Source organism: Devosia sp., assembly GCF_035944845.1.
GTDB lineage: Bacteria > Pseudomonadota > Alphaproteobacteria > Rhizobiales > Devosiaceae > Devosia_A.
In genome coordinates this window covers 1-57,671 of record NZ_DASZAW010000053.1, presented here as the reverse complement: position 1 = coordinate 57,671, position 57,671 = coordinate 1, and the positions used below count along the sequence as shown (strand labels likewise).

Here is a 57,671-nt window from a genome sequence, read left to right as displayed (position 1 = left end):
CCGGCCTTCCGGTCCTTGTTCTGCGCCGCCGAAATCTCCGCGTAGAGATAGGGGTGCGCCCGCAGCGCCCCCTGCGCGAACGTGATCAGCGTGCGGGTCAGGATGTTGGCGCCTTCGACGGTGATCGCCACCGGCGTCGTCATATAGCCCGAGAACAGGTAGTTGGTCGGGCCATCCTGCACGGCGCGACCGCCATGAATATCCATGGCATCGTTGAAGGCGAGCCGCATCGCCTCGGTGGTACGATATTTGAGCAATGCCGACAGCACCGACGGCCGCTGGCCCTCATCGACCATCGAAGCGGTGAGGCCGCGCGACGCCTCATAGGTATAGGCGAAGCGCACCATGCGGCTCAGCGGCTCGGCCACCCCCTCCATCAGCCCGACGGGAATGCCGAACTGCCGGCGGATCCGCGCATAGGCCGAAGTGACGCGCAGCGCGTGCTTGATCGACACGGTGCCGATCGCCGGCAGCGAGATGGCGCGGCCGGTAGCCAGGCACTCCATCAGCATGCGCCAGCCCTGCCCAGCATATTCCGGACCACCGATCAGGAAATCCATCGGGATGAAGACGTTGCGGCCCTGGGTCGGGCCATTCATGAACGCCGAGCGCGCCGGGTAGTGCCGACGACCGATCTTGACGCCCTTATGCTTGGCCGGCACCAGCGCCAGCGTAATGCCGATATTGTCGACCTCGCCCAGCAAATGGTCGGGATCGTGCAGGTGGAAGGCGAGACCGAGCAGCGTCGCCACCGGCGCCAGCGTGATGTAGCGCTTGTCCCAGCTGAGCTTCACGCCCAGCGTTTTTTTGCCTTCGTACATGTCGTAGCAGACGACGCCGACATCGCGCATGCCGGCCGCATCCGAACCGGCATGCGGACCGGTGAGCGCGAAGCACGGCACTTCCTGCCCCTTGGCGAGGCGGGTGAGGTATTTCTTCTTCTGCTCCTCGGTACCGTATTTCTCGAGCAATTCGCCCGGCCCGAGCGAGTTGGGCACCATCACGGTGATCCCGGCAGCGATCGAGCGCGAAGCGATCTTCGAAACCACCTGGCTCTGCGCCTGCGCCGAAAAGCCGAGGCCGCCATGCTCGCGGCCGATCAGCATGCCGAGAAAGCCCTGCTCCTTGAGATAGGTCCAGACCGCCGGGGGCATGTCGGCGCGATTGTTGCGCGTGTCCCAGTCGTCGATCATGGCGCAGACTTTTTCGCACGGCCCGTCGAGGAAAGCCTGCTCTTCGGTGCTCAGGGTGGGCTTGCGCACCCCGAGCAGCTTGCTCCAGTTCGGGCGGCCCGAGAACAGTTCGGCATCCCAGCCGACCGTACCGGCATCGAGCGCCTCCTGCTCGGTGCGGCTGACCCGCGGCAGGATGGATTTGACGATGCCGTAGGCCGGACCGGTAAGCACCAGCTTGCGGACCGGCGCGAGCGAAAGCACGCCGAGGATCGCAGCCGGCAACAAGGCAAGGATCCAGCCCAGCCCGTCCGTCATCAGCCACAGACCATTGTCTGTCCAAAGGCGAGTCAGCGCCCCGATCACCAGCGCCGCTACCGCCCATTGCCAGAGCGGCGCGCGGCGCATCGCCAGCACCGCAAAGGCCACGATCGACAGGATCAGCAACGCCCAGACCATGCACGTTCTCCTCGAGAAAGGTCGTGGCACACCGTCGAAAAGCGAGATGAACCCCCGCTCGACGACGCGCCCGGTCCGATTCTTGTTGCCGATTGTACTGCCCGGGCAGGCGCCATAAACACAAAATAGCGACGGTTGACGTATACGTCAACCAATGGACGCTAGATGCATTTCGTTTCGGCGCATCGTCTTCCCCGGCTCCGCCAACCGTGGCGACTACGGAGCCACGTCGCTGGTTTGACGTTAACGTCAATCGGTGGGATATTTCCCGTCAACGGGCGGCAAAAGCCTGAGGAGGAAGAAGATGGCCGACACAAAGACGGACGCCACGCGCCCGTGGACCTCTCACTATCCCGAGGGCATTTCCTGGGATGTGCCGATCGACACCACGCCGGTGCATGAGACAATCCTCAACACCTGCGCGCGCACTCCCGATGCCGACGCGCTGGATTTTCTCGGCAAGAAGACCCGCTTCGGCGAACTGGCCCGACTGATCAACGCCTTTGCCGGTGCGCTGCAGAGCGAACTGGGGGTCGACAAAGGCACCCGCGTCGCCCTGCTGCTGCCCAACACGCCGTTCTACGTCATCGCCTATTATGCCGTGCTCAGGATCGGCGGCATCGTCGTCAACTGCAATCCGCTCTATACCGTCAAGGAACTGAGCCACATCGTCGGCAATTCCGGCGCCGAACTGATGGTGACCCTCGATCTGAAACTGCTGTTCGACAAAGCCGAGGAACTGGTGGACGCCGGCCACGTCAAAAAGCTCATCGTCTGCCATTTTCCCGATGCTCTGCCGGGTCTCAAAAAACTGCTCTACAGCCTCGCCAAGGCCAAGGATATGAGCAAGCCGGACAAGAGCCGCATCGCTGGCAAGGTGGTGCATTTCGATAAGCTCATTGCCCACAAGCTCACCCCGACCCCGGTGGCGATCGATGCCGCCACCGACGTTGCGGTACAGCAATATACCGGCGGCACCACCGGGCTGCCGAAGGGCGCCATGCTCAGCCATGCCAACATCGCGGCCAATCTGAGCCAGATCGACCATTGGGCGCTCGGGCTGTTCAAGGCGCCGTCGCGCACCGTCGCGGTGCTGCCGTTCTTCCACATCTTCTCGATGACCGCATGCCTCAACGTTCCGCTGGCGGCGGGTGGCCAGGTGGTGATGCTACCGCGCTTCGAGCTCAAGGCCTTTCTCGACCTGATGAGCCGCACGGGCGCCAACATCCTCGTGGCGGTTCCAACCCTGGTGCAGGCGCTCTCGAAGGCCGGCGACAAGGCCAAGCCGCATCTGGTGTCGGTCGAGGTGACGGTTTCCGGCGGCGCGCCGCTGTCGGACGAGGTGCGCCACAACTGGAGCAAGGTCTCGAGCGCCCTGCTGGCCGAAGGCTACGGGCTGACCGAAGCCTCGCCGGTGGTATGCTGCGCTGCGCTGCGCGTGCCCTCCAAACCACTGTCGATCGGCCAGCCGATCCCCGGCACCGACATCCGCTTCGTAAACATCGAGACCGGCGAGGTCGTGCCGCTGGGCGAGCGTGGCGAGCTGCAGGTCAAGGGCCCGCAGGTCATGCTCGGCTATTACAACAATCCCGAAGCGACCAAAGACGCCTTCATGGATGGCTGGCTGCGCACCGGCGATGTCGGCTATGTCGACAGCGACGGCTACGTCTTCCTCGTCGACCGGATCAAGGATCTGATTATCTGCTCGGGCTTCAATGTCTATCCACGCACCATCGAGGAAGCGATGCTGCATCACCCGGCTGTGGACGAAGTGAACGTCATCGGCGTGCCCGATGAGTATCGCGGCGAAGCGCCGGTCGCCTTCGTCAAGCTGAAACCGGACCAGCAGGTCAGCGAAACCGAACTCAAGAAATTCCTTGCCGAAACGCTCAACAAGATCGAGATGCCCAAGGAAATCATCTTCAAGGACCAGTTGCCCAAGACCCTGATCGGCAAGCTGAGCAAGAAGGAGCTGCGCGAGGAATACGCCCAGCGCAAGAACAAGCATGAACCGGCCTGAACCCGAAAACCGCGACCTGTTCGCCATCGCCGACCTCAGCCGGGAGTTCGGCATTTCGACCCGCGCCATCCGCTTCTACGAAGCCAAGGGTCTGCTCAACCCTGAGCGCGTCGGCGGCACCCGCGTCTTCCGCCGCCGCGACCGCGCCCGGCTGATCCTGATCCTGCGCGGCAAGCGACTGGGCTTCTCGCTGCGCGACATCTCGGATTATCTCAGCCTCTACGATGCCCAGTCGCAGACCGCCCAGACGAAGCTCCTGGTCGCCAAGGTGGATGAACGCCTCGACCTGCTCGAGCGGCAAAAGGCCGATCTCGAGACGACGATCGGTGAACTCAGGGAAATCCGCAAGCTCGCGGGGGAACGGGTCGGGGCTTAGGACCTCCACAGCTCGGTCGCAGCGTCTGGCCTCGCTTTTGCCACACCCACCGGCTGTCATCCCAGCGAAAGCTGGGACCCAACTCGCCATCTGTACCAGCGGATAGATGGGTCCCAGCTTTCGCTGGGATGACACAGTGGCTGGGGTGGTCGCAGCGGGTCAGCTCGATCCACCGCGCACGCAAAGGGAGAGGTGAAGGTGCTACCGCTTCCGCGGCTTCACATTGGTCATCAGGTCCGGCTTTTTCGGCCGCTTCCAGCCCTTGGGCGGTTCGACCACCGGCACCTGCGTGCCCAGTCCCATCTCGCCCGGCGGCGGCTGGCGCACGGCGCCGCCTTTCAGTGCCGTGATCTCGTCGCGCAGCCGCGCCGCCGTCTCGAAATCTTCGCGGGTTACCGCTGCGAGCATTTCGCCTTCGAGCGCGATGATCTTTCTCTCGATGGCGGCAAGCGACATGTAGGCCTCACGTAGCGGTCAGAAAGACCTGCATTTCGTCGAGCGTCGCGGCCTCGCTGGCCGGCTTGTCCCACCTTATCCGGTTGATGCGGGGGAAGCGAAGCGCAATGCCGGATTTGTGCCGACCCGATTGCTGCGCGCTGTCGAACGCTACCTCGAACACCAGCTCCTTCGAAACCTCGCGCACCGGCCCGAAGCTCGCGACGGTGTTGTTGCGCACCCACTTGTCGAGCTGCTTCAGCTCCTCGTCGGTGAAGCCGAAATAGGCTTTGCCGATCGGCACGATCTCGTTCCCCTTCCACACCCCGAACGTGTAGTCGGAGTAGAACGACGAGCGCTTGCCGTGCCCGCGCTGCGCATACATCAGGATGGCGTCGACCACATTGGGGTCGCGTTTCCATTTGTACCACAGGCCCTTGGGGCGGCCCGGCAGGTAGGGGGCAGCCCGAAGCTTCACCATCACCCCTTCGTGCCCCTGCTCGGCCGCGCCGCGGCGGCGGATCTCGGCGAGGTCCTCCCAGTCGCGGTAGCTCAGCACCGGCGAGAGGTCGAGCCGGGTCTGCGGGTTCTTGTCGAACCAGTTCTCGAGATGTTGCCGCCGCTCGCTCCACGGCAGGGCGCGGATATCCTCGTCGCCGTCGAACAGCATGTCATAGACGCGGATGAAGCCGGGGTAGTCGGCAAGGTGCTTGGCCGCCGCCACCTTGCGGTTGAGCCGCTGCTGCAGATCGTTGAACGGCAGCGGCTCGAAATCCGGCCCGACCAGCAGTTCGCCGTCGAGCACCGCATCGCCGAACACGCTTTCCGTCACATCGGGAAAGGCGGCCGCGATGTCGTCGCCGGTGCGCGAGAACAGCGACACCCTGCCTTTCGACGCGATCAACTGCACCCGGATGCCGTCCCATTTCCACTCGGCGACGAAATCGGCGGGGTCGAGCTTCTCGAGATCCTTATCCTCGTCGATCGGGTTCGAAAGCATCAGCGGATGGAAGCGCGCCGTATGGTCGATTTCCGGCCGCCCCGCCTTGCCGCTGAGCCAGTCGAACAGATCCGTGTAGGGCACCGTGAGCCCGTTCCACACCTCCTCGATCTCCTGCAGCTCTTTGCCGCTCATCGCAGCCAAGGCGGTCTTGGCCAGCCGCGCATTGACCCCGATGCGCAGCGCCCCGGTGGCGAACTTCACCAGCGCCCACCGTTCGTTGATCGAGGCGCGCGTCAGCAGCGAGCCGATCAGCCGCGGCAGCTCAGTCTTGCTGGTCATGTTGAACAGTTCGACCAGGTCGCTGAGCGAGGGCAGCGGCTCTGTGCCCCCATGATGCGGCCAGATCAGCGCGATGGTTTCACCGAGATCGCCGACATAGTCGTAGCTCAGCGCAAACAGATGCGGGTCGACTTCGGCCAGCACGACATCACGCAGGATGGCCGGCTTGACGTTCTTGAAGGTGAGCGCCCCGGTGAGAATAGCCAGCGCGAAGCCGCGATCCGGGTCCGGCGTCTCACGGAAATACTCGGTCAGCGCCTCGAGCTTGCGATTGCGCGACGGGGTGAGCGCCAGCAGCTCCATCAGTTGCGCGAACCGCCTCACGACTCGCTTTCCCCCGGCGCATCCGGCTCGCCCTCTTCGCCCTCCTCGAAGGCCTGGATGTTGAGCGGCTCGGCTTCGAGCCCCTGCTGCCGACAATGATAGACCAGCGCGTCCTCGCGCCCATGCGTCACCCAGATCTTGCCGGCTTTGGTTTCGGCGATGGTCTGGCGCAGCTCGTTCCAGTCGGCATGGTCGGAGATCACCAGCGGCAGTTCGACTCCCGACTGCCGGGCCCGCTGCTTGACGCTCATCCAGCCCGAGGCGACGGCCAGCACCGGATCGGGCAGTCGCCGGCTCCAGCGATCCTTGATGGCAGAGGGAGGCGCGATGACGATCTGCCCGCTGAGCTCGGTCTTGCTGGTGCCGAGCGTCGGTTTCAGCTCGCCCAGGGGGATGCCGCGGGCGATGTAGAGTTCACAAAGCCGGATCATCGCCCCATGCAGGTAGATCGGCGCATCATATCCGGCATCGCGCAGCAGCGCGATCACCCGCTGCGCCTTGCCCAGCGCGTAGCAGCCGATGACATGCGCCCGATCCGGAAAGGCGGCGGCAGAGCGCAGCAGCCGGCCGATCTCGTCGAGTGGGTCAGGATGCTGGAACACCGGCAGCCCGAAAGTGGCTTCGGTCACCAGCAGGTCGCACTCAGCCAGCTCGAACGGCTGTGCCGTCCGGTCCGGCAGCCGCTTGTAATCGCCGGTCACGACGATGCGCTGCCCCTGGTGCTCCATCAGCACCTGCGCCGAGCCGAGAATATGGCCGGCCGGCTTCAGCGTGATGGTGACATCGTCCACCACCAGCGGCGTATCGAACTCCAGCGCCTGGAACTGACGCGCCGAGTCCTCGCCGTAACGGGCTTTCATGATGGCGATGGTGTCGGGGGTGGCGAGCACCGCTCCATGCCCGGAGCGGGCGTGATCGGCATGTCCATGCGTGATGATCGCCCGGGCTCGCGGCACCGGCGGATCGATATAGGCATCGATGGGGCGAACGTAGAGGTCGCGATCGAGGAAGGGGGCGGGCATGGCCCAAGCTTAACGGGGAACGTGGGCCTGTGGTTCAGATTTGTTGGGACAGTTTGCCCCCGCTATCGCCCAGAACTCGATGTCATCCCTGCGAAAGCAGGGACCCATGTCTCCAGCGGCGCGGGCGGCGAGTTGGGTCCCAGCTTTCGCTGGGATGACACCGAGTTGGAGGAAGCAAATTGCCTCCCAGACTGGCCTAAAGCACCTTCGTGACCTTCAAGAACCCGCCGCGCTCGTCATTGGCCGCTTTGATCGCCGTCTCCGAACCGAGCACCACGACCTGCCCCTGAAGGGCCACCTGGTCGAGCGCTTCGGCCAGCGCCTTGAAATCGCGGCCGGAGGCGCCGAGGATTTCGTCGCGGCGTTTCTGACGGGCGTCGTCGCTGTCGCCGCTGAGTTCCCAGACCAACGAGGTGAAGCCTTTGGCGTCGGGCAACCGATAGGTATCGACCGAACCGATGACGCCGATCACCGAACGCACCAGATCCTGCTCCCCGACCCCGTCTTTGAGGAAGGCTGAGGCCTTGTCGTAGATATCGATCGTATCGACGAGGTTGGGGTCGCGATACGAGGTAAAGGCGAACGTGCCGGCGAACGGATCGAGCCCCGACGAGCCGCCATAGGCGCCCCCCTGCACCCGCACCTTGTCCCATAGATAGGTGGTGTTGAGATGCTTGATGGCGACCGCCGTGCCGCCGGTCGGCTCGAACCCGAGCGCCTTGAGGTTGGCCCCCTTGGCCACATAGTTGACCTGGCCCGGGAACGTGAGACCCTCCGATTGCGGGCCGGGCTCGAACCCCCAGCCTTCGGCCGATGGGCCAGCCCCCGTCGGCAGGGCCGCGATGAATGTCGCCAGCTCCGGCTTCAGCGCGGCAATCGCAAAACTGTCGGCGGTAACGTTGGCAATCATCCCGGTGCGGCCAATCAGCAGTGTCCGGATTTCCTCGAGCGCCGCCTGCACCGCCGGCCAGTTGCCATCGATCTGCGCTGCGAGGTCTTTGAGGAAGAAGTAGTGGCTGACGCCGCCGAGCTTCTCGTTGAGCCAGTCGGCCTCGCTGAACCCGGCCCGCACCCGCATCGAAACGATGCCGTTGCCCATCCCGGCCAGCGAACTTTCGAACCCGGCCTTCGATTCGAGCACCATCTGCCGGATCCGTTCGCGGTTATCGAGCCGCGCGTCGAGCAGCACGTCGCGCATGATCGACAGCAGGTCGCCGACATGATCCGGCGTCGCCTTGCCGCGCAGGAACATCCAGGCCGCGGTGCCGGCCCCGTCGCGACGGGTGGAGCTCCAGCGGCTGGCGCCGACGCCGCCGGTGGTGCGACCGATGCGCTGGGTCAGCGAGACGAAATCCTCGCTGCTGGTGCCGGTCTGGGTCAGCGCCCGGGTGAACAGCGGCAGGTAGGACAGCAGCCGCCCCGGCAATGCCGTGAGGTTGAAGCCGAGATCGAGGTAGACCACGCCGTTGGTCGGCAGGTCGTGGCTGAACAGCGTGACGCCTTCGAGTTCTTCTTTGGCGATCGGGATCGCCTTGTTGGCACGCGGCAGGTCCTCGAGCGTCAGCGTCGGGATCCGCGCCAGCGCCTCGGGCGGATCGACCTCGTTCTGCATCTCCTTGAGGCGGCGGGTCTGCTCGGCCACCTCGGCGATGCCGGCAGCGTCGAGCCCCTGCTGCGCCGCGTCGAGCCGCGCCCTTTCCTCGGCCGCTTCTGTGGCCGCCTTGTTGGGATCGGCCGTGAGCAGCACGGTGGAACGGTGCTTGTTGTCGAGAATGTGGGTCTTGATCAGCGTCTCGAACACCCGCTCGCCGGCGGCCAGCCGCGACTTCAGCGCCGCGAACGGCGCTTCGAAGCTCAGCGGCGCCAGCGGGTCGCCGCCATAGAGCCAGGTGCCCATCGCACGGAACATCAGCGCGATACCACGCGGGAACGAACCGGTATTGTTCTCGCGCAGCGCAAACTCGGCGCTGTTCATCGCCGCTTCGATGGTCTTGGGATCGATGCCCTCGGCGCTGAGCTGTTCCAGCGTCGCGATGATCAATTGTTCGACCTTGCCGCCGGCGTCATCCTCGATGCCCTTGAGGCCGAAGGTGAAATAGGGCTGGCGGATACCATCGGCGAGCCCGGAACCGGTGAGCCCTTCGCCCAGCCCCGAGTCGATCATCGCCTTGCGGAGCGGCGCGGCAGGGGTGCCGACCAGCACCGACTCCAGGACGTTGAGCGCCAGCGCCAGCTCGGGGTCGGTGATCTCGTCGAGCATCCAGTTGACCGACACCATGGCCGTCTTCTTGCCGGCCTCGGCAGCGCTCGCGGCGTAGGTTTCGTGCAGCGAGCGCGGTGCGCTCCAGCGCGGCTGCAGGCCGACCTCAGCCTTGGGGTCGATGCGCTCGAACTGGCTGAAATACTCTTCGAGGATGGCGAGGCGCTGCGCCGGATCATCATCGCCGTAGAACACCACGCGCGAGTTGGACGGGTGGTAGTACTTCGCATGGAAGTTCTTGAAATACGCGTAGGTGAGATCGGGGATCGCCTTCGGGTCGCCGCCCGAATTCACCCCGTAGGTGGTGTCCGGATAGAGCGACAGCTGGCTGGCCTTGCCCAGCACCGCGGCGGCCGAGGAATAGGCGCCCTTCATCTCGTTGAACACCACGCCCTTGTAGACCATCGGTCCCTGGGTGGAATCGAGCTCGTAATGCCAGCCTTCCTGGCGGAACGTGTCCTCGCTGATCAGCGGGAAGTAGACCGCGTCGAGATAGACATCGACGAGGTTGTAGAAGTCCTTGAGGTTCTGCGACGCCACCGGATAGGCGGTCTTGTCGGAAAAGGTCATGGCGTTGAGGAAGGTGTGGAGCGAGCCCTTCAGCAGTTCCACGAACGGCTTCTTGACCGGGTATTTGCGGCTGCCGCACAGCACCGAGTGCTCCAGAATGTGTGCGACGCCGGTCGAATCCTCCGGCGGGGTCTTCAGCGTCACGCCGAACACCTTGTTCTCGTCGTCATTGATGAGGCTCAACACCTCGGCCCCCGTCGCCTTGTGCCGATAGAGCCTGGCCAGCGAACTGATCTCCCCGATCTGCTGCTCGCGGACGAGTTCGAAGGCGGGATGCTCGGACATATGGATACTCGAGGTGGTGGGAGGGTGAGCAGTAACTTAGGCAGCCGCGCAGGCGGATGGAAGGGGGGCTAGGCGGATGGGGAGGTGAGGGACGACTGATAGAGACGGCCCCCTCCCGGCCTCCCCCATAAAGGGGGAGGTGCAGAGTCGAGCTTGTGGCTCGATCGTGCCAGGCGCACAGGGCGGCACCTCCCCCTTAAAGGGGGAGGATGGGAGGGGGCCGTCTCTATCGGCTTGCTCTCGCTAGATCCGTCCCCGAATCTCCGGACGGACCTTCTCCTGGTACCAGCCCGCCAGTTCCTCGGCCAACGCCGGCTCCACCGGCTCGCGCCTGGTCGCATCGACATTGGCGCGCAACTGGTCCGGCCGCGTCACGCCGGCGATGATCGTCGACACTGCCGGCTGATCGAGGATCCAGCGCAGCGCAAACTGGCTGAGCGGAATGCCCGTGGGGATCATCTGCTTCAATTGCTCGGCAAAGCCGACTCCCTTGTCGAAGGGCAGGCCCGAGAAGGTCTCGCCCACGTTGAACTTCTCGCCATTGGCATTGAAGTTGCGATGGTCGGTGGCCGCGAACCTGGTCTCCTTCGTCCACTTGCCCGACAACAGGCCCGAAGCCAGCGGCAGCCGGACGATGATACCGACATTGCGCTTGGTGGCGGTCGGGAACACTTCGGTGATGTAGTCCTGCCGGAACAGGTTGAAGATGATCTGCAGCGTCGTGCAGCCATCCGATTTCATCGCCAGCAGCGCTTCCTCGACATTCTCGACGCTGGCGCCCCAGTGCCGCATCATCCCGGCATCGCGCAGGTCATCCATGATGGTGAAGACTTCGCCGTCGCGCAGCACATCGGTGGGGATGGTGTGGAGCTGCGCCAGGTCGAGCGTCTCGACGCCGAGCCGCTTCAAGGAGCCGGCGAGGCTCTCCTTGATGTTCTTCTTGTTGTAGCCGGTCTTGTCGGGGAAGATTTCGCCGTTGCGGCCGAGCTTGGTGGCGACGAACACGCCCTTCTTGTCTTTGAACGCACCAATGCGCTGCTCCGACTGGCCCCCGCCATAGACGTCGGCGGTGTCCCAGAAATTCACCTCGGCGCTGCGCGCGGTCTTCAATATTTCAGCTGCGGACTCATCGCTCACCGGCCCGAAGCTCTCGCCCAGCTGCCAGGTGCCGAGCCCGATCTCCGAGACTTCGTAGCCGGTCTTGCCGAGTTTGCGCCTGTCCATGTATCTGCTCCCTGTTCACGTACCTCAGATAGCCGGACCGGCCTCGCCCTGCAAACCGCTTTCGCCCCGCGGCGCCCCCTTGGGGATCGCAAGGCGCACAGGCTGTTCAGGCATCGGCAAATGCCGCGCGCAGAACGCCAGTTCGATCGAGATCCAGCGCCGATAGTCCTGTCTGAGCCGGCCGGTCGGGCTCGGTACGGCGGCGGCGTCGAGTTCGAAATAGCCAAGTCCTGCGCCCGCCTCGATAACACGCGCGACCTGAGTTTTGGAGAGCCCGAACTGCCTGGCGAGCCGCGCGCGGCTCGGCGCCGGCACACCATCGATATCGGCCAGCGCAATGGCCGAAACCACGGCGCCCGCACCCTCCATCGTGCCAAAAAAGCCGATGAACTCGGGCATCCGGTCGGCCGGCGGCGGCTCGTCCGCATGCTCCTGACCGGCGCTGACCAGGAAGCCCAGGAAGAATGCCGGTTCGGCGAGCAGCCGCTCCCGGCGGCGCGCTTCGGGCTCTATCAGGTCCAGCGTCCCGGCGGTGTGCCCGAACCACGAGCGGCCGAAATCCATCAACCGCGCCGTCGGCCGGTAGAGCTTGATGCGTCGGTCGCTGGCGCTCCGCGCTGTTTCCAGAAAGCCACCCAGCCCCAGCAGCGCCAGCATGGTCTTGACCACCCGCGGGCTCGCCTCGCCGCGACGGACGCAGAGTTCGAACAGGCTGCCATAACTGACGCCCTCGCCATCGCCCGTCAGCTGGTTCGCGGCATGCAGGTGCAGCAGGTAGCCGACGACGCGGAAACGGGACTGATAGGCCATCAGCTTGCTGACCAGCCGGGTACGCTCGCGAAATCCGACGAACGTCGCCGAGTAGTGGCGGACCGCTGCGTCGAAGTTCGGCAAGCCCCGCAGCCGGGCCGCCTCGACGAGCAGCGCATCTGCTCCGCCGCCAGCGCTGGTCTCGTTGGTGTGGATTATCTCGCCCTCTCCCGTTCGGGTGCGTTTGTGTACGCGCACCCGTCAACCGCAACGGCTATCACCGTTAAGGATTTTCGCTTGACGGTTCAATGGATACTCTCGTTTTATCGAGGCAACACAACGTGTTAGCCGCGACCAGCAGAATCGTCCTCGCTGCCTCGGCAAGTGCACTGGCCCTCGCCGCCGGACTGGCCGCTGCGACGGCTGCGGACGTCAACATCACCACCGGCACCGTGACCTACGACGCCGCCACCATGGCCGGAAAGAACCTCATCGTCAGCGGGCCCGATACGACGCTGGTGGTCAGCTCCGGCGCTACGATCACCACCATGGTCGACCTGCACGATGGCGGCACCGTCAACAACTCCGGCGCCATCACGCGCACCGGCGCCGGCAATCGGGGCATTGTCGGCGGCAATGGCAATGCCATCAATCAGGCCGGGGGCACGATCACTTCGGCCAACGGGAGTGGCGTGCTGTTCTACGAAGGCGGCACGGTACGCAATAGCGGATCGGGCAGCCTGATCGGCGCTGCCATTTACGGCGTGGTGATACAGGGGGCGACCGGCTCGGTGACGAACGAGCTTGGAGCGCATATCGCAGGCGACGCCGTAGGCGTGATCCTGTTCGCGGGCGGCGATGTCACCAACACGGGCGAAAGTAGCAGTATATCAGGCGGTGTCTCGATCCTCGGGGCCGGGGGTGAGTTCAGCAACGAGGACGGCGCGACGGTGACCGGTCCCGGTGCTGCGGTCCATCTAGGGGGCGGCGGCACGATCACCAATACCGGCGCCGGCAGTTCGCTTTCCGGCGATGTCAGCGGCGTCTACCTGGAGAACGGCGGCATCGTCAGCAACGGCGCCGGAGCGGCGATCAAAGGCGGCGACGACGGCATCAAGGCAGACGACAGCGTCGAACTCACCAATGCCGGCGTCATCGCGGGTGAAAGCCGCAATGGCGTCGATGCCAGGGGCGGCAGCGTCACAAATTCCGGCGCGACCGCGCAGATTTCCGGAGATGACACCGGAGTGTTCCTCGACGGCATCGGCGCCGTTATCAACGAGGATGGCGCCACGATCGCGGGCGGCGCGACCGGCGTGATCATGAACTACGGTGGCGGTGTCGCCAACACGGGCGGGGGCAGCATCAGCGGCGACTCGGCCGGCGTGGTCGTCTGGGAATACGGCACTGTGACCAACTCCGGTGCCGGCAGCCTTATTGCAGGCAATGTCGGCGTCGACTTCACCCCCTTCGACCTCACCGGCCCGTTCGCGCTCAGCAACGAGGACGGTGCCGAGATCGAGGGCAACTATGCGGCGGCGCGCTTCTACGCCGACGGCACCGTCATCAACAGCAGCGGCGCCAGGGTGACCGGCGCCATCAACGGACTGGTGTTCGATGACGGCGCGTCCGGCACCGTGGTCAATCAGAGCGGTGCACAGATCTTCGGCGGCTATGCCGGCGTCAACTTCTCGGGCACCGGCACGCTCACCAACAGCGGGCCCGGCAGCACCATCTCCGCCGACTCCTATGCGGCATTCTTCGAGTACGACGAGGGCGACACCATCAACGAGGACGGCGCCGCGATCGTCAGCAACAACGGCAGCGGCGTGGTTTATTATGCCGGCGGCACCGTCACCAATACCTCCGGCGCCAGCATTGACGCCAAGGTCTCTGGCGTCCATGCGATCGGCGGCGACGGCACGGTCACCAATAGGGGCCCAGGCAGTTCAATCCGTGGCGACGACCAGGGCGTGTTCATCGCCGACGGTGCCGGGACGGTGGTGAACTCTGGGGGCGCCAGCATTTCGGGCGGCGACAGCGGCGTGTGGCTGCATGACGGCGGCAGCGTCACCAACGGCGCCGGCTCCAGCATTTCCGGCAGCTTCGCCGGCATTTTCACCTATGGCGACGCCATCGTCGACAATGCCGGAACGGTCGAGGGCAATGTCTGGATGGATGTCGGCGCCTACAACCAGGTGACGCTCCATACCGGCAGCCGCATCAACGGCGAACTGGCGCTGGAAAACAACTCCAGTTCGAAGCTGACTCTGACCGGCGCCGGCACGCAGCTCTATTCCGAGGCGGTGACCGGTGACACCAAGTTCCACGGCAGCTTGATCAAGTCCGGCACCGGCACCTGGGTGCTCGATAAGCATCTCTACGCCCAGTACAGCTCGGTCGGCGCCGGCACGCTGATCGTCGGGACGGGCGGCGCGGGTACGCTCGACAGCGATGTCGACGTGACTTCGTCCGGCACGCTCGGAGGCTCCGGCACCATCTTCGGCAATCTGATCGTCGACGGCCGAGTAAGGCCCGGCAACAGCATCGGCGTGCTGACGGTGGGAGGATACCAGCAGAATGCCGGCTCGATCTACACGGTGGAACTCGATCCCGGCGACAATGCCGCCGACCGCATCGATGCGACCGGGGTCGCCAACCTGATGGATGGCGCCGTGCTGGAAGTCGACCGCACCGGCAATGCTCCCTATGTTGCCGGCTCGCGCTACACCGTGCTCTCCAGCGCCATCGGCCTCAGCGGCGCATTCGAGCTCGCTGGTGACATTGCGCCATCGGCGTTCCTCGGGCTGCGCGACACCTACGACGCCCGCAATGCCTATCTGCTGGTCGAGCAGACGCGTCAATTGCGCGAGGCGGCCGGCAGCGCCAACCAGCAGGCGGTGGCGAACGGGCTGCAAGCGGCCGGGCCGGGCAACGCGGCGTTCGACGCCGTGGCGAACCTGCCCGACGATGCCGCCGCCGCAGCAGCGTTCGACCAGCTCGACGGCGACATCCACGCCGGCGTGCCGGCAGCGCTCCTCGGCGACCGTTCGTTGCTTCGGCAGGCAGCGATCGATCGACTGCGCGGAGCCCTCTGCATGCTCGAGCCGGATCTCCCGGCAACCGGGGAATACCCCTGCCCCGAGGCAGAGGGGGAGCCGACCTTCTGGTCCACCGCCTATGGCGGCTGGCAAAGCGGCGAGACCCTCGACAACCGCACCGGCGGCTTCCTGTTCGGCGGCGACGTCCGGACCTTCGGTGACTGGCGGATCGGGGCCTATGCCGGCGCGGGACACACAAACGTGGAAACCGACGCGCAGCGTGCCACCAGCAACGACTATGCCATCGGGGCCTTTGCCGGGGGCACGGCTGGCAACCTCGCCCTGCGTTTCGGCGCCGGCGCCGGCCGTTACGACATCTCCACGACCAGAACTGTCCGGTTCCCCGGGCTCGCGGCCACCCTTGCCGGCGACTACAGCGCGACGGCCCTCGACGCTTTCGGCGAGGTCGCCTACCGTGCCAGCTTCGATCATGCGGCAGTTGAACCGTTCGCGCGGCTCGCTTGGTCCGGCATCGCCACCGACAGCTTTGCAGAACAGGGCGGTGACGCAGCGCTCGGCGGCGCCGCCCGCCTGTCGCTCGCGACGCTGACGCTCGGTATCCATACCAGCATGGCGTTCATGTTGGGCGACCTCCCGGCGGAGGCAGGCGGGACTCTGGGTTGGTCCCACACGCTCGGCGACCCGGCAGCCGTTGCCGAGCTCGCCTTCGCCGGGGGCGACAGCTTCGGCATCGCCGGCGCTCCGACCCGCGACAGTGCGCTGCTGGCGCTCGACCTGTCGGTGGCGCTCGGAGCTGGAGCCAGCCTCAGTCTCGGCTACGACGGCGCGCTACAAACCGAGGCCGCCCGGCAGGCGCTGCGCGGACGGCTGGCAGTGCAGTTCTAGAGCGTCTGCAGCCGCGATGCGGCGGGGCCCGGCCGCTCTAGTGCCGTTCCTTCGTCGTCAGGAACTGCACCTTCGGATAATCCCGCTCGGCGCGGCCGAGCCACCAGGTGGATTGCGCCAGATAGACCGGGTCGCCGTACTTGTCTTCGGCCATTTCCAGCTTGTTGGTGGAAATGAAGCGGGCGAGCTCCGCCTTGTCCTCCGAGACGACCCAGCGGGCGAGCTCGAAATTGATCGCTTCGAAGCTGATCGGCACGTTGTATTCGGTGTTGATGCGGCTCTGCAGCACTTCGAGCTGCAGTTGGCCGACCACGCCGACGATGTAGTCGGCGCCGACCATGCGGCGGAAAATCTGCGCCACACCTTCTTCGGCGAGGTCGCTCAACGCCTTGGCCAACTGCTTGGCTTTCATCGGATCGGTGAGGCGGACGCGGCGGATGATTTCCGGCGCGAAGTTCGGGATGCCCGTCACCTTGATGTTGGCGCCCTCGGTGAGGGTGTCGCCGACGCTGAGCGCACCATGGTTGGGAATGCCGACGATGTCGCCGGCCACCGCCTCCTCGGCCAACTCACGATCATGGCCGAAAAAGAACATCGGGTTCGATACCGCCATGTCCTTGCCGGTGCGGACGTTCTTCAGGCGCATGCCGCGCTTGAAGGTGCCGGACGAGAGCCGCACGAAAGCGATGCGGTCGCGGTGGTTGGCATCCATGTTGGCCTGCACCTTGAACACGAACCCCGAGACCTTCGGATCGTCAGGCTGGATCGGCTTGGGCTCGGCCGGCTGCGGTCGCGGCTCGGGCGCCCAGGCGCCGAGCGCCGCCAGCATTTCCGGCACCGATACCGACTTCAGCGCCGAGCCGAAGATCACCGGCGTCAGGTGGCCGGCGAGATAAATCTCGTGGTCGAAGGCCGGAAAGCCGGCGCGCGCCAGCTCGAGATTCTCGAGGCTGGCCATGATCACCGGATCCATGGCGAACTCGTTGTCGCGCGCCAGGTCCTCGACATCGGAGAAGGTCTTCCAAACCTCGCCATTCGGCCGCTTCACCACACCGGCCGTGAGGTCGACGATGCCCTTGAAATCGACGCCGCCGCCGAGCGGCCAGACCACCGGGGAGACGTCGAGCGCCAGGGTCGAGGCGATCTCGTCGAGGATTTCGACCGGATCCTTGCCTTCGCGATCGACCTTGTTGGCAAAGGTGATGATCGGGATATCGCGCAGCCGGCACACCTCGAACAGCTTCAGGGTCTGCGCTTCGATGCCTTTGGCGACGTCGATCACCATGATGGCGGCGTCGACTGCGGTCAGCGTGCGGTAGGTGTCTTCCGAGAAGTCGGAGTGACCGGGGGTATCGAGCAGGTTGAAGGTCAACCCCAGGTGCTCGAAGGTCATCACCGACGAGGTGATCGAAATGCCGCGCTGCCGCTCGATCTCCATCCAGTCCGAGCGGGTGGCGCGCTGGTTGGCGCGATGCCGCACCTGCCCCGCCTGCTGGATGGCGCCTGACGAGGCCAGCAGCTTTTCGGTGAGCGTGGTCTTGCCGGCGTCGGGGTGCGAGATGATCGCGAAAGTCCGGCGCGACTGGTAGGGCAGCAGTTTTGCGGCAGGCGCCGTGGCGGTCAGGGCGTTCATGGACAGGCTCGATAGTGCGGAAGGCCGCTACATAGTCGTGTTGCGCCCCGAATGCAAAAACAGAACGGCCGCCCCGAGGGACGGCCGTTCGTGATTCTGCAAATCGTCGAGGCTTAGAACTTGAAGTTCAGGCCAACGGTGACGGCGTGCGAGGTCAGGCTGAAGTCGTTGGCGTAGCCGTAGTCGACGTTGCCGTAGTCCGAGTAGCGGTACAGCAGGTCGACCGAGATGTTGTCCGCAACGGCAAACTCGACGCCGGCACCAACGGTCCAACCAACGTGGGTCTCGTTCGAGCCGCCGATCTCGCCGCCCGCAACCGCCAGACCAGCGGTCAGGTACGGCAGGAACGCGCCGCCGTCGAAACCGACGCGGCCGCGCAACGAGCCTGTCCAGTCGACGGAGAACGGATCGACGTCGTTCTCGGCATTGGTCCAGGCCACGTCGCCCACGACGCCGAGCACGATGCCATCGGCGACAGTGAAGTTGACGCCGAGGTTCACGCCGGCGAGCCAGCCGCTGATGTCGATCTCGTTGTTGGTGTTCTCTTCGCTGAAAGTGCCGGCGAGGCCGCCGACAAACGCACCGACGTACACGCCATCCCAGTTGCCGCCGGCAACTTCGACAACGCCGGCTGCGGGCTCGTCGATGATCAGGTCAGCCGCGTGGGCGCCCGACACGAGGGCAAGGCCGGCAACGCCGGAAAGCAGAGCAATTACAAAGCGATTCATCTGAGTCTCCTAAAGTCCGAAGGCGGATACCCGCGAATCTCGATCAAGGCGATAGGAATTCCGCACTGCCGTCCGAGAAAGCCATAGAGGTGTCACCGCGTCGCCACACATGCGGCATCGGAACCTATTGGCGGATAAGCAAAAAGGGCCGCGCGAGGCGGCCCTTTCCGATCGATTGGCGAGGCTGGCTTAGAACTTGAAGTTCACGCCGGCGGTGACCGCATGGGTGTTGAGGTCGACCGTGGCAGGGGCCGGCAGGTCGTACTCGGCCGTGCCGTAGTCGGTGTAACGGTATTGCAGGTCGAGCGAGACCTGGTCGACGACGGCGACTTCGACGCCTGCGCCTGCCGTCCAGCCAAAGTGCACCTGCGTATTGTCGATGCCGTCGTCGCTCCCCGTGGCACCGGCGAAGGCGAGGCCGGCCGTCAGGTAGGGCATGAAGGCGCCACCGTCGAAGCCGGCCTTGCCGCGGAAGGAGCCGGTCCAGTTGATGTCGAAGTCCGCAGCGTTGGCAGTGTCGTAGCCGCCAATGCCGGCCCAGGCGATATCGCCTGCGGCGCCGAGCACGAAGCCTTGGGCAACGGTGAAGTTCGCGCCGAGAGTCGCGCCGACGGTCCAGCCGGTCAGATCGAGATCATCGCTGTCCAGAAACAGCAAATCGCCCGGATCCTGCGATGCAGTGCCCCAGCCATAGCCGACGAAGCCGCCGATATAGGCGCCATCCCAGCCACCGCCGCCGCCCATGTCGACAAAGCCCGGCATAGACGGCTGCTGGCGGACCAGGAGGTCAGCAGCCGACGCCGCCGAAGCCATGGACAGCACGGCAACGCCCGCCAGCAAAGAGAGAGAAAAACGGTTCATGATGTGCCTCCAAGGTACACGAAGGGAACGGATTACGTGCCCGCATGAATCGAATCCAAGTTGCAAATAATTCCTTTACGCCGCGGTAACCGTCAGGATTTGGTTAACGAATGGTTTGGGGCGGCCACGAGAGATCCACAAACTCGATCCACCTCCCCCAGGACGGGGGAGGCAAGCGGAGCTTGGGAGCAACGCGACCTAGCGGAGCTCGGAGGGGGTGCGCGGAAGGCAAGGTGCCCGCAGCCGGCCACGGTCGGTCCCTCGAGCTGGTTCCCGAGCACGCCGCACCTACCCGAGCCGGATGGAGACAGAGTGCTTCAATGGAGCAATTTTCGGGAACCTTGGAGGGCAATACTCAAACGTTGAGGCGCGGTATACTCGATGCTCGTTGGAGCCCGCAGCTCCGGCAGCGCCGACTGGATGCGCCGCGCCCCCGGCACACCCCCTCCGAGCTGCGCTAGGTCGCTCCCGCTCCCAAGCTTCGCTTGCCTCCCCCGTTGAGGGGGAGGTGGGCGTCGCGTCTGGGGCGGGATCGAGCCACACCCAAGACAACCGCACAAAAAGAAAGGGCCGCCCGGAGGCGACCCTTTCCGATTTCGTGGCTTTCGAAGCAGTCATTGCCAGAGCGACGAGGTCGCCGAGGCGAGGTGCCTTCGATCAGGCCAGAGGCTGCTCCGAGCTGACGGAGACTCCAAGACCCTTCGAAACCGACGATTTCTGATGAGACACTTGGACCACCTCCTTTTGCTGGTTGAACATGACAGCGAAGGTGGGACCGATTTGCCCTTCTGACAAGGGCAAATGCGCAACAGCTGTGAATGAGCGGTGACAAGCCCCGTAACGCCGATCCATCTGCGGAGCCGGTTGTCGACGTTGGCAGCGGAAGTTCACGCCGGCCCCGGCATGTTGAGCCTGTTCCAATCGGCACAAAGCACGACCCCGCCGCGGCTGGCGCCGGGCGGGGTCGAATGGCAGGCACATGAGCCTGACGGTGGTTAGAACCGGAAGTTCACGCCGGCCGAAATCGTGTGGGTGGCGAGACCGAAGTCCGACACGCCGCCATTGAGCTCGTAGCTTTTGCTGCCGTAATCGCTGTAGCGGTACAGCAGGTCGAGCGACACGTTGTCGGCCACGGCAAACTCGACACCGGCGCCCACGGTCCAGCCGATATGGGTCTGGGTATCCTCGTCGAGCCCTGCATCGAGATCGATGGTGTTGTTGGCGAACGCAAGACCCGCAGTTACGTACGGTAGGAACGCCCCGCCGTCGAACCCGAGCCTGCCACGAACGCTGCCGAGCCAGTTGATGTTGTACTCGAGCGGGGCGAAATCGTCGTTCGAACCACCGATATCGGCCCAGGCAATGTCGGCGACGATGCCAGCCACAATCGCTTCGGAGACGGTGAAGTTGGCGCCGGCGGCGACACCCACCTGCCAGCCCGCGATCTCGTAGTCGGTATCCGAGGGAGCGAAGACACCGTCTTCTTCAGTCAGCGTACCCCAGCCGTAACCGGCAAAGGCGCCGACATAGACACCGTCCCAGTTACCGCCGACGTCGACGATACCAACCGGCGGCGCGGGTTCGCTGATGATGAGATCGGCCGCCTGGACCGAGAAGATGATGCCCAGAGCGGCAACGCCGGTGAGCATGGAAACGGCAAGACGATTCATTGGATGGCCTCCAGAAAGCAACGGCTACAAGATACGCACGCCCTTCCGAATGAGAACCCAACTCCGCCAGCAACGCACAGCTTCGTTGAAAAGTGTCACCTCGCAGCCACAGGTTTGGCTTAGGTCCTTAACGACGTTGTAAATCTATATTTTTACACAATTGCGCCTCGCTCATCGATGCGCCAAACAATGCTGCAGGATATCACATCAAGTAATGGCAAGTCATTCAAACATCAAACCCCGCCGCGGCTGGCGCCGGGCGGGGTCGACTAGATCACCGTTCAATTGGCCGAACTCATCCGGCCAGCTGAATGCAGAAATCAGAAGCGGAAGTTCACGCCGGCGGTGACCGCGTGCGAGGTCAGGCTGTAATCGGTCGGAACGTTCAGGTCGTAGGTCTTCGAACCGAAGTCCGAGTAACGGTACTGCAGGTCGAGCGACACATTGTCGGCCACGGCGAACTCGACACCGGCACCAAGGGTCCAGCCGATGTGGGTCTGGGTATCCTCGATCACGTTGAGGTTGTCGGTGAGCGTGTTGTTGGCGAAGGCGAGACCGCCCGTCACGTACGGGAGGAACGCGCCGCCGTCGAAGCCGATACGGCCACGCAGGCTACCCTGCCAGTCGGTGTTCGACTCGAGGTCGCCACCGAGATAGGTATCACCGAGGTCGGACCAGGCGATATCGGCCACGAGGCCGGCAACGATGGCCTCGGAGACCGTGAAGTTGACGCCGGCGGCAACGCCGACCTGCCAACCGGTAGCATCATACTCGGTGCCCGGCGGGTCGAAATAGCCGTCCTCGTCGGTCAGGGTACCCCAGCCGTAGCCGGCAAAGGCGCCGACATATGCGCCGTCCCAGTTGCCACCAGCGGGGGTGACAATGCCGACTTCCGGAGCCGGTTCGGAGATGATGAGGTCAGCGGCGAAAGCCGAGGACATCACGGAGACACCAGCCACACCGGCCAGCAGAGCGATTGCAAAACGATTCATTTAGTCAACTCCTAGAGAGAGGGCCCTCACGTAACCCCTGTCGCAGGCAAAAGCGACCTCAGGTGCTAACAAATTGCTCACGCGCCGCCGGTGCGGAAAAGACTCGTGCCATTCGCGCCACACCTGTTTCCGGCATGGCGATTTCAAGGCACAATTGGGGAATTTTCGGGGAAAAGTGAACCCCGCCACGGCTCGCGCCGGGCGGGGTCCTGAATTTCAGCGGTTGAACTGACTTAGAAGTTCCAGTTCAGGCCCACGGTGAGTGCGTGGGTGGTGAGCCCAACGACGCGATCGGTGGCTGCCGGCGGCGTCCAGTCGTAGGTTGCTTCGCCGAAGTCCGAGTAGCGGTACTGCAGGTCGACCGACAGATCGTCGGTGACGGCAACCTGTGCGCCGGCGCCGATCGTCCAGCCAACGTGAGTGGCACTAACGGTCTCGGTCGCGCCAATGGGGGTGTAACGTTCGGCGTTTGCAACTGCCAGACCGGCGGTCAGGTACGGCATGAACGACCCGGCGTCGAAGCCGAGAACACCGCGCAGAGAGCCCTGCCAGTTGATGGTGTGGCTGCTGCCGATGTAAGCGGGGTTGAGGCCAGGAAGCGCCGGGTCGATGTCGCCGCCAATGTTGGCCCAGGCGAGATCAGCAGCAATACCTGCCACGACGCCGTCCGACACCGCGAAGTTCGCACCAACCACGACACCGACGAGCCCGCCGGCGAGGTCAATGTCGTTGCCGTCGACTGCCATGCCGAAACCGCCTTGGCTTGCATCGTCGTCAGCGAAGCCCCAGCCGTAGCCGCCAAACACGCCGATATACGGGCCGTCCCAGTTACCGCCGACGTCGACGACGCCGACTTCAGCCATAGGCTGTTCGATGATCAGATCCGCGGCGTAGGCCGAGGACATCAGACCAGCAGCGGCCACGGTGGCCAGCAGAATAGTTGTGATGTGCTTCATGGTTGCCCTCCAATAGGTCCACCGTACCCTCCCACGGAATGTGGCAGGAATCGAGCCCTTCAAGGGCAACAATTGAGACTCTTGAAGCAAGTGTTGCACCGTTGCATCGGCCGGGGAACAGCATCGTGCGAGAGGTTTTGCGAGGCGCATCATGGTGTTAGCAGCGCCGCCTACTGATTTACACGTAGCAGCTCACAGCGCCGTGACGGGCGCCGGAATTTTGTGGCAAAGCCGAGACAATTGCATTCGCGACACCCACGACTCTATCAGGCGAGTCGAATCTGTTCAGCCGGTGAGCGGAATCTGTTCATGCCACGACGATCAACAAATGATCGCCTGGCACCGACTGAGTCCTCGCCTTGAACGTCCACGTGAGGGAACCGGAAAACAAAACCCCCGGCAGCCGATCGGCGCCAGGGGCTTGTTGGATGGTGGGTGTGACAGGGATTGAACCTGTGACCCCCGCCGTGTGAAGGCGATGCTCTCCCGCTGAGCTACACACCCATCCGTTCGGGTCGCGACCTCAGGTCAGTTAGGACCCAAGTCTGTGGCGACCAAACTTCGGCGCCGATTTTATCGGCATATTCAAGGACTTCGGGCGTCCTTCAAGCGAGGGATGGTGGGTGTAACAGGGATTGAACCTGTGACCCCTACCATGTCAAGGTAGTGCTCTCCCGCTGAGCTATACACCCATCACTTCGCTTGTCACGCCGGGCAGCGCCCGTCGTTGCGAGCGCGGTAGACCATAAAACCCGCTTGCCGGTCAAGGGTGAATTCCGGGCTGGGGAAACGGGTCGGAAAGACGGGGTTCGAGTCGCCTCTCGCTTCCGCTCGAAGCGCGCATCGCCAGCGATGCGTCACCCCTCATCCGCCCTTCGGGCACCTTCTCCCTCAAGGGGAGAAGGCCATCACCGCGATGTTTGCAGTCGGGCCTCCCTTCTCCCCTTGAGGGAGAAGGTGGCGCGAAGCGCCGGATGAGGGGTCGCGATGCAGCGCATCGCCGACCGGAGCGAAGCGACGGGGGACGACGGCCATGGGCCGTCGCCGCGGGATCAGGCCGCCAGCAGCCGCTCGACCTCGTGCACCAGGTCCTTGAGATGGAAGGGCTTACTCAGCACCGACGCATCCTTGGGGGCTTCCGAGTCGGGGTTGAGCGCCACGGCGGCGAAGCCGGTGATGAACATCACCTTGAGGTCGGGGTCGAGTTCGGTGGCACGGCGCGCCAGCTCGATCCCATCCATCTCCGGCATCACGATGTCGCTGAGCAGGAGCGAGAACGGCTCCTCACGCAACCGCTCGTAGGCCGAGCGGCCATTGTCGAACGAAACCACCTCGTAGCCGGCGGTCTTCAACGCCCGGGTGAGGAACTGGCGCATGTCGTTATCGTCTTCGGCGAGCAGAATGCGCTTCATCATATCCTCTTGTCGCCCCTTCGACGGCGTTCTGCCGCGGAACTCTAATGGGTGATGTTTAATGCAAGTTTTCTCGATCGAGAACCCATACCCGGCAAGTGTGAACATGCCCCCCCCTTGGACTTATGGACATTCGGCGACACCCGCGGCAAAGTGCCCTCAATAAGACAGCGCTTCGGCGCTGAAGGGAGACCCGGTGCAGTCCGACTATTGGGACAGGCCAGCATTCGAAACCATCCGGCCGCGCCGGGTGATGGCACCTCTGGTGTTCAACTCCGCGCATTCCGGCCGGGACTATCCGGCGCGCTTCCTCGCCATGACGCGGCTCGATCACCTGTCGATCCGCCAGTCCGAGGATGCCTTTGTCGACGAGTTGTTCCAGCGCGCCCCGCACCTGGGTGCACCGCTGATCCGGGCACACTTCCCGCGCGCCTATCTCGATGTGAATCGCGAGCCGTGGGAACTCGACCCCACCATGTTCGTCGAGCCGCTGTCGGAGCGCTTCAATACCACCAGCCCGCGGGTTGCCGCCGGGCTCGGCACGCTGGCGCGCGTCGTCGCCGAGAACAAGCCGATCTATAAGGAGCGGCTGACGCTCGATGATGCGCGTATGCGTATCGAAGGCATCTACCAGCCTTACCACGCTACCATGCAGCGGCTGCTGACCGAGGCCTATGGCGCTTTCGGCGTCGCGGTGCTGATCGATTGCCATTCGATGCCGCGGCTGTCGCGCAGCGGCGACCGGCTCGGCCCCGACGTGGTGCTGGGCGATCGCTACGGCACCACCTGCGCCCCGATCCTTGCCGACCTCGCCGAAATGGTGTTCGCCGGCGCCGGGCTGCGCGTGGCGCGTAACCGGCCCTATGCCGGCGGTTTCTGCACCCGCACCTATGGCCGGCCACAACACGGCGTGCATGCCCTGCAGATCGAACTCAGCCGCCACCTCTACATGAACGAGGTGACGCTCGAAAAGAACGCCGGCTTCGGCGCCATGCGGCAACTGGTGGACCGGCTGGTCGCAACGCTGGTAGGGCTCGATTTCGCCATGCTCTCGCCGCCCGCCCAGGCAACCGAGAAATATGCAGCCGAGTAATGGGCGTTGCCCGCAATACGCACGGAGTCATTCCCGCGAAAGCGGGAACCTCCGTTTGCTGTGCCAGCCGCACCCGCGAAAACAGAGGTTCCCGCTTTCGCGGGAATGACATCGAGTTCTACTGAGAGTTCGAGACACCTGTCCCGAAGAACTGAATGCATGCCTCAGAAAAATCGGGCCGCCGGAGCGGCCCAGTCAAGGGAGGAAACGATGACGGCCGGAGTGCGTTGCCTAAGTCGAGGCAAGAGGCTCAAGAGCCGCCCATCCATCATGCAGTTACTGGCGTGAACTGATTTGCCTTACTTCACAAGGCGGCCGGAAGTCTTCAACAGATAAACTTGCCTCGTTGTTGCAAAAATGAATCACGATCGTCACAAACTACTCGTACACCTCGGCTGACGCCGGCTGCTAGAACACTGGAACAACTCACAAAATCGCGCCGGGAAGGCTGACATGAAAGATACATCTCTCGGCGGCCTCACTGCCGACCTGGTGCGCCGCACCCTGCTCGATGCGGCCGAGATCGCCGCGGCGGTGACCCTGCCCCGCTTCCGCTCGGCGCTCGCCGTCGACAACAAGGAAGCCCAGGGTTTCGACCCGGTCACCGAGGCCGACCGCCAGGCCGAACTGGCGATCCGCGAGCTGATCGGCAACCGATTCCCCGACCACGCGATCATCGGCGAGGAGTGGGACGACAAGCCTGGCACCAGCCGCTTCGCCTGGATCATCGACCCGATCGACGGCACCCGCGCCTTCATCACCGGCGTCCCGGTCTGGGGCACCCTGGTGGGGCTGACCATCGACGGCAAGGCCGCCGCCGGGCTGATGGCGCAGCCCTTCACCGGCGAGATCTATCTGGGCCTCCCCGGCGAAGCCTCCTACCACCGGGTCAGCGACAAGGCGGCTCTCCGCACGTCCGCGGTCACCGAGCTCAGCCAAGCCAAGATGACCACCACCTCGCCCGACCTGTTCGAGAAGAAAGGCGTGGCCGAGCCCTGGGCGCGGATTCGCAGCAAGGTGCTGACCACCCGCTATGGGCTCGATTGCTATGGCTACGCCCTGATGTCGGCCGGCCACATCGACCTGGTGGTCGAGGCCGGGCTGAAGAACGTCGATATTTGCCCGCTGATTCCGCTGATCGAGAATGCCGGCGGCGTCATCACCACCTGGGATGGCGGGCCGGCCGAGCAAGGCGGCAACTGCGTGGCGGCGGCAACGCCCGAACTGCATGCCGCGGCGATGGCGGTACTCAGAGGGTAGAGCTGCAACTGCCCCTCACCCGTCTCGGCTTCGCCGAGCCACCCTCTCCCTCAAGGGGAGAGGGACGTTGTGGCACGATGTCGCCCCCGCATCCCCTCTCCCCTTGAGGGAGAGGGTGCCCGCGCAGCGGGCGGGTGAGGGGCAGTTCAGCTAAGCCGACTGTTCTGTAATGAACGCATCGAACGCCGCAAACACCTGGGCGCGGATGGCGTCGGTCTCGACGAACATCTCGTGCCGGGCGCCCGGGATCACCAGGTGGCGGCCGGTGCGCATCCTCAAACCCAGCGTTTCGATCGCCGAGGTCGAAACGATTTCGTCGCGCGCCGCCGCCAGCATCAACACGGGAATGCGGACCGCGCCGGGGAACTGGTCGGTCGCGGCTCCGGCCATCGCATCGAAGGCGGAGGCCGCCCAGCGAAACGTCGGCGCACCGACCTCCAGTTCAGGCCGGGCCTTCAGCACCTCGACCGAACGGCTGAAGCGCGCGAGGTCGGAGGTCAGCGGGTTGCCGGCAAAGCTCTGTTCGGTCTGCGCCTTGTCGCCGCGTCGCCCGATCGGCAACCGCGCCAGCCCGAGGTTGGAAAGCGTAGCGCACAGCCTTGCCATGCCGGCCATGCTGAACGGCTGCCGGTCGAGCCCGACCATCGGCGCCGAAACGAAAATCCGTTCGAACATCATGCGGTCGCGGATGCCGGCATAGAGCGAGGCGAGCCCGCCCATCGAATGGCCGACGAGATAATAGGGCGCCGGGCAATCGGGGAGGAGGATCGAGCCGTGGAAGGCCTTGAGATCCTCCCAGTAGTCGTCGAAACGCCTGACATAGCCGAGCCGCTTGTTGCCGATCAGCCGCTGGCTGCCACCCTGCCCGCGCCAGTCGAAGGTGGCGACGGCAAAGCCGCGCGACTGGAAATCGGCGACGGTCTCGAAATATTTCTCGATGAACTCGGTGCGGCCCTGAACGAGGCAGATCGTCCCCTTGGCCGCTCCCGCGCCCTTGGGGAAGGTGGCGTAGCGCAATTGCACCTTGTCGGCCGTGGTGAAGTAGCCGACCCGCGCCCCCTCCGGCACCGGGTTGGACGGCACCACGGCAAGGGTTGGCCCATTGGGGTCGACGATGGCGTTCATGCGCTGCTCCGGACGATTGCCCTGCATACCGGATTCCCGGCGCGGCGGGAATGACGGGTGTGGCCGAGGTGCTTCGACTGGACTGCATTTGGGGATTGGCCACCGGCGTGACCCCGCGCAGGCGGATGGGCGCCAAGCTATGGTCGTGCCGCCAACCACCGGGTCATTCCCGCGAAAGCGGGAACCTCTGTTTTCGTGCCTACCGCACGATCGCAAACGGAGGTCCCCGCTTTCGCGGGGATGACATGGAGTTTGGGGGACTTGCAGAGCCTAAGGGCTCCATTAAACCGAAAAGCCAGCGCCTCGGTTGAGACACTGGCTTTCCTGTGATGGCCGCCTTGCGGGGGGCGGGTGAAGGCGGCTCATTCGGTGTGCCCTGCAGCAGACAGTAAGCACAGTCCCGCTTATAGGCAGGGCTGCCTGAACCGCCTTTGATCGCCATATTCATCTTCGGTTCATCGACCTGAACAGGGGTCTTGAACCCTGGCCGATGCTCCCTAAATCAATGCTGTCCGCCGGGAACCCCCGGGGACCGGGAACCCGGGAATGCGTGCTTGCCCGCTTGGGGAGCGCGCATGGGACACCCGAGACAAAGCCACGTTGCTCAAAGGAGAATGTGATCATGGCTAGCTACGATTTTTCCCCCTTCTATCGTTCGACCGTCGGTTTCGACCGCGTCTTCAATCGTCTTGATGCCCTGGTGGGCCAGGAGGCGAAATCCTACCCTCCCTACAATATCGAGAAGACCGGCGAGAACGCCTACCGGATCTCGATCGCCGTCGCCGGCTTTGCCGAGGGTGACATCGCCATCGAGAGCAAGGAGAACAACCTCGTCGTGAAGGGCGCCAAGGCCCAGGATAGCGAGGACAAGGCACGCGAGTTCCTGCACCGCGGCATTGCCGAGCGCGCTTTCGAACTGCGATTCCAGCTCGCTGACTATGTCGAAGTCGCCGGCGCCAACCTCGAGAACGGCCTGCTCCACATCGAGCTGAAGCGCGAGATTCCCGAGAGCAAGAAGGCGCGCCAGATTCCGATCAGCGCCTCGACCAAGACCATCGAGGACCAGACGGTCAACTAATCGGCTGTGAACAGCCTGGCGAGTCAGGCGGTCTGATCGCCAGGTGAACGGAAATGAGGGCGCAGTCCAGGCGGACTGCGCCCTTGTTGTTTGCGCCAGGACGATCGGGCCTCACGGGCGGAGATCGGCTGGCCCTCGCCCCACCCACAGGTGTCATTCCCGCGAAGGCGGGAACCCAGTGGGAGTTGCAGAGGTCGGCAACTTGGAGATCGCGTTGGCTCCCGCCTTCGCGGGCTTTGGCGGCCACCTTAGTCAGCAACTCGACCTTGCCCAGCGGCAGCAGACCTGCTGCTGTGCGCTCCTACTCGGAAGGAGCGTCACCATGCATCGGCTTGCTGCCATCGTTGCCGTATCTCTGCTTGCCGCCTCACCGGCACTCGCTGCCGAAACCCGCTGCGGCTGGTACATGAACCCCACGCCTGGCAACCTCTGGTTGATGGACAGGGACGCCACCTGGACCATCAGCTCGCAAGGTGACGCAGATGGCGAAGGCGCCAAGGGCGCCGAGAACGCGCCAGATTTCGACGAGACGCAGTTCGTCGAGACCAACAACCCTGGCAGCGGCTATGGCTATGGCTGCGCCTGCATGAGCGTCACCGTCGACAAGGCCGAGGAGCGGATCACCCAGATCTTCTCGGGTGAGATCAAGCCATTAAGCGTCTGCAAGGCCGACACGTCGCTGCCCGCCCCTGAGTGATCGTGCGCGCTTCGTTCAAGACGGAGCCGGTCGGGACGGGGAACCTCCGGCCTGCCCCGCCGTTCTCACGGCGTCCCATAACGCGTCATAGGTTCCTCAACATGAAATCCCCAGAGATCGGCCTCAAGTCCAACACCAAGGCCGCGATGATCGACTTGCTCAACGCGCGCCTCGCCGACGCCATCGACCTGGCGCTGATCACCAAGCAGGCGCACTGGAACCTCAAGGGCCCCACCTTCATCGCCGTGCACGAACTGCTCGACCAGTTGCGCGATGATGTCGACGAGCATGTCGACATCATCGCCGAGCGCGTCGCCCAGCTCGATGGCATCGCGCTCGGCACGCTGCAGACGGTGGGCAAGGCCAGCAAGCTCGCCCACTACCCCACCGATATCCGCAAAGTCGCCGACCACGTCGCCGCCCTGGTCGAACGCTACGCGGCGCTCAGCAAATCCACCCGCGAGGGCATCGATGCCGCCGACGAGGCCGGCGATGCCGACACCGCCGACATCTTCACCGCCTTCTCGCGCAGCCTCGACAAGAACCTGTGGTTCTTGAAGAGCCACCTGGAATAGGCAGCCGACACCTAGCCTCGCCGCTCAACGGAGGGGCGAGGTGAGATCGCGGTCGGCACCACATCGCCCCCTCTCCCTTTGGGGGAGAGGGTCGGGGTGAGGGGGCCTTGCCGCAAGCACCGGACCTCAGAAAGGCCCCCTCACCCGGGCCTTCGGCCCGACCTCTCCCCCGAGGGAGAGGTGGCGACGGCCTCGCGAATTTCGCTCATGCAGTCGTCAAGGCACTCCGTCGCAATCGCCTCGGGGAGACGACTGAGCCCGATCAGATCTTCAATTGCGCCCTGCCGGCAGAACGCGCACGGGTTCTGCTCGTAGACCCAGACCAGGCAGTCCGCTGCCTCCGAGTGGGGGTTGGGACGTCCGGTTGAGACGATGGCGAGCGCCAGGACATGTGCACGCCTGTCGTCGGCGCTGGGTGGCAACAGCTGGTGGACGCGATCGAAATCACCGGGGCGCCAGTTTTCCGCCAGCAGCTCTATGCCCTTGAGGCTTCCGGCAGCGAGCAGTTCCCCCGACAGCTCTGCGATACGGTCGTCGGCAAAGCGCCGCAGCACGCCGATCGCTGCTTCCCTGACGGCGGAGTCCACATGCCGGGCAAAACGCAACACCCCGTCGATACCGTGAGGGGGATCGATCCGGACAGCGAACACCCGCAGCATGCCGGCGATCAACTGCGGTTGCGTTTCGCGTTCGAGCCGTTCGAACAGCTCCAGATGCTCAGCCTGGCTGCCCTGTCGCGCGAAACGAGACGCGAGGATGCGAGCGTTTCGCTTGGCTACGGTCAGATCGGCCACAAAGGCATCCAGCGGGTAAGGCTCAACCGGAACGCGCTCCGCTTCGGGCCGCCGAAATTCTTCGTGGAACCGCCGGATCTCCTCGGCACCGACGGCCGCTTGCAGCAACGCCCGATCCACCGTTTCCGAGCCGAACTGCTCATCGACGACATACCGCAGATACCCGTCGAGTTCGAAATCGGCGTCGATGGCCAGGCGATGCCCGAGTACGCGCGCCACATGCAGCAGCCCCTCCAACCCATCAAGCGCGATGAGCTTGAGCCTCAGCATCCAGTACTCGTTGAACTCCTGCCGATCGAACTTGCTGTAAAGCGCGTCTCGGGCCCCCGCATGCCCGTGCTCGGCCAGCATCACCAGCATGCCGGCCATCTGCTCTGCATCATGCCCGTCGGTCGCTCCGGGAAAGGCCGCGAGGACCGCCGCGTAGTATCTCGATGCGTCCGGGAGCATCGCCAGCATTCCCATCAGCCAATCGCTGCGATAGCCCTCGCTTTGCGGATCATGGCTCTGGCAGTGCAGGCACGCCGCGAGCAGCAGATCATCGACACCCGCGTCGCCGTGCGCTCGAACATGCTGCACCGCCCGGCCCTTGCCCTTGCGCAAGGCGTCTCCGAACTCGTCCCGGCTCAGCAGCGCCTCGCTCACCCTTGCCGCGTCCCCGCCCGGGCCATCCCGTCATGCGGCCCAAGCTCTCGCTTCGGTGCATCGAGCCAGGCGCGGCCCACCTTGGCGAATTCCTCCATCCGCTCCGGGTTCAACGGATAGTTCAGCTGGTTGCCCTCGCGGGCGTGCTCGCCGATCACCAGCAGGTGCACCTCAGCGTCGCTGTTGTTGAGGAACGAGTGGGCGATGCCGGTGCCGGCGGGAAACACCGCTGCGTCGCCCTCGTTAAGCTGATGGAGGTGCCCGTCGATCCAAACGTCCGGGCGACCCTGAAGCACCAGCACGAACTCGTCTTCTTCACTCTCGGCATGCGGACGCGAAGTGCGGTTGCCCGGCGCAACGATGTCGTAGTTGATGCCGATCCGCGTCAGCCCCAACGCCGCGCCCATCCGGCTGCTCTGGCCGCCATGGTTGGTGTGCTTCGGGTTGGGAAACGGCGCGAGACCCTTACTGTAATGCGCAATGAACCCCGGACGACTCGGACGAGCCGCGCCGTCGTCGCGGCTGCCGGCCCGCGCCTTGCCGTCATGCGGGCCGAGCGGCCGTTTCGGTGCATCGAGCCAGGCGCCGTTCCAGCTGCTGAATTCGGCCATGCGCTCGGGGTTCAACGGATAGTAGAGCTGGTTGCCCGGCACCTGGTGCTCACCGAGGATGAGCAACTGCATATCCTCGTCGCTGTTGTTGAGGAAGCTATGGGCGATTCCCGTCCCCGCCGGGAACGCCACGGCGTCGCCGGCATCGAGCGGATGGAGCGCACCGTCGATCCACAGGTCGGGTTTGCCACCGACGACGAAGACGAACTCCTCCTCCTGGCTTTCGGCATGCGGGAACGACGTGCGGCTGCCCGGCGGCGCCACTTCGTAGTTGATGCCGAGATGGGTGAGGCCGTGCAGGCGGCCGACCGGATGGCCAAATCCCCCCATGTCGGCAAAGCCGCCATGGTCCAGCGGGCTAAGGCCATCCCGGATATTGACGATGAACGAGGGTCTCTGCGGCATCTGGGGCCTCGACGATTTCGCGAGGTGAAACATGTACATCGTAGCCGTCGGATGTCGATGCACAGCTTCGGCGGTGGCGTACCCTTGGGTTCTCAGCCACGGCAATTCCTATAGGCACAACACGCGCAAAACACCCGCAACACGCCTTTCTCAAGCGGCATATGGGGCTTAACTCCTACGGTTTTCCTATTCCCTCCCATCGATCTCCTACGCCGCGTCGACCACATCACGGCAAAAAAGTGTCCTCGGGCGCTTGCTCGCAGTTTGGAATTATGCAAATGTAGCCTCGATAGGACAGTACGTCTGTCCAATTTCGTGAGCGGCCGGTCTCCCCGGATGCGTTTCACACGCCGATCCGGCTGGCCCGCTTGTCGATAGCGGAAACGGAGGGGTGGGGCCTTATCTAGCCCGTACGAGCGGCCATTTGGATGCAGAGCCGCTCCCCACTAAAGGATTGCGCACTCGGATTCGAGCCGTACACTGAGAGTACGACTGGGGGCTGAAGGCGCGTCGAAAGGAACTTGAACACCGGGGCACTTGCCCTGGTCTCGAAGACGACTGCAAAAACAGAGGACTTTGCAAATGGCCGAACCACGGAACGGATCGATTTCACATCCCGTCACGGAAACCGCCATTCGCAAAAATGACGGCTATCGTACCGATCTGCCTCAAGGCGTGATGCGTCCGGCCGCCGAGGGCCTCTATGACCCGACGCGCGAGGTCGATGCCTGCGGCGTGGGCTTCATCGTCAACATGAAGAACCAGCCCAGCCAGAAGATCGTGCAGAACGGTCTCGCCATTCTCGAGAACCTCGAGCACCGCGGTGCCGTGGGCGCCGACCCGCTGATGGGCGACGGCGCCGGCATCATGGTGCAGATCCCGCACAAGTTCTTCGTCAAGCAGAGCGCGCAGCTTGGCTTCCACCTGCCCGAACAGGGCAAGTATGCCGTCGGCTTCATCTTCATGCCGCAGGATGCAGACCTGCGCGCCAAGATGGAACGCGTCGTCAACAAGGTGATCGAGGACGAAGGCCAGACGGTCATCGGCTGGCGCGACGTGCCGTCCGACAACTCGTCGCTGTCCAAGGACCCTGAGATCGTCGCCACCGAGCCCTGCCACCGGCAGGTGATCATCGGCCGCGGCGACGCCATCGCCGACGAAGAGGCGTTCGAGCGCAAGCTTTACGTCATCCGTAAGGTGATCTCGGCCAAGATCTTCTCGGCCTTCGAGGGTAAGCCGAACGACTTTTACATCGTGTCGATGAGCTGCCGCACCCTCGTCTACAAGGGCATGTTCCTTGCCGCCCAGCTCGGCGCCTATTACCGCGACCTGCACGATCCGGACTTCGAGTCGGCCCTCGCGCTGGTCCACCAGCGCTTTTCGACCAACACCTTCCCGTCCTGGCGGCTGGCGCACCCCTACCGGTTCGTCTGCCACAACGGCGAAATCAACACCGTGCGCGGCAACGTCAACTGGATGGCGGCGCGGCAGGCTTCGGTGTCGTCGCCGCTTTTCGGCGGCGACATCAACAAGCTCTGGCCGATTTCCTATCCCGGCCAGTCGGACACGGCGTGCTTCGACAACGCGCTCGAGTTCCTCTTGCGCGGCGGCTACTCGCTGCCGCATGCGGCCATGATGCTGATCCCGGAAGCCTGGGCCGGCAACCCGCTGATGGATGAAGATCGCCGCGCCTTCTACGAGTATCACGCTGCGCTGATGGAGCCGTGGGACGGCCCGGCCGCGATGTGCTTCTCGGACGGCGTCCATATCGGCGCAACGCTCGACCGCAATGGCCTGCGTCCGGCCCGCTACCTCGTCACCGAAGACGACGAAGTGGTGATGAGCTCGGAAGCCGGCGTGCTGCCGATTCCGGCCGAAAAGATCAAGAAGAAGTGGCGCCTGCAGCCGGGCAAGATGCTGTTGATCGACCTGAAGCAGGGCCGCATCGTTTCCGACGAGGAGATCAAGGCCGAGCTCGCCAACGCGCATCCCTACAAGCAGTGGCTGGGCCGCACCCAGATCGTGCTCGAAGAGCTGCCGCCGGTGCATTTCGAGCCCAAGACCTCGGACGTGCCGCTGCTCGATCGCCAGCAGGCCTTCGGCTATACGCAGGAAGATCTCAAGATGATCCTGCCGCCGATGGCCGCCACCGGCCAGGAAGCGGTGGGGTCGATGGGCACCGACACCCCGATCTCGGCGCTCTCCAACAAGTCGAAGCTGCTGTACTCCTACTTCAAGCAGAACTTCGCGCAGGTGACCAACCCGCCGATCGACTCGATCCGCGAAGAGCTGGTGATGAGCCTCGTCTCGTTCATCGGCCCGCGGCCGAACGTGCTCGATCTGACGGGCGGCAACAGCCGGCAGCGGCTCGAAGTGCGCCAGCCGATCCTCACCAACGAGGATCTCGAAAAGATCCGCGCCATCGGCGGCATGGAGGACAACCCGTTCCGCTCGAAGACGCTGGACATTACCTATCCGGTGTCGGAAGGCGCCGACGGCATGAAGCGGGCGCTCGACCAGCTGTTCTCGGATGCCGAGATGGCCGTCCACTCGGGCGACAACATCATCATCCTTTCCGACCGCGCCATGAGCCGCGACCGGGTCGCGATCCCGGCACTGCTGGCCACCGCCGGCATCCACCATCACCTGATCCGCAAGGGCCTCAGGACCTCGGTGGGCCTCGTGGTCGAAACCGGCGAAGCGCGCGAAATCCACCATTTCTGCGCTCTTGCCGGCTATGGCGCCGAAGCCATCAACCCCTACCTGGCGTTCGAGACGCTGGCCGCCATGCGCGGCGACCTGCCGGGCGAGCTCGACGCGGACGAGATCATCTACCGCTACATCAAGGCGATCGGTAAGGGCATCCTGAAGGTCACCGCCAAGATGGGCATCTCGACCTATCAGTCCTATTGCGGCGCCCAGATCTTCGACGCCGTGGGCCTCTCGACCGATTTCGTCTCGACCTACTTCACCGGCACCGCCACCACCATCGAAGGCGCCGGTCTCAAGGAAATCGCCGAGGAAACCGTGCTGCGGCACCAGGATGCCTTCGGCAACTCGCCAGTGCTCGAGGACGTGCTCGACGTCGGCGGCGACTATGCCTTCCGCCAGCGCGGCGAGGCGCATGTCTGGCGTTCGGAAACCGTCGCCAACCTGCAGCACGCCGCTCGTGGCAATGCCCGCGACAAGTACCGCGAGTTCGCCCGGCTGGTGAACGAGGTGGAGGACAAGTACGTCACCATCCGCTCGCTGTTCCGCATCAGGAAGGCGGACGAAGAAGGCCGTGCCCCGGTTGCGCTCGACCAGGTCGAGCCGGCTGTCGAGATCGTCAAGCGTTTCTCGACCGGCGCGATGAGCTATGGCTCGATCTCGCTCGAAGCGCACACGACCCTCGCCATCGCCATGAACCGGATCGGCGGCAAGTCGAACACCGGTGAAGGCGGCGAGGAAGTCGATCGCTTCAAGCCGCTGCCCAATGGCGATTCGAAGCGCTCCGCCATCAAGCAGGTGGCCTCGGGTCGCTTCGGCGTGACCACGGAGTATCTGGTCAACTCCGACATGATGCAGATCAAGATGGCTCAGGGCGCCAAGCCCGGCGAAGGCGGTCAGCTGCCCGGCGACAAGGTGAACGAGACCATCGCCAAGGTTCGTCACTCGACCCCTGGTGTCGGCCTCATTTCGCCGCCGCCGCACCATGACATCTATTCGATCGAGGATCTGGCGCAGCTGATCTTCGATCTGAAGAACGTCAACCCGGATGGCCAGGTCTCGGTGAAGCTCGTCTCCGAAGTCGGTGTCGGCACCGTTGCCGCCGGCGTCGCCAAGGCGCGCGCCGACCATGTCACCATCTCGGGCTACGAGGGCGGCACCGGTGCTTCGCCGTTGACCTCGCTGAAGCATGCCGGCTCACCGTGGGAAATCGGCCTCGCCGAAACCCAGCAGACGCTGGTCCGCAACCGGCTGCGCAGCCGCATTGCGGTGCAGGTCGATGGCGGCGTGCGGACTGGCCGTGACGTGGTGATCGGCGCCCTGCTCGGCGCCGACGAGTTCGGCCTCGCCACCGCGCCGCTGATCGCGGCCGGCTGCGTGATGATGCGCAAGTGCCACCTCAACACCTGCCCGGTTGGCGTCGCCACCCAGGATCCGGTGCTGCGCGCCCGTTTCACCGGCAAGCCCGAGCACGTCATCAACTACCTCTTCTTCGTCGCCGAGGAAGTGCGCGAGCTGATGGCCGAAATGGGCTACACCAGGTTCGACGAAATGGTCGGGCAGATGCAGATGCTCGACAAGACCGAGGCCATCGACCACTGGAAGGCCAAGGGGCTCGACTTCTCGAAGCTGTTCCACAAGCCGTTCGCCCCCGAAGGCGTTGGCATCACCCACACCGAAGGCCAGAACCACCCGATCGACAAGGTCCTCGACCGTCGCCTGATCGCCGCGGCCCAGCCCGCGCTCGACCACGGCACCCCGGTCAAGATCGTCGAGAAGATCACCAGCGTCGACCGCTCGGCGGGCGCCATGCTCGGCGGTGCGGTGGCCAAGCGCTACGGCCATGCCGGCCTCGCCGAAGACACCATCGCGGTGTCGCTGACCGGCACCGCCGGCCAGGCTTTCGGCGCCTGGGCAGCGCGCGGCATCTCCATCGACCTCGTCGGCGAGGCCAACGACTATGTCGGCAAGGGCCTCTCCGGGGCGCGCCTCGTGGTCCGGCCGCCGGAAGAGCGTGGCTATGTGCCCGAGGACTCGATCATCATCGGCAATACCGCGCTCTACGGCGCCATCACCGGTGAGTGCTACTTCCGCGGCGTGGCCGGCGAACGCTTCGCCGTCCGCAACTCCGGCGCCATCGCGGTGGTCGAAGGCACCGGCGACCATGGTTGCGAGTACATGACCGGTGGTGTGGTGGTGGTGCTCGGTCGCACCGGCCGCAACTTTGCGGCCGGCATGTCGGGCGGCGTGGCTTATGTCCTCGACGAGGACGAGAGCTTCGAGAGCCGCTGCAACATGTCGATGGTCGAACTCGAGCCGGTCGTCGAAGAGGAACGTCTCAATGGCCGCGACTTCGGTCATCACGGCGACCTCGAGACCATGGGCGTGGTCGAGATCCTGCACGATCTGCAGCGTCGCGACGCCGAGCGGCTCTACCAGCTGATCGCGCGGCACAAGAGCTTCACCGGCTCGTCGCGCGCCAACCACATCCTCTCGAACTGGGACGAGTACCTGCCCAAGTTCAGGAAGGTCATGCCGATCGAGTATCGCAAGGCCCTGCAGAAGATGGAAAAGGCCCGTGAGGCCGCTCAACAGGTCGCGGCGGAGTAAGAACAATGGGCAAGATCACTGGCTTCCTCGAAATCGATCGCGTCGACCGGGATTACCTCCCGGTTGCCGACCGGCTGAAGAACTACAACGAGTTCACCATTCCCCTGGGCGACAAGGGCACCCGCGACCAGGCAGCACGCTGCATGGATTGCGGGATCCCGTACTGCCACAACGGCTGTCCGGTGAATAACCAGATCCCGGATTGGAACGACCTCGTCTACAAGGGCGAGTGGCTGAAGGCGCTGAAGAACCTTCACTCCACCAACAACTTCCCCGAGTTCACCGGCCGCATCTGCCCCGCCCCGTGCGAGGCGAGCTGCACGCTGAACATTCCGGACACCCCGGTCAACATCAAGTCGATCGAGTGCGCCATCATCGACAAGGGTTTTGAGGAAGGCTGGGTCACGCCGCAGATCAATCCGAACAAGACCGGCAAGAAGGTCGCGGTGATCGGCTCGGGCCCGGCCGGCATGGCCGCCGCCCAGCAGCTGGCGCGCGCCGGCCACGATGTGCACCTCTATGAAAAGGCCCAGCAGATCGGCGGCCTGATGCGCTATGGCATCCCCAACTTCAAGCTCGACAAGACGCAGATCGATCGCCGCGTCGAGCAGATGGTGGCCGAGGGCGTGACGCTCCACACCGGCGTCAATGTCGGCAAGGACATCACCGCCGATGAACTCGCCGCCCAGTACGACGCCATCGCCATGTCGGGCGGCGCCGAGAAGCCGCGCGACCTGCCGATCCCGGGCCGCGAGCTCGACGGCATCCATTTCGCCATGGATTTCCTCGGCCAGCAGAACCGCCGCGTCACCGGTGAGCCGCTGAACAACGTCACCCCGATCCTCGCCGGCGGCAAGCACGTCGTCGTCATAGGCGGCGGCGATACCGGTTCGGACTGCATCGGCACCTCGAACCGCCAGGGCGCCCTGTCGGTGACCCAGATCGAAATCATGCCCATGCCTCCTGAAAAGGAGAACAAGGCGCTGGTCTGGCCGAACTATCCGGTGAAGTTCCGCATCTCCTCGTCGCAGGAAGAAGGCGTCACCCGCGATTTCGCCGTGGCGACCATCCGCTTCGATGGCGAGAACGGCAAGGTGACGGCCCTGCAATGCGCCCGCGCCGACGAGAAGTTCCAGCCGATCCCGGGCACCGAGTTCGTGCTCAAAGCCGATCTGGTGCTGCTCGCCATGGGCTTCCTCGGCCCGGTGCAGGAGGGCCTGGTGCAGGGGGCAGGCGTTGCCACCGACAAGCGTTCGAACGTCATGGCCGACACCGTGAAGTACCAGACCTCGCGCGAGAAGTTCTTCGCCTGCGGCGACATGCGTCGCGGCCAGTCGCTGGTCGTCTGGGCCATCCGCGAAGGCCGCCAGTGCGCCCGCTCGATCGACGAGTGGCTGATGGGCAAGACCGATCTGCCGCGGTAGCGCGATCCGCACTGGAATAGAAAAGGGGCGCTTTCGGGCGCCCCTTTGTTCTTTGGGCCGTCTTTGGCCGCACACACCGGATGTCATCCCAGCGAAAGCTGGGACCCATGCATCAGCCCGTGCCAGCGGTGAGTTGGGTCCCTGCTTTCGCAGGGATGACACCGAGTGGTGGGTTGGAGCTGCGTGTCTCCTTCACTCAAACCACGTTGATTTCAACCGGGATATTCCCCCGCGTCGCCTTCGAATAGGGGCAGGTCTGGTGCGCTGCGGCGACCAGCTGTTCGGCGAGCTCGCGCGCGATCCCCGGCAGGCTGACATTGAGCCGGGCCCTGAGGCTGTACTGCTCGCCTTCCATCACCAGGTCGACTTCCGCGTCCACCGTACGCTCCGCCGGCAGCGTCACCTTCAGCTTGCTGGCCACCGCACCGATGGCGCCGAGGAAGCAGGCCGACCAGCCAGCCGCAAACAGTTGTTCGGGGTTGGTGCCGTTGCCGAAGCCCGGCGGCGACAGCGCCACGTCGAGCGCCCCGTCGGAGCTGCGCGCCGTGCCGGCACGCCCCCCGCTGGTGTGGGTGCGGCCGGTGTAAAGGATCTTCTCAATCTGGTTCATTCGTCAGGTCTTCCGTTGGTTTACCGGGACTTGGCTGGCCACGCCGTCATCCCTATTTAGTTATCGCGATAATCATTACGGCGCCACTTGTGTCATGGCCAACGCAGCCGTACAAGCGAAAAGTTATCGCGATAATGATTTTTCAAACGGAGCCCTTCAATGGCCGACCAGCAGCGCGACGAAGCGGCGGGCCTCGCCGATTTCATGTGCTTTGCCGTCTACTCGGCCAACCTCGCCTACTCGCGGGTCTATAAGCCCGTGCTGGAGGAGCTGGGGCTCACCTACCCCCAATACATCGCCATCGTCGCCCTGTGGGAACAGGATGAGCAGACCGTCAAAAGCCTGAGCGAGCGGCTGTTTCTGGAGCCGAGCACGGTGACCCCGATGCTGAAGCGGCTCGAGGCAATGGGCTACGTGACCCGCACCCGCGGCACCGAAGACGAGCGGATGGTGTTCGTGCGGCTGACTGAAACCGGCCGGCAGTTGCGGGAGAAAGCGCGCGAGCTGTCGAAGATCACGTACCGGGCAGCCGGCCTCAACAAGGAAGAGTTCCGCATCCTGCAGCGCGGCATCACCAACCTGCGCGACAACCTGATATCGGCGGCAGGCGAGGCGTGAGCGTTGCTCCCCTCCCCCTTGAGGGGAGGGGTTGGGGGTGGTGAGGGACGCTCGGTGCTGACTGCAGCACCCCCTCCCTCAATCCCTCTCCTCAAGGGAGGAAGCGATGGTCCGGCGAGCAAACCGCAGGCCGCCCCAGCCACTAGGCCGGCGCGCTACTTCGCCCCCGCCGCCTCGAGCAGCTTCGCGATCTCGGCATAGCCTCGCGCCCGCGCATGGGCCAGCGGCGTTACCCCGTCGGCATCGGCGAGGTTGACGTCGGCGCCGCCCTTGATCAGGTCGGCGACGATCTCCTGGTAGGTCGGCCCGCCATCGGTGAGGATCACCGCCTCGAGCAGCGCCGTCCAGCCGAGCCCATTGACGTGATTGGGATCGACGCCAGCTTTGAGCAGCAGCCGCACAGTCTCCGGATGCCCCTTTTCCGCCGCCGGGATCAGCGCCGTGCCGCCAAAACGGTTGGTACCCTTGAGATCGGCCCCGGCAGCCAGCAGCAGCTTCAGTATCTCGGTGCGCCCCTCGGCCCCGGCATAGAGATAGGGCGTGTCCTTGATATCGTCCTTGGCGTTGACATCGGCGCCGGCCGCAATCAGCACCCGCGCCGCCTCCAGCGCGTTGGCATGGGTCGCCACCAGCAACGCTGTGCGGCCGCCACTGTCGCGCACGTCGACGGCCTGCCCCGTGCCCAGCATCTGCGACAGCGCCGCAGCGTCGTTGTCGCGAGCTGCGGCGAGGAAACTCGGGTCATCGGCCATGGCGGCGCGTGCTCCTGCAATGAGGGCAAGGCCGGCAAGCACGGCACGGCGCTTCATTTCGGGTTCGGGTTCTCGACCTTGCCGACGCCGAACGCATCGGCGCGGCCGACCGGCGCCTCGATCATCTGCGTCAGGTCGAAGCCGACCGTCGCCGCGTCGGCCATGTCGGCGGTCACCAGGTCAGCGGCGCGCCGCGGCGTATTGGTGAGCGAGATCACCGCGCCGGCTACTTCCAGCAGCTTCATCTGCCCCAGCCCCTGATAGGGCGGCCGCATCATCAGTTGGGCGTCGGTGCCGAGCAGCGGGTCGGCGACCTCGATGCCCACCGTGCCGCCGCCGCGATAGTAGTTCTTGAGGCTCTGGCTCAGGTAGAAGGCCAGCTTGTCGGCGCCGGCGGTGGAGAAATGGATGCCGTCATCCTTGCGCATGCGCACCTGGTTGCCGTTGAGATCGGGGCCGCGCGAGGTGTAGCCGCCCTCCTCGGTGGCGAACTTCTCGTAAATATCGAGAAACTCGGCGCCGCCGCTGAACGCCGCGAGGCGCTGGATCTCGTTGACCTGAATCATCGCCTTGCCGAATTTCGGCGCCTCCATCGGCGGCAGCCCGATCCAGATCGTCGGCTTGTTGGCGGCGCGCAGCGCCTTCACCACATTGGTGACGCGGGCCGAATACTCGGTGGTCCATTCCGGCGTCAGCGAGCCGTAGACCTCGCCATTGAGCCGCATCTTCTGGCGGTCGTTGATGCCGATGACGATGACGGCGATGTCAAAGCTGTTGGCGGCGATCTGCTCGCCAATGGTCTTGGGCCAGTCGAAGAAATCCGGCCTGACGAAGCTCGACGAACCGACGCCCTGGGTGAGGATCGAGATATTGGGGTCCTCGGCGTAGAAGCGTTCGAGGGCCTTGCCGACATCGGTGGCCATCGAGTCGCCGAACACCGCGAGCCGTGTCGCACCAAGGGCCTTTTCGATCTTGGGTTTTTCCGGTGGCGGCAACGCCGCTTTCTTCTGCTTTTTCACCACCGGCTTTTCGACCACCGGGGCTTCTTCGCGCTGTTGCTGATCGTCGCCGAACAGCAGGTCCATCAGGGTGCGGCGCTTCTTGCGCGGCGCCTGCTCCTGCTGCGCCACGACAATCCGTCCGTCATCCGCCGGCTGCACAATTGCCGGCATTGCGGACTCGGCCTCGCGCGCCTGCGCGAACATCGGCAGCATGTCGGTCAGCACCAGCGCCGCCACCACGGCGCCGACCACCCAGAGTACAAACCGGTTGGACTTCTTCTGCATGACAGCCATTTAGCTGACGAACCGCGGTGAATTGAAGACCGCTCGCGATAAATCTACCGGGGACTGCTCTGGCTCCTCACCGACGGCATCGCTTGCAGCGTGCTGAGAGAACCACCACCCCTCCACCCCCACCGGGTGTCATCCCAGCGAAAGCTGGGACCCAACTCACCACAGCGCAAGTGGATGCTTGGGTCCCAGCTTTCGCTGGGATGACATCGAGTTTGATGAGACTCCGGTGGTTCACCGAGAACGGGATCACTGCCCGGCAGCCGCCACCAGCTCTTCATAGCTCTGCAGCGTAATAAACCCGTCCGCCACCTCGCCCTTCGAGGCCTGGAACTTGGCGTAGGCAGCCTGGCTCACCGGCCCGATGCGGCCATCGACAAGCCCCTCGTAGAGCCCGAGCTTGATCAGTGCCTCCTGGATCGCCCGGCGCTGCTCGAGGTTAGGGAACTTGGTCTCCCGCGGCCAGGCCGTGACGTACTCTCCGCGACCCTGCAGCCTGTCTTCGAGATGCGAAATCGCCATCGCGTAACTGTCGGAGAAATTGTAGCCCTTGAGGATCAGGTAGTTGTTGGTCATCAGGAATTTCGGCCCCTTCGCACCCGTCGGGGCATAGAGGAACACCGGGATCGAGCTATCGCTGAAGGCACCCCCGCCGACCCGTTTCACCCCGAGTTCGGTGAAGAACGAGATCGGCCGCAACTGGTCGCGCGTCGCCAGCAGGTAGTCGAACCCCTCGGGCACGTCGACCTCGTAGCCCCAGTCGAGACCGGGCTTGTAACCAAGACCGATGATGTAGGTAGCAGAGGTCGCCAGAGCGTCGGCCAGGGAGTTGTGCAGATCGACGGCGCCGTCGCCGTCGCCATCCGTACCGTACTTGATCACGTTGCTGGGGTTGACCTGCAGGTGCCCGATGGCGCCGGCCCAACTGCCGACCAATTGGGTGGCGTCGAGCGGTCCGCGCTGCACCAGCAGCAGGGCGGCGATCAGGTCTGCCGTATCCCCTTCGAGCCGGACGCGACGCTGATGCACCAGCGTCGCGAGGGACGGGATGATCGGCCGGATATATTGCGGGTCGCCGAGCACGCGGCCGTAATTGGTCTCGATGCCCCAGATCGAGGCCAACAGATAGGGGTCGACGCCGTACTTCTTGCCGGTCGCCTCGAGCAGCGCCTTGTTCTCTGCGATCGCTTCCTTGCCCTTGTCGAGGCGCCACGCAGTGACGCGCTTTTCGATGTAGTCCCACAGCGGAGTGGTGAACTCGGGCTGCGCCGTCACCAGCGCCGGCACGTTCGGATCGGGCGTCAGCCCGTACATCGCCTTGGCATAGGTTTCGTGGGTGACGCCGGCCGCCACCGCCGTCGGTTCGAAATTCTTGATGAAGGACTCAAAGCTTTCGACCGGTTGAGCGAGGGCCGGCGAGATGAGACCAATGAACGTGACGACGAAGGCGAGGTGACGTTGCATGGCGAATCGCTACCTGTTTCGTGTGGCTAAATAGCGCTCCCAGTTCAGCGCCGCGTCAACGATCTCCGTGAGGTCCTCATGCGCCGGCTTCCAGCCCAGCACCTGGCGCACCTTATCGGCCTTGGCGACGATCGACGCCGGATCGCCGGCGCGGCGGGGCTCTTCGATCACCTTGAAGTCCACTCCCGACACTTGCTTGACCGTGCGCACCACGTCGCGCACCGAGAAACCGCGGCCATAGCCGCAGTTCATGGTGACCGAGGCACCGCCCTTGCGCAGATATTCCAGCAGCAAGGCATGCGCCTCGACCAAGTCGCTGACATGGATGTAGTCACGCACCCCGGTGCCATCCGGGGTCGGGAAATCGGTGCCGAAAATCCCCATGCTCGGCCGCTGCCCCAGCGCCGCCTGCGCGGCGACCTTGATCAGGTGCGTGGCGGTCGGCGACGATTGCCCGCTGCGCTTGCTGGGATCGGCGCCGGCAACGTTGAAATAGCGCAGCACGCCGTAAGTCAGCGGGTGTGCTGCCGCGACGTCCGCCAGCATCAGCTCGGTCATCAGCTTGGAGCGGCCATAAGGCGATTCCGGCATCAGCTGGCTGGTCTCGGCCACCGGCTCGAGCCCGGCATTGCCGTAGACCGCCGCGGTAGACGAGAAGATGAAGTGCTTCACCCCGCCCCTGACCGCCGCCTCGATCAGGTTGCGCGAGGTGGCGGTGTTGTTGGCGTAGTATTTCAGCGGATCGCTGACCGATTCCGGCACCACGATCGAGCCGGCGAAATGCACGATCTCGGTAATGCCGTGCTCGGCGATGAGTCTCGCCACCAGTTCCATGTCGCCGGCATGACCCTGAACGAAGCTCGCCCGGTGGTCGATGGCCCAGTCGAACCCGGTCGCGAGGTTGTCGAGCACCACCACCGCCTGCCCGGCATCGGCGAGCCTGAGCACCATGTGACTGCCGATATAGCCTGCGCCGCCTGTAACCAGCACCGTCATGGTTCAACCCCCAACACCAGAAATTAACGGCATGGACGCTATTTCGCGAGGTGCTAAGAAACGCCTTATAGCCCTCCTATAGCCACCTCTCCCGCCTGTTCAGGAGTCCCTTGATTGCCAAATCGCGTGCGCACCGCCGTATTCCCGGTTGCGGGTCTCGGCACCCGCTTCCTGCCTGCCACCAAGGCAATGCCCAAGGAAATGCTGACCGTGGTCGACCGGCCGGTGATCCAGTACGCCGTGGACGAGGCGCGCGAGGCCGGCATCGAGCATTTCGTCTTCGTCACCGGCCGCAACAAGGGCGTCATCGAAGATCATTTCGATCGCCAGTACGAACTCGAACACACCCTCGAAATTCGTGGCAAGACTGAAGCATTGCGTGAGTTGCAGAAGGATCTGCCCTCGGCCGGCCAGACCAGCTTCACCCGCCAGCAGGAACCGCTCGGCCTTGGCCACGCCGTCTGGTGCGCTCGCGAGCTGGTCGGCGACCAGCCCTTCGCCCTGCTGCTGCCCGATATGGTGTTCAAGGGCGTCCCCGGCGTACTGCGCCAGATGATGGATGCCTATGAGACGAGCGGCGGCAACGTCATCGCCGTAGAGGAAGTGCCGATGGAGGACGTTTCCTCCTATGGCGTCGTGGCGCGCGGCGCCGGGCCCGACGAAGGTTTTCGCATCACCGGCATGGTGGAAAAGCCCAAGCGCGAGGACGCGCCCTCCAACCTGATCATCTCGGGCCGCTACATCCTGCAGCCGCAGATTTTCTCGCTGATCGCCGACCAGGAGCGCGGCGTGGGCGGCGAGATCCAGATTACCGACGCCATGCAGACGCTGATGACGCAGCAGCATTTCAGTGGCGTGAAGTACAAGGGGCAATCCTTCGATTGCGGCTCGAAGCTCGGCTTCCTCACTGCCAACGTCGCCTTCGCGCTCGATCGGCCGGATCTCTCCGAAGCGTTCCGCAAGCAGATCCGGCATCTGGTGTGAGCGCTTGGGCCAATCTTCCCAATCGGCGCAGTCGGGCTTCCCTCCCCCTTGAGGGGAGGGATTGAGGGAGGGGTGGTCCTGTGATCACCGATGGACCCCCACCCCCAACCCCTCCCCTCAAGGGGGAGGGGAGCACCCCTACCGGTGGAACTTGACCCCCACGGTCACCTGGTGCTCGTCGGTGGCGGGGTCCGGGGTCTTTTCCGTCCTCAGGAAACTGTAGTCGGCCGTGAGGTCGGTGTGTTCGTTGAGCAAATAGTCCGCTCCGACGCCAAAGCCCCAGTTGTATTCGTCGTTGTCGATCCCCTGGTAATGCGCCTCGCTCCACTGCGCATCGGCGCGCAGTTTCAGCCAGGGGTTCACCAGGTACTCGACCTGCCCGGCTGCCGCGTAAGTGAGCTTGGCGGTGGCGCCAGAGGTGGTGCCGGGCTGTGAAATCGTCGTGGTGAAGGCGCCAGTCAGGGTCAGCGTCTCGTCGGGCCGGAACGTGGCCTTGGCGTCGTAAAGCACGGCGGAGAAATCGCTCAGCGAGCCGTCGGTGAGATCGGTGTAGCCGAAACCCAGTGAGCCCTCGAGCTCCAGCGTCTCGTTGAACTTGGCGCTGAGCCCGCCGCGGCCGGCATAGGTGACATTGTCGAGCTTTACGAGGAGGCTTGGCGAGGGCGCGTCATAGGTGAGGGTATCCGCTTCCACGTCGACAAAGGCGACGAGGCCGGGCGTCAGTTCATAGCCGAGCCGGGCGCCGGCGCCATAGGCCGTGGTGTTCTGGAAGCTGTTGTCGGCGGTTGAGTTGTCGTCATAAACGGTCTCGCCAAAGACCTCGCGGCCCGCGCTGCCGCGCACCGCCAGGTTGAACGCTCCGAGGTCACGCGCCGCGCTGACCTCGCCATCGCCGGACACCACGACCGGCGCGGAAGCGACGTTGTCGGCGTAGTCCGGCCCATCGGCCGCATCCTGCGATACAGTGAGGTTGCCCCGGCCGGTCAGCGTCGTCAGTGCGTCGAGCTTATACTCGCCGCCCGCCGTGCCGGTGATCGAACCAATGCGGGCGCTGCCATCGACGTCGTAGCTGAGCTCGCCGCTCAGCCCGACATCATAGCCGCCGCGGATGGTCTCATGCTTCAGCGTCACGCCGGGCAGCGCGATCAGCTCGTAAGTCGGGCCATCGCCGGTGCCCTCATCCTTGATGCCGCCGCGCAGCCCGAGGCTCCAGTCGAGGTCGAACGGTTCATTGCCCGATTCATGGGGCGGCGTTGCGACGCAGCTGGCGCAATCGATCGCCGGATTGCCCATGAGATCGGCATTGTTGGTGGCCGAGCCGTCGCCGAGCGGCGTGAACTCGCCCGCAGCAGCGGGAATCGCAAGCAGCGCCAGCGCCGCAGCGCTGACGGCAAAGCCGTCTTTCCTCGTTCGCATCTGCTGCACCGCCTCGGGCGATAATGGTCAACGAACCCTTGCAGCTTATGGTTAAGGAAACCTTGTCAGGCGGGCTCGACCTTCAGCAGCCCTCCATCCGCCGCGACGATCCGCACCCGCGAGCCGGCCGCCAGATCGGGGCCCTGCACGCGCCACACCGTATCGTCGAGCGACAGCCGGCCGATGCCGTCGCGGATCGGCTCGTCGAGCACCGCTTCATGCCCGATGAAGCGGTTGGCGCGCTGGTTCAGGAACGGCCGGTCGGACACCACTCCGGGGCCGCGGAACTTCAGCCACAGCCCGATGCTGCAGAGCGCCAGGGCGCCGAAGATGACGAACTGCAGCGGCCAGAAAATGTTGACGAACAGTGCCAGCCCTCCAGTGACCAATGCCGCACCGCCGAGCCAGACCAGCACGCCCCCCGGCACCACCAGTTCGAGCGCCAGGAGGATCAGCCCGGCCACCACCCAGGACCACGCACCATGGGTGGCGATGAAGTCGATGACCTGCATGTCTGCCTCCTCGGGTGACGCCGGTTACGTGCTGGACGGTGGACGGCCGCCGACCGGCCGGGTGGCCGGCTTCTCGGCGCCGAAGGTTTCCTTGGCGATCTCGGCGATGCCGCCGATGGCCCCGATGACGCTGGCCGCCTCGACCGGCAGCATCAGCACCTTCTGGTTCGGCGACTTGGCAAGGCTTTCGAGCGCCCGGATGTAGTTGTTGGCGACGAAGTAGTTGATCGCCTGCACACTGCCTGAGGCGATGGCGTTCGACACCACCTCGGTGGCCTTGGCCTCGGCTTCGGCCGACCGCTCGCGCGCTTCGGCATCGCGGAATGCCGCCTCGCGCCGGCCCTCGGCTTCCAGCACCTGGCTCTGCTTCTGGCCTTCGGCCTGCAGGATCGAGGCCTGCCGCTTGCCCTCGGCTTCGAGGATCAGTGCCCGCTTCTCGCGCTCGGCTTTCATCTGCCGGCCCATCGATTCGACCAGATCCTTTGGCGGATCGATGTCCTTGATCTCGATGCGGGTGATCTTGAGCCCCCATGGCTGCACCGCCGCGTCCACCACCTTGAGCAGGCGATGGTTGATCTCGTCGCGGTTCGAAAGCAGCTGATCGAGATCCATCGAGCCCATCACCGTACGGATGTTGGTCATGGTGAGGTTCTGCACCGCGAGCTCGAGCTGCGCCACTTCGTAGGCGGCGGCCGCGGCATCGAAGATCTGGTAGAAATTGACGCCGTTGACGGTGACCGTGGCGTTGTCGCGGGTGATCACCTCCTGGTGCGGCACGTCGACCACCTGCTCCATCATGTTCATCTTGCGCCCGATGCTGTCGACGAACGGGATGATCAGGTTCAGGCCCGGCTTCAGCGTCCGGATATAGCGGCCGAAGCGCTCCACGGTGAAGTTGTAGCCCTGCGGCACCACCTTGGCGCCGGCGAACAGCACCAGCACCGCCAGCACGCCCAGTGCGATCAGTGTCAGGCTCAACCCGTCGAGTTCCAGAAAGTCCATCGTCTCGTCCCCTTCCATGCCCGACCCGTTCCCAAACATGTATGTGCCCGCCGGAGTCGGCGCAATGTCGGGCCCCCGAATCCGGTGGGAACACTCGGCCAGCAAATCCCGTTGAACCACGAAAGCAATCGTTCGCGAGTTGATCCCATGCCCGCCACCCGCCCGATCTGGAAGGGCCAGCTGCGCCTTTCGCTGGTTTCAATCCCCGTAGAAATGTTCACCGCGACGAAATCCGGCGCCAAGCCGAGCTTTCGTCAGATCCACGAGCCGACCGGCAAGCCGATCCACTACGAGAAGGTGGTCGACGGCGTCGGCCCGGTGGAAAAGGACGAGATCCGCAAGGGCTTCGAGTACGAGAAGGGCGACTACGTGCTGCTTACCGACGACGAGATCGACGCGGTGAAGCTCGAAACGCGGAAAACGCTCGAACTGGTGCAGTTCGTCGACGAGGACGAGATCCCGCCGATGTACTTCGATACGCCCTACTACCTGACGCCGGCGGACGAGCTCGCCGAGGATGCGTTCCGGGTGGTACGCGATGCGCTGCGCAAGGCGAAGAAAGTGGGCATCGGTCAGCTGGCGCTACGCGGCAAGGAGTACCTCGTTTCGATCAAGCCCTGCGGCAAGGGCATCCTGCTCGAAACGCTGTATTACGAGGACGAGCTGAAAAAGTCCGACAGCTTCTTTTCCGATATCCCAGCCAAATCCACGGACGACGACCTGCTCGACGTGGCGACGGCACTGATCGAAAAGAAGACCGAGAAGTTCGACCCCAAGGCGTTCAAGGACCACTATCAGGCCGCCTTGCGCGAACTGATCCAGCGCAAGCTGAAATCGAAGGGCAGGAAAATCACTACCGAGGTCGAGGAGCCCTCACGCAGCCCGCGCGGCGACAACGTCGTCGACCTGATGGCGGCGCTGAAGAAGAGCCTCGAAGGCGGCAAGTCCAAGCCGGCTGCGAAACCGGCGCGCAAGGCTCCGGCCAAATCGGCGCCGCGCAAGAAGGCGAGCTGAGATGGCCACCCCGAACGAACAACTCAAGGACTATCGGGCGAAGCGCGACTTCGCCAAAACCGCCGAACCATCCGGGGCGAGGGCCAAGCGCACGAGAAAAGGCAAACCGCTGCGCTTTGTGGTGCAAAAGCATGACGCGACCCGGCTGCACTATGATTTCCGGCTCGAGCTCGACGGCGTGCTGAAAAGCTGGGCCATCACCAAGGGTCCTTCCACCAACCCGGCCGACAAGCGCCTGGCGGTGCGGGTCGAGGACCACCCGCTCGACTACGGCGACTTCGAAGGCACCATCCCCGAGGGCGAGTATGGCGGCGGCACCGTGATGCTGTGGGACGAAGGCACCTGGGAACCGGTTGGCGATCCGCATGACGGGCTCGACGGCGGCGACCTGAAATTCACCCTCAACGGCAAGCGGATGAAAGGCGAGTGGGTGCTGGTCCACATGAAGGGCCGCGACACGGAGACCAAACACGGCACGCGCGAAAACTGGCTGCTGATCAAGCACCGCGACGATTACTCGACCGATACCGACGGGCTGACCGAGAGATTCACCACCAGCGTCGAGACCGGCCGCGACCTCTCTGGCATCGCCAAAGGCAACAAGCCGCGGAAGCGCGCGGCGAAGGCCGAGGCGGAACCCAAGTCCAAGGTATGGACCGGCGGCAAGGCCGTCGCCCTCCCGGATTTCCGCGAGCCGCAGTTGGCGACTTTGGTCGAGGAAGTCCCGGTCGGCGACGACTGGCTGTTCGAGATGAAGTATGACGGCTATCGCTGCGTCGCGGCGGTCGCCGGCCCGGAAGTACGGCTCTTCACCCGCAATGGCAACGACTGGACCAAACAGTTCCATCGCCTCGTCGAACCGCTGTCGAAGCTGACCAAAGGCTCGGCGCTGCTCGACGGCGAGATCTGCTCGTTCAAGGATGGTCGCACTGATTTCTCTACGCTCAAGGAGGCGCTGTCGAGCGGCGGGCCGCTGGTCTACTTCGCCTTCGACCTGCTCGAACAGGATGGCGAAAGCCTCGAGAAACTGCCGCTGCTGGAGCGCAAGCAGCGGCTGCAAAAGCTGCTCGGCAAAACCAGGGATAACGCCGAGGTCCAGTACTCCGACCATGTGCGCGGCCACGGCGACAAGGTGCTCAAGGCGATGTGCGAGGCGCACCAGGAGGGGGTGATCGCCAAGCTTGCCGACGCGCCCTACCGGCACGATCGCAGCCGCAGCTGGCTGAAGATCAAGTGCACCAATCGGCAGGAATTCGTCATCGGCGGGTGGCGCCCATCCGACAAGCACAAGGGATTTGCCTCGCTGCTGCTCGGCACCTGGGAAGGCGGCAAGCTCGTCTATCGCGGTCGCGTCGGCACCGGCTTTACCCAGCAGAGTTCGGCCGAACTGCAGGCGGCGCTCGACAAGCGGGCCCGCAAGACCCCGCCCTTCGAGACCGTACCGCGCGACATCGTCCGGCACGCCAGATGGGTCGAGCCCGAACTGGTGGGCGAAGTCGATTTCACCGAGTTCACCCCCGATGGGGTATTGCGCCACCCTTCATTCGTCGGCCTGAGGCAGGACAAGCCGGCGCGGGAGGTGAAACTGGAAACCAAGCCACCCAAGCCCGTGGCGACAAAGCGGAAATCAGCGGCTAAGCTCAAACCCATGAGGCTCACCGACGACATGGGTATTGCCGTTGCCGAGCGGCTCGGCGTCCGGCTCACCAGCCCGGATCGCGAGGCGCTGCCGGATGGCGGCGTCACCAAGGGCCAGCTCGTCGCCTATTACGAGGCGGTGGCTGAGCGCATGCTGCCCCATATCGAAAAGCGTGCCCTGAGCCTCGTCCGCGTGCCGCGCGGCAGCAAGCCGTTCTTCCAGAAGCACGACACCGGTGGCTTCCCCGACACCATGAAGCGCGTCGCCATCGAGCTCAAGGAAAGCGACAAGGAGGACCATTTCTACGTGGTCGACCTCGCCGGCATCCTCGCCGGCGTGCAGATGTCGACCCTCGAGTTCCACATCTGGGGCAGCCATATCGATACGCTCGAAACGCCCGACCGCATCATCTTCGATATCGACCCCGACGAAGGGCTCGACTTCAAGGTCACCCGCCAGGCAGCATTGCATATCCGCGACGTGCTGGGCGAATGGGGGCTCAAGAGCTTCCCCATGGTCACCGGCGGCAAAGGCATCCATGTCATCGCGCCGCTCAAACCGGTAACCGAGTGGCCGCTGGTCAAGCTGTTCTGCCGCACCTTCGCGCAAAAGCTCGAGGACAACGAACCGGATAGCTTCACCGCCAACATCCGCAAGGTCGAGCGCAAGGGCCGGATGTTCGTCGATTACCTGCGCAACGAACGCGGCGCCACCGCCATCGCCCCCTTCTCGACCCGGGCCCGCACCGGCGCCCCCTGCGCCGTGCCGGTCGGCTGGGACGAGCTCGAGACGCTCAAAGCCGCCAACCTGTTCACCATCGAAGCCGCCGCCGCCAAGGCCCAGGAGCCGGATCCGTGGATAGGCTATTTCGACCTGACCCAGTCGATCACCAAGGGCATGGTGGAGTCGGTCGCGGGGCCGCTGAAAGATTTGAAGCTCTGACTTCGGGGAAGTGAGTGCTCCCCAACCACCGGTCGTCATCCGCGCGGAAACTCATGGCGCTGTCGGCGTTCACTGCTCTGATGCACGCCATCTATGCACCCAAACGGCGCCCAAAACTCGGTGTCATCCCAGCGAAAGCTGGGACCCAACTCGCAGCTGGCCGCCCCCTAAACCCACCCCGCCAGCTCCTTGCGGATCACGCTCTCCAGCATCTCCATCCCCAACTCGCTGTCATTGAGGCACGGGATATAGGCATAGCGCTCGCCGCCGGCATGTTCGAACTGCTCGCGGCCGGTAATGGCGATCTCTTCGAGCGTCTCGATGCAGTCGGCCGAAAAGGCTGGCGCCACTACGGCAACGCGCTTCACGCCTTGCCCCGGCAGCGCCATCAGCGTTGCATCGGTATAGGGCTCGAGCCACTTGGTCGGCCCGAACCGGCTCTGGAACGTGACCTTGAGCTTGTCCTCGGACCAGCCCAGGTGCTCGCGCACCAACCGAGTCGTCTTGAGGCACTGGCAGTGGTAGGGGTCGCCGGCTTCGAGATACTGCACCGGCATGCCGTGATACGAGGTGAGGATCACGTCGGGGGTGAAATCCAGCGCCGCGACGCCATCGGCAATGCTCTGCGCCAGCGCCTCGATATAGGCCGGCTCGTCGAAATAGGCCGGGAGCGTCCGCACTGCCGGCTGCCAGCGCAGCATCTTCAGGGCATCGAACGCCTTGTCGTTGGCAGTCGCCGTGGTGGTTGCCGAATATTGCGGATAAAGCGGCGCCAACAGGATCTTGTGGCAGCCCGCGGCCTGCAGCGCGTCGATGCCCGACTTGGTCGACGGGTTGCCATAGCGCATGGCGAAATCGACGATGATGTTCTTGCCCAGCCGCTCCTGCAGCTTCGTCGCCTGCTTGCGGGTAATGACACGCAGCGGACTCTCGTTGGCTTGCTTGTCCCAGATGCGCGCGTAATTCTCGCCGCTCTTCTGCGGCCGCGTCGAGAGCACAATGCCCTGCAGGATCGGCTGCCACAGCCATTGCGGGGATTCGATCACGCGCGGGTCGGATAGGAACTCGCTGAGGTAGCGCCGCACCGACCAATAGTCGGTGCCATCGGGCGTGCCCAGGTTGAGCAGCAGCACCCCCACCTTCGGCGTCGCAATCGGGGGGTGTCCGGCGGGAAGTCCGGTTGCCATGGGCTGGCCTGTAGTTGGTAGCGTTCTCTGTGGCGCGCAACATAGTCACGAGCGCCCCGAACACAAGTGCAAGGGTGTCGCGGCGGCGTTCTCTTTACTTTTCCTGATCTGGCTCTAACGAGTTTCACCATTGGACTCGCCTTCCCACGGGCGTCATCCCCGCGAAGGCGGGGGACCCAGCGGGATCTCACAGCTTCAGTGGGTTACGCAGCATCCCACTGGGTTCTCGCCTACGCGGGAATGCCGCTGGTGAGAGTGAGACGCTATGCTTCACCAGCAACCTTGCGGCGGGGTCAGAAACTGGCGAGCAGCAGCACCGCGCCAAAGGCGAACACCACGAGCGCACCGCAAAGCTCGGCCCACCACACCAGCCGACTGCCGAGCTTGCCTTCAGCGCTGAGGTAGCGGGCGGCAAAGCCCTTCGCGCCGACCGCCAGCACGGCGAGCGTCGAGACGGTAATGGCCGTACCGAGCCCCATCAGGAACACTGCGGCGATGCCGGCCGGCAGAATCCCCTGGCTCAGCGCGAACACCAGCACAACCAGCGCGCCGGAGCAGGGCCGGAGCCCCACCCCAAACACCACGCCGAGCTGCTCGCGCCAGTCGCCGCCGGTCTGATCGGCGGTCACCACGTGGTGATGGCCGTGGTCATGATCATGGTCGTGGTCATCGCCATGGTCGTGCCCGTAATGCACGTCGCCCGGCAGCCGGCCATAGGCATCGAGCGCCGGCCCACCCGCCGGCTGCAGGCTGGAGCGGAAGTTGAAGCTCGGCCCGCGCTCCAAATCTTGTTTGCGCTCATTCAGCAGGGCATGCCTCGGCGCCTCGCCCTCGTGCAGATGCTGGTGCGCCTTCGTCGTCAGGTCGGGCCCGTGGTCGTGCGAATGGCCACCCCAGCCGAACAGTTTGCGCGCGATCAGCCACAGCCCGAGCAGCGCCACGAGACCGTAGGACGCCTTCTCGATCCAGCCCACCGCCGTGCCCATCGCAACGCTCGATAACCCGAGGATCGCCGCGGCCACGCCGACGAACACCACCGCCACCAGCGACTGCATCATCGCTGCCGCAAAGCTCAGCCCGATGCCGCGTCGCACCTGCCGCTCGTTGGCCAGCATGTAGGAACCGATCACCACCTTGCCGTGTCCCGGGCCGGCAGCGTGGAACACCCCATAGAGGAAACTCAGCCCGCCCAGCACCCAGAACGCCGTCCAGTCGTGCTTCAGTGCCGAGAGCGCTCCCTCGAGTCCACGGTAGAAATCCTCCTGCATCTTCTGCACCCAGCCCAGGAACCCGGTGCGCGGCAGTTTGAACCCGGGCTCCGGCGGCGGGCCGCCGAACGGCATCGCTGGCTTGGCTTCTGCCACCTGCGTCACCGCTTCGAGGGCGGTGCTGGCGGCGGCAGGCGTCACCGCAGCGGAGCAATCGACGACGATGGCGCCCTGCGTGCCACGGACAGCGGCCTCGAGGTCGGGCGGCAGCTTGGTGATGTCGGAGGGCAGGTCGTAGAGCCGCGCCTGCAGGTCGGGCGACAGCTCGCGCGGCGGCTCGAGATGCACGCCGCACCCGGCAGGCGCGTTCTGAAGCGTGATGTCGGAAACGTCGCGGAAGGTGATCGCCACGTAGTACTCGGGGTCGGCGATGGCGATCTCGAGCTTGTCCTTGATCCGGTACGGCCCCTGCGGTTCGATACCAAAACTCAGGGTCGAGCGGTTGTCGGCAAAGACGAACTTGCCGTCGTCCATTGAGGCGAAGGGCAGCGAGGCAGTGCTTTCCCCGGCCGAGGTGTAGAAGTTGTACTCGGCCAGGCTCTTGACGTTCTCGTCGGCGAGCTCCTGCATCTCCTCGGACGAGGTGATGCCGTCATTATTGGTATCAAGGCCCTGGATCTGCCAGACCGAGAACGCCTCGTCGAAGGTCCAGGCGTTCCTGATCTCGGTGAGTTCGCCCCGGTCGTTGAAGACGATGGTCGCCTTGGCATCGATGAAGATGTGGGGGTGGGCCTGCGCCGCGCCGACAAAACCAAGGACAGCGATCGCAGCAACCGCCAGCTTGCGCAACAAACCCGTCATCCCTGCCCCGTCCTATTTGACCGGATTGTCGGCGAACCATGCGACCAGATGGTCGATCAGCGCGCGGACCTTGCCGGCAAGGTGCCGCCGATGCGGATAGACGGCCATGAGGCTCGGGCCCTCGGGCATCCTGTCCTCGAGCACACGAACCAGCCGTCCTTCGGCGATCAGCGGGTCAGCGAGGTAGGTCGGCAATACGGCGAACCCAAGGCCGGCGAGCGCCGCCTGCAGCGCCGCCACCGGAGAATTTACCCGAGCCGGGCCGGAGACATGCACTGAGACCGGCGCGCCGTTCTCGATGAAGCGCCAGGAACTGTGCGACGGCATGTTGGTATCGAGCACGCAGGGCATGTTGCGCAGCGCTTCGCCCGAGGTCGGCGTGCCGACCCGTGCGATCAGGCTCGGCGCGGCGCCGATCACATGCCGCATGTCGGAAATCTTGCGGGCGATCAGCGAGGAGTCCGCCAGCGTCGAGATGCGCAGCGCCACGTCGACGCTTTCCTCGACCAGGTCGACATAGCGATCCTCGAGCCTGAGATCGACCGACATCAGCGGGTTCTTGGCGATGAAGGCGAAGATCGCCGGCGCCAGCGTGGTTTCACCGAGGTTGCGCGGCGCCGATACCCGCACCAGGCCGCGCGGCTCGGCCGTCTGGTCCGAGATCGTCGCATCGAGGTCGTCGAGCTGCTGGAGCAACTGGCTCGCCTCGCGATAGTAGGCTTCGCCGGCTTCCGTGAGGCTGAGCTTGCGGGTGGTCCGGTTCATCAGCCGCACCCCGAGATAATCCTCGAGGTCGGTGACATATTTCGACAGCAGCGCCTTGGAGCGCCCGTGCTGCCGCGCCGCGGAGGAAAAGCCGCCGGCATCGAACACCTGCACGAAGGCCCGGATACGGGCGAGGTCCTGGCTCATGCGTTCCTGACCTGAAGCGTGTAGATTGGCCATGCTCGTCGCGAACACTGCCTCAGCGAGGCATAAGTCATCTGCAAAGCGTGAACAATGCCGCCACTTGGTCTCTCTGAGATTAACGATAGGATGGGTCCCATGTCGCTCGAACCCACCTTGAAGTCTATCTATCCACCCATGACCAAACCCGAAGCCCGTTCAACGCTTTACCGGCTGATCGAAGCCGGACAGCTGGCCCACAAGGCGCTGCTGGTGCCGTTGCTCGATCGCGGCCTCGAAGCTGGCGACGACGCGGTGATCTTCGTGCTGCACGCCGAACTCGGAGCGAGCGAGGCGGCGCTGGCCGAGCATCTTGGGTTGGAGCCGGAAGCGCTGCAGCCGCGGCTGGCCCGGCTTATCGAGCGGGACATCGTCGCCCGCCAGGCCATCGGCCCCGACCTCACCGAGGGCCTCGCCCTCACCGAACGCGGCGCCCGCATCCGCGAAGTGCTGGCGGCGAACTGGGAACAGCTCGAAGAAGCGCTGTTCGCCGATCTCGAGCAGAAGAAGCGCAAGGGGCTGAGCAAGGCGCTGAAACGCTTCGTGGAGCTGTTGCGGCTGGCTTGAGGCGCCGACCGATAGAGACGGCCCCCTCCCGGCCTCCCCCATGAAGGGGGACGTGAAGAGTCGAGGCCCTGTCTGCTATCATGCCAGGTGAACCGGCGCGGCACCTCCCCCCTTGTGGGGCAGGGCTATCGCATATGAACAGCCACCGGGCTCTCAGTGGTCCTCCACCGCGCAGCGGGGGAGGGGGACCAGCGAAGCTGGTGGAGGGGGCGGCCCCAAAAACCGGCGTATCCTGCCGCCCCCTCCACCGCCTTCGGC

Annotated in this window: 43 protein-coding genes and 2 tRNA genes (1 of these 45 running past the window's edge); 15 read left to right on the top strand and 30 right to left on the bottom strand. The window is 64.6% G+C overall.

Features of this window, described 5'->3' with window-relative positions; all coding sequences use genetic code 11:
* Positions 1–1,631, bottom strand: the 5' portion of a protein-coding gene (locus VGV07_RS09010) for an acyl-CoA dehydrogenase (RefSeq protein ID WP_326868361.1). Its footprint begins 856 nt before the window's first position; only the first 1,631 of its 2,487 coding nucleotides appear in the window; its start codon is at positions 1,629–1,631; its stop codon lies beyond the left edge, outside the window.
* A 304-nt stretch (positions 1,632–1,935) separates the two neighbouring features.
* Between VGV07_RS09010 and VGV07_RS09005 the strand changes: the two genes are divergently transcribed.
* Together VGV07_RS09005 and VGV07_RS09000 are read left to right on the top strand one after the other, a co-directional pair.
* Positions 1,936–3,651 carry a long-chain fatty acid--CoA ligase gene (locus VGV07_RS09005; protein ID WP_326868360.1) on the top strand — a complete coding sequence of 572 codons (1,716 nt, stop codon included), beginning with the start codon at positions 1,936–1,938 and terminating at the stop codon, positions 3,649–3,651.
* Entirely contained in the window at positions 3,638–4,027 is a 390-nt protein-coding gene (locus VGV07_RS09000) for a MerR family transcriptional regulator (RefSeq protein WP_326868359.1), read from the top strand. The genes VGV07_RS09005 and VGV07_RS09000 overlap by 14 nt, the downstream gene beginning before the upstream one ends.
* A 201-nt stretch (positions 4,028–4,228) precedes the next feature.
* On the opposite strand, the gene VGV07_RS08995 is transcribed toward VGV07_RS09000, so the two are convergent.
* The 6 genes from VGV07_RS08995 to VGV07_RS08970 all read right to left on the bottom strand — a co-directional run bounded on the left by VGV07_RS08995 (position 4,229) and on the right by VGV07_RS08970 (position 12,437).
* Positions 4,229–4,483: a UvrB/UvrC motif-containing protein gene (locus tag VGV07_RS08995; protein WP_326868358.1), complete on the bottom strand. Its 255-nt coding sequence runs from the start codon at positions 4,481–4,483 to the stop codon at positions 4,229–4,231.
* 7 nt (positions 4,484–4,490) lie between these two features.
* The gene (locus VGV07_RS08990) at positions 4,491–6,068 is read right to left on the bottom strand and encodes a cisplatin damage response ATP-dependent DNA ligase (protein WP_326868357.1); all 1,578 of its coding nucleotides are present in this window, start codon (positions 6,066–6,068) and stop codon (positions 4,491–4,493) included.
* The gene (locus tag VGV07_RS08985; RefSeq protein WP_326868356.1) at positions 6,065–7,090 is read right to left on the bottom strand and encodes a ligase-associated DNA damage response exonuclease; all 1,026 of its coding nucleotides are present in this window, start codon (positions 7,088–7,090) and stop codon (positions 6,065–6,067) included. Before VGV07_RS08985 ends, VGV07_RS08990 begins: the two co-directional genes overlap by 4 nt.
* Positions 7,091–7,286: 196 nt before the next feature.
* A complete protein-coding gene (locus VGV07_RS08980) occupies positions 7,287–10,205 on the bottom strand; it encodes an insulinase family protein (RefSeq protein ID WP_326868355.1) in 2,919 nt (972 codons plus the stop codon).
* Between the two features lie 243 nt (positions 10,206–10,448).
* The gene (locus tag VGV07_RS08975; RefSeq protein ID WP_326868354.1) at positions 10,449–11,429 is read right to left on the bottom strand and encodes an aldo/keto reductase; all 981 of its coding nucleotides are present in this window, start codon (positions 11,427–11,429) and stop codon (positions 10,449–10,451) included.
* A gap of 24 nt (positions 11,430–11,453) precedes the next feature.
* Positions 11,454–12,437: a hypothetical protein gene (locus VGV07_RS08970; protein ID WP_326868353.1), complete on the bottom strand. Its 984-nt coding sequence runs from the start codon at positions 12,435–12,437 to the stop codon at positions 11,454–11,456.
* A gap of 83 nt (positions 12,438–12,520) precedes the next feature.
* Between VGV07_RS08970 and VGV07_RS08965 the strand changes: the two genes are divergently transcribed.
* On the top strand, positions 12,521–16,126 hold the full coding sequence (locus VGV07_RS08965; RefSeq protein ID WP_326868352.1) for an autotransporter domain-containing protein: 3,606 nt from the start codon (positions 12,521–12,523) through the stop codon (positions 16,124–16,126).
* Between the two features lie 37 nt (positions 16,127–16,163).
* Here the strand turns inward: VGV07_RS08965 and VGV07_RS08960 are convergent, their stop codons facing one another.
* The 9 genes from VGV07_RS08960 to cpdR all read right to left on the bottom strand — a co-directional run bounded on the left by VGV07_RS08960 (position 16,164) and on the right by cpdR (position 24,381).
* On the bottom strand, positions 16,164–17,759 hold the full coding sequence (locus VGV07_RS08960) for a peptide chain release factor 3 (RefSeq protein ID WP_326868351.1): 1,596 nt from the start codon (positions 17,757–17,759) through the stop codon (positions 16,164–16,166).
* A gap of 113 nt (positions 17,760–17,872) precedes the next feature.
* Complete coding sequence (locus VGV07_RS08955) at positions 17,873–18,487, bottom strand: outer membrane protein (RefSeq protein WP_326868350.1); 615 nt, start codon at positions 18,485–18,487, stop codon at positions 17,873–17,875.
* Positions 18,488–18,676: 189 nt separating this feature from the next.
* Positions 18,677–19,348 carry an outer membrane protein gene (locus tag VGV07_RS08950; protein ID WP_326868349.1) on the bottom strand — a complete coding sequence of 224 codons (672 nt, stop codon included), beginning with the start codon at positions 19,346–19,348 and terminating at the stop codon, positions 18,677–18,679.
* Between the two features lie 995 nt (positions 19,349–20,343).
* On the bottom strand, positions 20,344–21,018 hold the full coding sequence (locus VGV07_RS08945; protein ID WP_326868348.1) for an outer membrane protein: 675 nt from the start codon (positions 21,016–21,018) through the stop codon (positions 20,344–20,346).
* 320 nt (positions 21,019–21,338) lie between these two features.
* Complete coding sequence (locus tag VGV07_RS08940; RefSeq protein ID WP_326868347.1) at positions 21,339–22,010, bottom strand: outer membrane protein; 672 nt, start codon at positions 22,008–22,010, stop codon at positions 21,339–21,341.
* 233 nt (positions 22,011–22,243) lie between these two features.
* The gene (locus tag VGV07_RS08935; protein WP_326868346.1) at positions 22,244–22,966 is read right to left on the bottom strand and encodes an outer membrane protein; all 723 of its coding nucleotides are present in this window, start codon (positions 22,964–22,966) and stop codon (positions 22,244–22,246) included.
* A gap of 429 nt (positions 22,967–23,395) precedes the next feature.
* Positions 23,396–23,470, bottom strand: a tRNA-Val gene (locus tag VGV07_RS08930).
* A gap of 113 nt (positions 23,471–23,583) precedes the next feature.
* Positions 23,584–23,658, bottom strand: a tRNA-Val gene (locus tag VGV07_RS08925).
* 360 nt (positions 23,659–24,018) lie between these two features.
* Positions 24,019–24,381: a cell cycle two-component system response regulator CpdR gene (gene cpdR, locus VGV07_RS08920; RefSeq protein WP_211200049.1), complete on the bottom strand. Its 363-nt coding sequence runs from the start codon at positions 24,379–24,381 to the stop codon at positions 24,019–24,021.
* Positions 24,382–24,574: 193 nt separating this feature from the next.
* On the opposite strand from cpdR, the gene VGV07_RS08915 reads away from it, so the two are divergent.
* Together VGV07_RS08915 and hisN are read left to right on the top strand one after the other, a co-directional pair.
* Positions 24,575–25,471, top strand: a complete 897-nt coding sequence (locus VGV07_RS08915) for an N-formylglutamate amidohydrolase (protein ID WP_326868345.1) — start codon at positions 24,575–24,577, stop codon at positions 25,469–25,471.
* Between the two features lie 453 nt (positions 25,472–25,924).
* Positions 25,925–26,731: a histidinol-phosphatase gene (gene hisN / locus VGV07_RS08910; protein ID WP_326868344.1), complete on the top strand. Its 807-nt coding sequence runs from the start codon at positions 25,925–25,927 to the stop codon at positions 26,729–26,731.
* Between the two features lie 150 nt (positions 26,732–26,881).
* Here hisN and VGV07_RS08905 read toward each other — a convergent pair whose 3' ends face one another.
* A complete protein-coding gene (locus VGV07_RS08905; RefSeq protein WP_326868343.1) occupies positions 26,882–27,856 on the bottom strand; it encodes an alpha/beta hydrolase in 975 nt (324 codons plus the stop codon).
* Positions 27,857–28,478: 622 nt separating this feature from the next.
* Between VGV07_RS08905 and VGV07_RS08900 the strand changes: the two genes are divergently transcribed.
* The 3 genes from VGV07_RS08900 to dps all read left to right on the top strand — a co-directional run bounded on the left by VGV07_RS08900 (position 28,479) and on the right by dps (position 30,206).
* Positions 28,479–28,934 carry an Hsp20 family protein gene (locus tag VGV07_RS08900; RefSeq protein WP_326868342.1) on the top strand — a complete coding sequence of 152 codons (456 nt, stop codon included), beginning with the start codon at positions 28,479–28,481 and terminating at the stop codon, positions 28,932–28,934.
* Positions 28,935–29,256: 322 nt separating this feature from the next.
* Positions 29,257–29,631 (top strand): DUF4087 domain-containing protein, encoded by a 375-nt coding sequence (locus VGV07_RS08895; RefSeq protein ID WP_326868341.1) that lies wholly within the window; start codon positions 29,257–29,259, stop codon positions 29,629–29,631.
* 101 nt (positions 29,632–29,732) lie between these two features.
* Positions 29,733–30,206 (top strand): DNA starvation/stationary phase protection protein Dps, encoded by a 474-nt coding sequence (dps, locus tag VGV07_RS08890; RefSeq protein ID WP_326868340.1) that lies wholly within the window; start codon positions 29,733–29,735, stop codon positions 30,204–30,206.
* Positions 30,207–30,346: 140 nt separating this feature from the next.
* On the opposite strand, the gene VGV07_RS08885 is transcribed toward dps, so the two are convergent.
* Together VGV07_RS08885 and VGV07_RS27380 are read right to left on the bottom strand one after the other, a co-directional pair.
* Complete coding sequence (locus VGV07_RS08885) at positions 30,347–31,645, bottom strand: hypothetical protein (RefSeq protein ID WP_326868339.1); 1,299 nt, start codon at positions 31,643–31,645, stop codon at positions 30,347–30,349.
* Positions 31,642–32,661, bottom strand: a complete 1,020-nt coding sequence (locus VGV07_RS27380) for a cupin domain-containing protein (protein ID WP_414649928.1) — start codon at positions 32,659–32,661, stop codon at positions 31,642–31,644. Before VGV07_RS27380 ends, VGV07_RS08885 begins: the two co-directional genes overlap by 4 nt.
* Positions 32,662–33,339: 678 nt before the next feature.
* Between VGV07_RS27380 and gltB the strand changes: the two genes are divergently transcribed.
* Positions 33,340–37,980: a glutamate synthase large subunit gene (gltB, locus tag VGV07_RS08870; RefSeq protein WP_326868375.1), complete on the top strand. Its 4,641-nt coding sequence runs from the start codon at positions 33,340–33,342 to the stop codon at positions 37,978–37,980.
* 5 nt (positions 37,981–37,985) lie between these two features.
* Positions 37,986–39,404 (top strand): glutamate synthase subunit beta, encoded by a 1,419-nt coding sequence (locus VGV07_RS08865; protein WP_326868338.1) that lies wholly within the window; start codon positions 37,986–37,988, stop codon positions 39,402–39,404.
* A gap of 196 nt (positions 39,405–39,600) precedes the next feature.
* Here VGV07_RS08865 and VGV07_RS08860 read toward each other — a convergent pair whose 3' ends face one another.
* Positions 39,601–40,014, bottom strand: a complete 414-nt coding sequence (locus tag VGV07_RS08860) for an organic hydroperoxide resistance protein (protein WP_326868337.1) — start codon at positions 40,012–40,014, stop codon at positions 39,601–39,603.
* 159 nt (positions 40,015–40,173) lie between these two features.
* Between VGV07_RS08860 and VGV07_RS08855 the strand changes: the two genes are divergently transcribed.
* The gene (locus tag VGV07_RS08855; protein WP_326868336.1) at positions 40,174–40,632 is read left to right on the top strand and encodes a MarR family transcriptional regulator; all 459 of its coding nucleotides are present in this window, start codon (positions 40,174–40,176) and stop codon (positions 40,630–40,632) included.
* 155 nt (positions 40,633–40,787) lie between these two features.
* On the opposite strand, the gene VGV07_RS08850 is transcribed toward VGV07_RS08855, so the two are convergent.
* The 4 genes from VGV07_RS08850 to galE form a co-directional block, all read right to left on the bottom strand.
* Entirely contained in the window at positions 40,788–41,384 is a 597-nt protein-coding gene (locus VGV07_RS08850) for an ankyrin repeat domain-containing protein (protein ID WP_414649929.1), read from the bottom strand.
* Between the two features lie 53 nt (positions 41,385–41,437).
* Complete coding sequence (locus tag VGV07_RS08845) at positions 41,438–42,670, bottom strand: DUF459 domain-containing protein (RefSeq protein ID WP_326868334.1); 1,233 nt, start codon at positions 42,668–42,670, stop codon at positions 41,438–41,440.
* A 255-nt stretch (positions 42,671–42,925) separates the two neighbouring features.
* Positions 42,926–44,140, bottom strand: coding sequence for a lytic murein transglycosylase (locus tag VGV07_RS08840; RefSeq protein ID WP_326868333.1), 1,215 nt, complete (start codon positions 44,138–44,140; stop codon positions 42,926–42,928).
* 9 nt (positions 44,141–44,149) lie between these two features.
* Positions 44,150–45,136 (bottom strand): UDP-glucose 4-epimerase GalE, encoded by a 987-nt coding sequence (galE, locus tag VGV07_RS08835; RefSeq protein ID WP_326868332.1) that lies wholly within the window; start codon positions 45,134–45,136, stop codon positions 44,150–44,152.
* Between the two features lie 114 nt (positions 45,137–45,250).
* On the opposite strand from galE, the gene galU reads away from it, so the two are divergent.
* On the top strand, positions 45,251–46,120 hold the full coding sequence (galU, locus tag VGV07_RS08830) for a UTP--glucose-1-phosphate uridylyltransferase GalU (protein ID WP_326868331.1): 870 nt from the start codon (positions 45,251–45,253) through the stop codon (positions 46,118–46,120).
* Positions 46,121–46,258: 138 nt separating this feature from the next.
* Here the strand turns inward: galU and VGV07_RS08825 are convergent, their stop codons facing one another.
* The 3 genes from VGV07_RS08825 to VGV07_RS08815 form a co-directional block, all read right to left on the bottom strand.
* Positions 46,259–47,536, bottom strand: a complete 1,278-nt coding sequence (locus VGV07_RS08825; protein ID WP_326868330.1) for an outer membrane beta-barrel protein — start codon at positions 47,534–47,536, stop codon at positions 46,259–46,261.
* 65 nt (positions 47,537–47,601) lie between these two features.
* Entirely contained in the window at positions 47,602–48,048 is a 447-nt protein-coding gene (locus tag VGV07_RS08820; protein WP_326868329.1) for an NfeD family protein, read from the bottom strand.
* Positions 48,049–48,072: 24 nt separating this feature from the next.
* Positions 48,073–49,050, bottom strand: a complete 978-nt coding sequence (locus VGV07_RS08815; RefSeq protein ID WP_326868328.1) for an SPFH domain-containing protein — start codon at positions 49,048–49,050, stop codon at positions 48,073–48,075.
* A gap of 147 nt (positions 49,051–49,197) precedes the next feature.
* Here VGV07_RS08815 and VGV07_RS08810 point away from each other — a divergent pair, with 147 nt between their 5' ends.
* Together VGV07_RS08810 and ligD are read left to right on the top strand one after the other, a co-directional pair.
* Positions 49,198–50,064 (top strand): Ku protein, encoded by an 867-nt coding sequence (locus VGV07_RS08810; protein WP_326868327.1) that lies wholly within the window; start codon positions 49,198–49,200, stop codon positions 50,062–50,064.
* Between the two features lies 1 nt (position 50,065).
* A complete protein-coding gene (ligD, locus tag VGV07_RS08805; protein WP_326868326.1) occupies positions 50,066–52,645 on the top strand; it encodes a DNA ligase D in 2,580 nt (859 codons plus the stop codon).
* 167 nt (positions 52,646–52,812) lie between these two features.
* Here the strand turns inward: ligD and hemH are convergent, their stop codons facing one another.
* From hemH to VGV07_RS08790, 3 genes are all read right to left on the bottom strand, one after another.
* The gene (hemH, locus tag VGV07_RS08800; RefSeq protein WP_326868325.1) at positions 52,813–53,832 is read right to left on the bottom strand and encodes a ferrochelatase; all 1,020 of its coding nucleotides are present in this window, start codon (positions 53,830–53,832) and stop codon (positions 52,813–52,815) included.
* A gap of 293 nt (positions 53,833–54,125) precedes the next feature.
* The gene (locus VGV07_RS08795; RefSeq protein ID WP_326868324.1) at positions 54,126–55,901 is read right to left on the bottom strand and encodes a DUF1007 family protein; all 1,776 of its coding nucleotides are present in this window, start codon (positions 55,899–55,901) and stop codon (positions 54,126–54,128) included.
* Positions 55,902–55,913: 12 nt separating this feature from the next.
* Positions 55,914–56,813, bottom strand: coding sequence for a LysR family transcriptional regulator (locus tag VGV07_RS08790; protein ID WP_326868323.1), 900 nt, complete (start codon positions 56,811–56,813; stop codon positions 55,914–55,916).
* Between the two features lie 132 nt (positions 56,814–56,945).
* Between VGV07_RS08790 and VGV07_RS08785 the strand changes: the two genes are divergently transcribed.
* Positions 56,946–57,413: a MarR family winged helix-turn-helix transcriptional regulator gene (locus VGV07_RS08785; protein ID WP_326868322.1), complete on the top strand. Its 468-nt coding sequence runs from the start codon at positions 56,946–56,948 to the stop codon at positions 57,411–57,413.
* Positions 57,414–57,671 lie beyond the last annotated feature (258 nt).

What these genes read in the sequence shown, in the direction of transcription:
- VGV07_RS08935 (WP_326868346.1), bottom strand. Translation starts at nt 22,966, where the DNA reads ATGAAGCACATCACAACTATTCTGCTGGCCACCGTGGCCGCTGCTGGT.
- VGV07_RS08785 (WP_326868322.1), top strand. Translation starts at nt 56,946, where the DNA reads ATGTCGCTCGAACCCACCTTGAAGTCTATCTATCCACCCATGACCAAA.
- VGV07_RS08905 (WP_326868343.1), bottom strand. Translation starts at nt 27,856, where the DNA reads ATGAACGCCATCGTCGACCCCAATGGGCCAACCCTTGCCGTGGTGCCG.
- VGV07_RS08815 (WP_326868328.1), bottom strand. Translation starts at nt 49,050, where the DNA reads ATGGACTTTCTGGAACTCGACGGGTTGAGCCTGACACTGATCGCACTG.
- VGV07_RS08975 (WP_326868354.1), bottom strand. Translation starts at nt 11,429, where the DNA reads ATGGACAGGCGCAAACTCGGCAAGACCGGCTACGAAGTCTCGGAGATC.
- VGV07_RS08825 (WP_326868330.1), bottom strand. Translation starts at nt 47,536, where the DNA reads ATGCGAACGAGGAAAGACGGCTTTGCCGTCAGCGCTGCGGCGCTGGCG.
- VGV07_RS08960 (WP_326868351.1), bottom strand. Translation starts at nt 17,759, where the DNA reads ATGAACGCCCTGACCGCCACGGCGCCTGCCGCAAAACTGCTGCCCTAC.
- VGV07_RS27380 (WP_414649928.1), bottom strand. Translation starts at nt 32,661, where the DNA reads ATGCCGCAGAGACCCTCGTTCATCGTCAATATCCGGGATGGCCTTAGC.
- VGV07_RS08795 (WP_326868324.1), bottom strand. Translation starts at nt 55,901, where the DNA reads ATGACGGGTTTGTTGCGCAAGCTGGCGGTTGCTGCGATCGCTGTCCTT.
- dps (WP_326868340.1), top strand. Translation starts at nt 29,733, where the DNA reads ATGAAATCCCCAGAGATCGGCCTCAAGTCCAACACCAAGGCCGCGATG.
- gltB (WP_326868375.1), top strand. Translation starts at nt 33,340, where the DNA reads ATGCGTCCGGCCGCCGAGGGCCTCTATGACCCGACGCGCGAGGTCGAT.
- VGV07_RS08940 (WP_326868347.1), bottom strand. Translation starts at nt 22,010, where the DNA reads ATGAATCGTTTTGCAATCGCTCTGCTGGCCGGTGTGGCTGGTGTCTCC.
- hemH (WP_326868325.1), bottom strand. Translation starts at nt 53,832, where the DNA reads ATGGCAACCGGACTTCCCGCCGGACACCCCCCGATTGCGACGCCGAAG.
- VGV07_RS08820 (WP_326868329.1), bottom strand. Translation starts at nt 48,048, where the DNA reads ATGCAGGTCATCGACTTCATCGCCACCCATGGTGCGTGGTCCTGGGTG.
- VGV07_RS08845 (WP_326868334.1), bottom strand. Translation starts at nt 42,670, where the DNA reads ATGCAGAAGAAGTCCAACCGGTTTGTACTCTGGGTGGTCGGCGCCGTG.
- VGV07_RS08790 (WP_326868323.1), bottom strand. Translation starts at nt 56,813, where the DNA reads ATGAGCCAGGACCTCGCCCGTATCCGGGCCTTCGTGCAGGTGTTCGAT.
- VGV07_RS08985 (WP_326868356.1), bottom strand. Translation starts at nt 7,090, where the DNA reads ATGCCCGCCCCCTTCCTCGATCGCGACCTCTACGTTCGCCCCATCGAT.
- VGV07_RS08955 (WP_326868350.1), bottom strand. Translation starts at nt 18,487, where the DNA reads ATGAATCGCTTTGTAATTGCTCTGCTTTCCGGCGTTGCCGGCCTTGCC.
- VGV07_RS08850 (WP_414649929.1), bottom strand. Translation starts at nt 41,384, where the DNA reads ATGGCCGATGACCCGAGTTTCCTCGCCGCAGCTCGCGACAACGACGCT.
- VGV07_RS08865 (WP_326868338.1), top strand. Translation starts at nt 37,986, where the DNA reads ATGGGCAAGATCACTGGCTTCCTCGAAATCGATCGCGTCGACCGGGAT.
- VGV07_RS09005 (WP_326868360.1), top strand. Translation starts at nt 1,936, where the DNA reads ATGGCCGACACAAAGACGGACGCCACGCGCCCGTGGACCTCTCACTAT.
- VGV07_RS08810 (WP_326868327.1), top strand. Translation starts at nt 49,198, where the DNA reads ATGCCCGCCACCCGCCCGATCTGGAAGGGCCAGCTGCGCCTTTCGCTG.
- VGV07_RS08950 (WP_326868349.1), bottom strand. Translation starts at nt 19,348, where the DNA reads ATGAACCGTTTTTCTCTCTCTTTGCTGGCGGGCGTTGCCGTGCTGTCC.
- VGV07_RS08900 (WP_326868342.1), top strand. Translation starts at nt 28,479, where the DNA reads ATGGCTAGCTACGATTTTTCCCCCTTCTATCGTTCGACCGTCGGTTTC.
- VGV07_RS08855 (WP_326868336.1), top strand. Translation starts at nt 40,174, where the DNA reads ATGGCCGACCAGCAGCGCGACGAAGCGGCGGGCCTCGCCGATTTCATG.
- VGV07_RS08840 (WP_326868333.1), bottom strand. Translation starts at nt 44,140, where the DNA reads ATGCAACGTCACCTCGCCTTCGTCGTCACGTTCATTGGTCTCATCTCG.
- ligD (WP_326868326.1), top strand. Translation starts at nt 50,066, where the DNA reads ATGGCCACCCCGAACGAACAACTCAAGGACTATCGGGCGAAGCGCGAC.
- VGV07_RS09000 (WP_326868359.1), top strand. Translation starts at nt 3,638, where the DNA reads ATGAACCGGCCTGAACCCGAAAACCGCGACCTGTTCGCCATCGCCGAC.
- VGV07_RS08980 (WP_326868355.1), bottom strand. Translation starts at nt 10,205, where the DNA reads ATGTCCGAGCATCCCGCCTTCGAACTCGTCCGCGAGCAGCAGATCGGG.
- hisN (WP_326868344.1), top strand. Translation starts at nt 25,925, where the DNA reads ATGAAAGATACATCTCTCGGCGGCCTCACTGCCGACCTGGTGCGCCGC.
- VGV07_RS08895 (WP_326868341.1), top strand. Translation starts at nt 29,257, where the DNA reads ATGCATCGGCTTGCTGCCATCGTTGCCGTATCTCTGCTTGCCGCCTCA.
- VGV07_RS08945 (WP_326868348.1), bottom strand. Translation starts at nt 21,018, where the DNA reads ATGAATCGTCTTGCCGTTTCCATGCTCACCGGCGTTGCCGCTCTGGGC.
- cpdR (WP_211200049.1), bottom strand. Translation starts at nt 24,381, where the DNA reads ATGATGAAGCGCATTCTGCTCGCCGAAGACGATAACGACATGCGCCAG.
- galE (WP_326868332.1), bottom strand. Translation starts at nt 45,136, where the DNA reads ATGACGGTGCTGGTTACAGGCGGCGCAGGCTATATCGGCAGTCACATG.
- VGV07_RS08860 (WP_326868337.1), bottom strand. Translation starts at nt 40,014, where the DNA reads ATGAACCAGATTGAGAAGATCCTTTACACCGGCCGCACCCACACCAGC.
- VGV07_RS08995 (WP_326868358.1), bottom strand. Translation starts at nt 4,483, where the DNA reads ATGTCGCTTGCCGCCATCGAGAGAAAGATCATCGCGCTCGAAGGCGAA.